Origin of the sequence: Sphingobium ummariense RL-3 (genome assembly GCF_000447205.1) — a bacterium.
Classification (GTDB): domain Bacteria; phylum Pseudomonadota; class Alphaproteobacteria; order Sphingomonadales; family Sphingomonadaceae; genus Sphingobium; species Sphingobium ummariense.
Window position 1 is genome coordinate 1 of the sequence record NZ_AUWY01000023.1, and the last position, 56,473, is coordinate 56,473.

The 56,473-nt window shown below is 65.7% G+C and carries 53 protein-coding genes (1 of these 53 cut by a window edge); 23 read left to right on the top strand and 30 right to left on the bottom strand.

The annotated features are described in order from the left end of the window. Window positions 1-982 (bottom strand): glycosyltransferase (locus M529_RS26885; RefSeq protein WP_236617632.1); only part of this gene is annotated, 982 nt, incomplete at its 3' end. A gap of 44 nt (window positions 983-1,026) precedes the next feature. Beyond that, window positions 1,027-1,443 carry a hypothetical protein gene (locus tag M529_RS26890; protein ID WP_021316388.1) on the bottom strand — a complete coding sequence of 139 codons (417 nt, stop codon included), beginning with the start codon at window positions 1,441-1,443 and terminating at the stop codon, window positions 1,027-1,029. 100 nt (window positions 1,444-1,543) lie between these two features. On the opposite strand from M529_RS26890, the gene M529_RS26895 reads away from it, so the two are divergent. From M529_RS26895 to M529_RS0124030, 8 genes are all read left to right on the top strand, one after another. Further along, the gene (locus M529_RS26895) at window positions 1,544-2,827 is read left to right on the top strand and encodes an ATP-binding protein (RefSeq protein ID WP_021316389.1); all 1,284 of its coding nucleotides are present in this window, start codon (window positions 1,544-1,546) and stop codon (window positions 2,825-2,827) included. Window positions 2,828-2,954: 127 nt separating this feature from the next. Then, window positions 2,955-4,010 (top strand): substrate-binding domain-containing protein, encoded by a 1,056-nt coding sequence (locus M529_RS26900; protein ID WP_031294133.1) that lies wholly within the window; start codon window positions 2,955-2,957, stop codon window positions 4,008-4,010. A 7-nt stretch (window positions 4,011-4,017) separates the two neighbouring features. Beyond that, the gene (gene pstC / locus M529_RS26905) at window positions 4,018-5,412 is read left to right on the top strand and encodes a phosphate ABC transporter permease subunit PstC (protein WP_021316391.1); all 1,395 of its coding nucleotides are present in this window, start codon (window positions 4,018-4,020) and stop codon (window positions 5,410-5,412) included. Next, window positions 5,409-6,653 (top strand): phosphate ABC transporter permease PstA, encoded by a 1,245-nt coding sequence (gene pstA, locus M529_RS26910; protein ID WP_021316392.1) that lies wholly within the window; start codon window positions 5,409-5,411, stop codon window positions 6,651-6,653. The genes pstC and pstA overlap by 4 nt, the downstream gene beginning before the upstream one ends. Window positions 6,654-6,657: 4 nt before the next feature. After that, entirely contained in the window at window positions 6,658-7,437 is a 780-nt protein-coding gene (gene pstB / locus M529_RS26915) for a phosphate ABC transporter ATP-binding protein PstB (RefSeq protein WP_152522508.1), read from the top strand. A 17-nt stretch (window positions 7,438-7,454) separates the two neighbouring features. Beyond that, on the top strand, window positions 7,455-8,147 hold the full coding sequence (gene phoU, locus M529_RS26920; protein ID WP_021316394.1) for a phosphate signaling complex protein PhoU: 693 nt from the start codon (window positions 7,455-7,457) through the stop codon (window positions 8,145-8,147). Between the two features lie 2 nt (window positions 8,148-8,149). Further along, the gene (gene phoB, locus M529_RS26925; RefSeq protein ID WP_021316395.1) at window positions 8,150-8,848 is read left to right on the top strand and encodes a phosphate regulon transcriptional regulator PhoB; all 699 of its coding nucleotides are present in this window, start codon (window positions 8,150-8,152) and stop codon (window positions 8,846-8,848) included. Between the two features lie 171 nt (window positions 8,849-9,019). Further along, entirely contained in the window at window positions 9,020-9,556 is a 537-nt protein-coding gene (locus M529_RS0124030) for a sugar phosphate nucleotidyltransferase (RefSeq protein ID WP_084490754.1), read from the top strand. A gap of 18 nt (window positions 9,557-9,574) precedes the next feature. Here M529_RS0124030 and M529_RS26930 read toward each other — a convergent pair whose 3' ends face one another. Next, window positions 9,575-10,339, bottom strand: a complete 765-nt coding sequence (locus M529_RS26930; RefSeq protein WP_021316397.1) for an IS6-like element IS6100 family transposase — start codon at window positions 10,337-10,339, stop codon at window positions 9,575-9,577. A gap of 95 nt (window positions 10,340-10,434) precedes the next feature. Here M529_RS26930 and M529_RS26935 point away from each other — a divergent pair, with 95 nt between their 5' ends. Next, window positions 10,435-10,794 carry a hypothetical protein gene (locus tag M529_RS26935; protein WP_013041740.1) on the top strand — a complete coding sequence of 120 codons (360 nt, stop codon included), beginning with the start codon at window positions 10,435-10,437 and terminating at the stop codon, window positions 10,792-10,794. Window positions 10,795-10,800: 6 nt separating this feature from the next. On the opposite strand, the gene M529_RS26940 is transcribed toward M529_RS26935, so the two are convergent. The 6 genes from M529_RS26940 to M529_RS26965 all read right to left on the bottom strand — a co-directional run bounded on the left by M529_RS26940 (window position 10,801) and on the right by M529_RS26965 (window position 15,088). Beyond that, a complete protein-coding gene (locus M529_RS26940) occupies window positions 10,801-11,445 on the bottom strand; it encodes a hypothetical protein (RefSeq protein WP_013041741.1) in 645 nt (214 codons plus the stop codon). Beyond that, window positions 11,438-11,854, bottom strand: a complete 417-nt coding sequence (locus tag M529_RS26945) for a hypothetical protein (protein WP_013041742.1) — start codon at window positions 11,852-11,854, stop codon at window positions 11,438-11,440. Before M529_RS26945 ends, M529_RS26940 begins: the two co-directional genes overlap by 8 nt. Before the next feature lie 71 nt (window positions 11,855-11,925). Further along, on the bottom strand, window positions 11,926-12,198 hold the full coding sequence (locus tag M529_RS26950) for a hypothetical protein (protein ID WP_013041743.1): 273 nt from the start codon (window positions 12,196-12,198) through the stop codon (window positions 11,926-11,928). Then, entirely contained in the window at window positions 12,195-12,608 is a 414-nt protein-coding gene (locus M529_RS26955; RefSeq protein WP_013041744.1) for a hypothetical protein, read from the bottom strand. The genes M529_RS26950 and M529_RS26955 overlap by 4 nt, the downstream gene beginning before the upstream one ends. 69 nt (window positions 12,609-12,677) lie before the next feature. Beyond that, a complete protein-coding gene (locus M529_RS26960) occupies window positions 12,678-12,899 on the bottom strand; it encodes a hypothetical protein (RefSeq protein WP_013041745.1) in 222 nt (73 codons plus the stop codon). Between the two features lie 56 nt (window positions 12,900-12,955). Continuing rightward, window positions 12,956-15,088, bottom strand: coding sequence for a ParB/RepB/Spo0J family partition protein (locus tag M529_RS26965; protein ID WP_013041746.1), 2,133 nt, complete (start codon window positions 15,086-15,088; stop codon window positions 12,956-12,958). Window positions 15,089-15,382: 294 nt separating this feature from the next. Here M529_RS26965 and M529_RS26970 point away from each other — a divergent pair, with 294 nt between their 5' ends. Further along, window positions 15,383-15,673 (top strand): hypothetical protein, encoded by a 291-nt coding sequence (locus M529_RS26970; RefSeq protein WP_013041748.1) that lies wholly within the window; start codon window positions 15,383-15,385, stop codon window positions 15,671-15,673. Window positions 15,674-15,744: 71 nt separating this feature from the next. Here M529_RS26970 and M529_RS26975 read toward each other — a convergent pair whose 3' ends face one another. The 7 genes from M529_RS26975 to M529_RS0124035 form a co-directional block, all read right to left on the bottom strand. After that, window positions 15,745-16,509, bottom strand: a complete 765-nt coding sequence (locus tag M529_RS26975) for a hypothetical protein (protein WP_013041749.1) — start codon at window positions 16,507-16,509, stop codon at window positions 15,745-15,747. Beyond that, complete coding sequence (locus tag M529_RS26980) at window positions 16,506-16,877, bottom strand: DUF2958 domain-containing protein (protein WP_013041750.1); 372 nt, start codon at window positions 16,875-16,877, stop codon at window positions 16,506-16,508. Before M529_RS26980 ends, M529_RS26975 begins: the two co-directional genes overlap by 4 nt. Continuing rightward, window positions 16,874-17,083, bottom strand: a complete 210-nt coding sequence (locus M529_RS26985; protein WP_021223110.1) for a zincin-like metallopeptidase domain-containing protein — start codon at window positions 17,081-17,083, stop codon at window positions 16,874-16,876. The genes M529_RS26980 and M529_RS26985 overlap by 4 nt, the downstream gene beginning before the upstream one ends. A gap of 65 nt (window positions 17,084-17,148) precedes the next feature. Next, window positions 17,149-18,051, bottom strand: coding sequence for an ArdC family protein (locus tag M529_RS26990; RefSeq protein WP_013039035.1), 903 nt, complete (start codon window positions 18,049-18,051; stop codon window positions 17,149-17,151). Window positions 18,052-18,095: 44 nt separating this feature from the next. Then, the gene (locus tag M529_RS26995; protein WP_013039034.1) at window positions 18,096-20,321 is read right to left on the bottom strand and encodes a site-specific integrase; all 2,226 of its coding nucleotides are present in this window, start codon (window positions 20,319-20,321) and stop codon (window positions 18,096-18,098) included. Then, window positions 20,318-22,105 (bottom strand): hypothetical protein, encoded by a 1,788-nt coding sequence (locus M529_RS27000; protein ID WP_013039033.1) that lies wholly within the window; start codon window positions 22,103-22,105, stop codon window positions 20,318-20,320. The genes M529_RS26995 and M529_RS27000 overlap by 4 nt, the downstream gene beginning before the upstream one ends. Then, on the bottom strand, window positions 22,102-22,956 hold the full coding sequence (locus M529_RS0124035) for a tyrosine-type recombinase/integrase (protein ID WP_021316400.1): 855 nt from the start codon (window positions 22,954-22,956) through the stop codon (window positions 22,102-22,104). The genes M529_RS27000 and M529_RS0124035 overlap by 4 nt, the downstream gene beginning before the upstream one ends. A gap of 346 nt (window positions 22,957-23,302) precedes the next feature. Between M529_RS0124035 and M529_RS27005 the strand changes: the two genes are divergently transcribed. After that, window positions 23,303-24,667, top strand: a complete 1,365-nt coding sequence (locus M529_RS27005; RefSeq protein WP_013039168.1) for a transposase — start codon at window positions 23,303-23,305, stop codon at window positions 24,665-24,667. Here the strand turns inward: M529_RS27005 and M529_RS48015 are convergent. Together M529_RS48015 and M529_RS27010 are read right to left on the bottom strand one after the other, a co-directional pair. After that, a complete protein-coding gene (locus M529_RS48015; protein ID WP_084490755.1) occupies window positions 24,562-24,954 on the bottom strand; it encodes a site-specific integrase in 393 nt (130 codons plus the stop codon). The two genes, M529_RS27005 and M529_RS48015, sit on opposite strands and share 106 nt — an antisense overlap. A 153-nt stretch (window positions 24,955-25,107) precedes the next feature. Beyond that, window positions 25,108-25,881: an ArdC family protein gene (locus M529_RS27010; protein WP_013039031.1), complete on the bottom strand. Its 774-nt coding sequence runs from the start codon at window positions 25,879-25,881 to the stop codon at window positions 25,108-25,110. A 311-nt stretch (window positions 25,882-26,192) separates the two neighbouring features. Between M529_RS27010 and M529_RS27015 the strand changes: the two genes are divergently transcribed. Continuing rightward, window positions 26,193-28,052: a bifunctional diguanylate cyclase/phosphodiesterase gene (locus M529_RS27015; RefSeq protein ID WP_021223369.1), complete on the top strand. Its 1,860-nt coding sequence runs from the start codon at window positions 26,193-26,195 to the stop codon at window positions 28,050-28,052. A 64-nt stretch (window positions 28,053-28,116) separates the two neighbouring features. Here the strand turns inward: M529_RS27015 and M529_RS27020 are convergent, their stop codons facing one another. Further along, window positions 28,117-28,617 (bottom strand): SOS response-associated peptidase family protein, encoded by a 501-nt coding sequence (locus tag M529_RS27020; RefSeq protein ID WP_013039029.1) that lies wholly within the window; start codon window positions 28,615-28,617, stop codon window positions 28,117-28,119. 59 nt (window positions 28,618-28,676) lie between these two features. Here M529_RS27020 and M529_RS27025 point away from each other — a divergent pair, with 59 nt between their 5' ends. Then, a complete protein-coding gene (locus M529_RS27025; RefSeq protein ID WP_013039028.1) occupies window positions 28,677-29,267 on the top strand; it encodes an SOS response-associated peptidase in 591 nt (196 codons plus the stop codon). Between the two features lie 40 nt (window positions 29,268-29,307). On the opposite strand, the gene M529_RS27030 is transcribed toward M529_RS27025, so the two are convergent. Genes M529_RS27030 through M529_RS27040 form a run of 3 tightly spaced genes read right to left on the bottom strand, consistent with a single transcriptional unit; the run spans window position 29,308 to window position 34,662 of the window. Next, window positions 29,308-32,580 (bottom strand): error-prone DNA polymerase, encoded by a 3,273-nt coding sequence (locus M529_RS27030; RefSeq protein ID WP_013039027.1) that lies wholly within the window; start codon window positions 32,578-32,580, stop codon window positions 29,308-29,310. After that, a complete protein-coding gene (locus M529_RS27035) occupies window positions 32,577-34,097 on the bottom strand; it encodes a DUF6504 family protein (RefSeq protein ID WP_013039026.1) in 1,521 nt (506 codons plus the stop codon). The genes M529_RS27030 and M529_RS27035 overlap by 4 nt, the downstream gene beginning before the upstream one ends. Further along, the gene (locus M529_RS27040) at window positions 34,012-34,662 is read right to left on the bottom strand and encodes an ImuA family protein (RefSeq protein WP_236617633.1); all 651 of its coding nucleotides are present in this window, start codon (window positions 34,660-34,662) and stop codon (window positions 34,012-34,014) included. Before M529_RS27040 ends, M529_RS27035 begins: the two co-directional genes overlap by 86 nt. Before the next feature lie 432 nt (window positions 34,663-35,094). On the opposite strand from M529_RS27040, the gene M529_RS27045 reads away from it, so the two are divergent. The 5 genes from M529_RS27045 to M529_RS27065 are packed head-to-tail and all read left to right on the top strand — an operon-like array spanning window position 35,095 to window position 43,249. Beyond that, window positions 35,095-36,105, top strand: a complete 1,011-nt coding sequence (locus M529_RS27045; protein WP_013039023.1) for an AAA family ATPase — start codon at window positions 35,095-35,097, stop codon at window positions 36,103-36,105. A gap of 52 nt (window positions 36,106-36,157) precedes the next feature. Then, window positions 36,158-38,710, top strand: coding sequence for a S8 family peptidase (locus M529_RS27050; RefSeq protein ID WP_013039022.1), 2,553 nt, complete (start codon window positions 36,158-36,160; stop codon window positions 38,708-38,710). Window positions 38,711-38,739: 29 nt separating this feature from the next. Continuing rightward, complete coding sequence (locus M529_RS27055) at window positions 38,740-40,530, top strand: ATP-dependent nuclease (protein WP_013039021.1); 1,791 nt, start codon at window positions 38,740-38,742, stop codon at window positions 40,528-40,530. Continuing rightward, on the top strand, window positions 40,517-42,334 hold the full coding sequence (locus tag M529_RS27060; protein ID WP_013039020.1) for an ATP-dependent helicase: 1,818 nt from the start codon (window positions 40,517-40,519) through the stop codon (window positions 42,332-42,334). Before M529_RS27055 ends, M529_RS27060 begins: the two co-directional genes overlap by 14 nt. A gap of 3 nt (window positions 42,335-42,337) precedes the next feature. Then, on the top strand, window positions 42,338-43,249 hold the full coding sequence (locus tag M529_RS27065) for a restriction endonuclease (protein ID WP_021223368.1): 912 nt from the start codon (window positions 42,338-42,340) through the stop codon (window positions 43,247-43,249). A gap of 577 nt (window positions 43,250-43,826) precedes the next feature. On the opposite strand, the gene M529_RS27070 is transcribed toward M529_RS27065, so the two are convergent. Genes M529_RS27070 through M529_RS27085 form a run of 4 tightly spaced genes read right to left on the bottom strand, consistent with a single transcriptional unit; the run spans window position 43,827 to window position 46,629 of the window. Continuing rightward, window positions 43,827-44,579 (bottom strand): SDR family NAD(P)-dependent oxidoreductase, encoded by a 753-nt coding sequence (locus tag M529_RS27070; protein WP_201766319.1) that lies wholly within the window; start codon window positions 44,577-44,579, stop codon window positions 43,827-43,829. Further along, the gene (locus M529_RS27075; RefSeq protein ID WP_021316403.1) at window positions 44,539-45,255 is read right to left on the bottom strand and encodes an SDR family oxidoreductase; all 717 of its coding nucleotides are present in this window, start codon (window positions 45,253-45,255) and stop codon (window positions 44,539-44,541) included. The genes M529_RS27070 and M529_RS27075 overlap by 41 nt, the downstream gene beginning before the upstream one ends. Before the next feature lie 51 nt (window positions 45,256-45,306). Then, complete coding sequence (locus M529_RS27080; RefSeq protein WP_021316404.1) at window positions 45,307-45,981, bottom strand: peroxiredoxin-like family protein; 675 nt, start codon at window positions 45,979-45,981, stop codon at window positions 45,307-45,309. 27 nt (window positions 45,982-46,008) lie between these two features. Further along, window positions 46,009-46,629 carry a glutathione S-transferase family protein gene (locus tag M529_RS27085; protein WP_021316405.1) on the bottom strand — a complete coding sequence of 207 codons (621 nt, stop codon included), beginning with the start codon at window positions 46,627-46,629 and terminating at the stop codon, window positions 46,009-46,011. 150 nt (window positions 46,630-46,779) lie between these two features. On the opposite strand from M529_RS27085, the gene M529_RS27090 reads away from it, so the two are divergent. Both M529_RS27090 and M529_RS27095 read left to right on the top strand, forming a co-directional pair. Continuing rightward, complete coding sequence (locus M529_RS27090; RefSeq protein ID WP_031294144.1) at window positions 46,780-47,676, top strand: LysR family transcriptional regulator; 897 nt, start codon at window positions 46,780-46,782, stop codon at window positions 47,674-47,676. A gap of 99 nt (window positions 47,677-47,775) precedes the next feature. Continuing rightward, entirely contained in the window at window positions 47,776-48,546 is a 771-nt protein-coding gene (locus M529_RS27095; protein ID WP_021316407.1) for an enoyl-CoA hydratase/isomerase family protein, read from the top strand. A gap of 317 nt (window positions 48,547-48,863) precedes the next feature. On the opposite strand, the gene M529_RS27100 is transcribed toward M529_RS27095, so the two are convergent. Continuing rightward, entirely contained in the window at window positions 48,864-49,652 is a 789-nt protein-coding gene (locus M529_RS27100) for an SDR family oxidoreductase (protein ID WP_021316408.1), read from the bottom strand. Continuing rightward, entirely contained in the window at window positions 49,649-49,978 is a 330-nt protein-coding gene (locus tag M529_RS27105; RefSeq protein ID WP_031294146.1) for a nuclear transport factor 2 family protein, read from the bottom strand. Before M529_RS27105 ends, M529_RS27100 begins: the two co-directional genes overlap by 4 nt. Before the next feature lie 96 nt (window positions 49,979-50,074). Here M529_RS27105 and M529_RS27110 point away from each other — a divergent pair, with 96 nt between their 5' ends. Further along, window positions 50,075-50,986 carry a LysR family transcriptional regulator gene (locus M529_RS27110; RefSeq protein ID WP_021316410.1) on the top strand — a complete coding sequence of 304 codons (912 nt, stop codon included), beginning with the start codon at window positions 50,075-50,077 and terminating at the stop codon, window positions 50,984-50,986. A gap of 426 nt (window positions 50,987-51,412) precedes the next feature. Here M529_RS27110 and M529_RS27115 read toward each other — a convergent pair whose 3' ends face one another. After that, window positions 51,413-51,616 (bottom strand): hypothetical protein, encoded by a 204-nt coding sequence (locus M529_RS27115; RefSeq protein ID WP_021316411.1) that lies wholly within the window; start codon window positions 51,614-51,616, stop codon window positions 51,413-51,415. A gap of 63 nt (window positions 51,617-51,679) precedes the next feature. Here M529_RS27115 and M529_RS27120 point away from each other — a divergent pair, with 63 nt between their 5' ends. Continuing rightward, window positions 51,680-54,346, top strand: a complete 2,667-nt coding sequence (locus M529_RS27120) for a glycoside hydrolase family 3 C-terminal domain-containing protein (protein ID WP_021316412.1) — start codon at window positions 51,680-51,682, stop codon at window positions 54,344-54,346. 35 nt (window positions 54,347-54,381) lie between these two features. Here M529_RS27120 and M529_RS27125 read toward each other — a convergent pair whose 3' ends face one another. Continuing rightward, window positions 54,382-56,316 (bottom strand): sialate O-acetylesterase, encoded by a 1,935-nt coding sequence (locus M529_RS27125; RefSeq protein ID WP_021316413.1) that lies wholly within the window; start codon window positions 56,314-56,316, stop codon window positions 54,382-54,384. A 78-nt stretch (window positions 56,317-56,394) separates the two neighbouring features. Here M529_RS27125 and M529_RS27130 point away from each other — a divergent pair, with 78 nt between their 5' ends. Beyond that, on the top strand, window positions 56,395-56,473 hold the beginning of the coding sequence (locus tag M529_RS27130; RefSeq protein WP_021316414.1) for an aminotransferase. 1,103 nt of this gene lie beyond the right edge of the window; 79 of the gene's 1,182 nt are visible here — the first part of the coding sequence; its start codon is at window positions 56,395-56,397; its stop codon lies off the right edge, out of view.

A 56,473-nucleotide genomic window follows, 5' to 3' on the forward strand; every position in this document is an offset into this window, starting at 1 on the left:
CGGCGAGCAGCGGGCGGATATTGGGGGTGCTGTCGGTGGAAACCACCCCGGCGCCGCAGGCCAGCGCCTCGATCATCGTGCCGGCAAGCCCCTCCCAGCGGGAGGATTGGAGCAGCAGGTCCGCCTCGCCCATCAGCTGCGCCAGCCGGGCCGGGTCGGCGACATAGCCGAGGAATTCGACGCGGCGCTCGATCCCGAGAGCCCGGCAGAGCGCGCGCAGATCGTCGCGCAGCGGCCCCTGCCCGGCGATCTTCAGCCGCCAGTCGACGTCGGTCAGCCGGGCCAGCGCCGCGAGCGCGGTGGCGTGATCCTTCTGCGGGGTCAGGCGGCCGACCATCAGGAGGCGGCGCGGCCCCGCGGCGTCGCCGTCCCTTCGCGCCGACGCCGTCCGTTCCATCGCGGGCGTGACGGTGGGGCGCGGGAGTAGCCGGACGTTCGGGGCGGCGAGCGGCCCCGCTTCTGAAAGGGTGCTCCGGTCGGCCTGCCCCATGACGATGGTCGCGGTGCTGATGCGCGCGATCGCCCGGATGCGCAGCAGGCGCGCCAGCGCTGCGACGCCGGTCTTTCCCGGATGCCGGATGGGATTGGAGATGCGGCCCACCGCCCGTGTCCCAGTGCCAAGCGCGGCGAGCGCAACCAGCATGTTGCTCTGGTTGCCGGCGGAATAGAGGATGTCGGGACGGTGGCGGCGCACCATCGCGGCGAGCAGCGGGAACTGCGCTATCATGGTCGCCCGCCGCCCGAGCGGCGGCGCGGGCACCTGGCGAACCGGCACGGCAGGATCGATGAGATGCGCGGCCGGGCCCTCCGTGCGCGTCAGCCACAGCTCGACCGCCACGCCACGCCGGCGCAGATGGTTGGCAAGCATAATGGCGACGCGATCGAGGCCGCCGTCGCCCGGCTCGTAGAGATAGACCGCCACGGAAAGCGTGTCCGCCGCGCCCTTGTCCTGTCCCATTCCGTCGCCGTTCCGTTCCACCATGACAAGACGTCACGGCGGCCGAACACCCGGATGGAGAAAAAGGTTCAGCGGGGCATTTGGAGAGAGGCGTAGCAGGTGAAGCCGCTCGTCCCCGACTGGAGGCGGCGGATATAGTTGAGATAGGCCTGGTTCTGTTCGTAGCTGGTGCCTGGCAGCGGGCGTCCGCGCAGGGCCTGCTTCACCTGTTCGCCGGTGAAGCTGCGGCCCGTTCCCGGAAATGCGCCCGGCGTGCCCGCCGGCACCACCTGCCCATTGGGGGCGATCGCGCTCCCCGCACGTCCCTGGTCGGGCACGGGAATGGTGCAGTTCAGCACCGACGCCGCCGTGTTGGCCAAAGCGGGACGGATCGAGACGATGGCAGAGGCCGCGACGGCGCCGCCCATCAGCAGCTGGCGACGCGAGGACACCGCGGCATCATCGCTACCGCCCGTCTCTTCCGCCTGTCCCTTCGGGTCGCTCATAATCGTCCTGATCCGCTATCGCGCTTGCCAAAGCGTAAAGAAAGCACGCTATTAAGAGCGACCCTCGCAGCAATCGCGCGAAGAATCCAGCACGGTAACCATGAATCGACTGAGCATTTCGCAGATCACCGCCTCCTTCGCGATGCTGGCACTGGGCACCGGCGGCGCGCTGATGCTGGGCGCTTCCCCCCTCGCCATCGCCCTGCCGATCCTGGCGGGCCTGTTCATCCTGCTGATCGCCGCCTATGGCGTGGCGCCGGCGGCGGACAAGGATTCGTCGATCGCGCTCGACACCCCGGACATCACCCGGCATCCCGACTTCCCCAGCCTGCTGGAAGGCATCGCCGACCCGCTGATGCTGATCGAGCGGGGCCGGATCGTGCGGGCGAACCGCGCCGCGCAGAACCTGCTGGGCGCGCATATCGAGGGCGAGGACGCGCGCATCGCCATCCGCCACCCCGCCGCCGCCGAGCGGCTGGCCAGCGTGGCGCCGATGGCGGATCCGGTGATGATCGAGCTGGTGGGCCTGGGCACGCGCGAGCAGCGCTGGCAGATGCGCATCGCGCCGATCGGCGAGGTCGGCGACCTGCGGCGGCTGGTGCACCTGAACGACCGCAGCGGCGCCTATGCCGCCGAGCGCATGCGGGTCGACTTCGTCGCCAATGCCAGCCACGAGCTGCGCACGCCGCTGGCGGGCATATTGGGCTTCATCGAGACGCTGGCCGACCCCGAGCTGGGCAAGGATGTCGAGACGCGGCAGCGGTTCCTGGGCATCATGGACGGTGAAGCGCGGCGGATGCAGCGCCTGATCGACGACCTCATCTCCCTCTCCCGCATCGAGGCGGAGAAATATCGCGTGCCAGACGCCGACGTGAACCTGTCCGAGCTGGTTGCCGAGGTGGTGGGCGTGTTCCGGTCCAGCCATGGCGATCGCGGCCGCGACGTGGAAATGGAAATCACGCCCGGCCTTCCTTCCGTCCAGGGCGACCGCGCGCAGCTGTCGCAGCTGCTCCACAACCTGATCGGCAACTCGGTCAAATATGGGCGGCCGGGCACCCCGATCCGGGTGACGCTGAACGAAGGGCCGAGCGGTATGACGCGGCTGGCGGTGGCGGACGAGGGCGAAGGCATCGGCCCCGACCACCTGCCGCGCCTGACCGAGCGCTTCTACCGCGTCGATTCGGGGCGCAGCCGGGCCATGGGCGGCACGGGGCTGGGCCTGGCGATCGTCAAACATATCGTCGAACGGCATCGCGGCCGGCTGGATATCGCCAGCGTCCTGGGCAAGGGGACCACCGTTTCCATCCTGCTGCCGCGCCCGGCGGCCCCGGATTCGCGTGCCGCGCGGAAGGAAAGCGGCGCGTTCCGCGAGACGCCGGCCTGAACCGGCCGAGGGCGATGTCATAAAAACGAAACCTAACCGTCACAAAGCCGCGACGGAATGCCGCTACCGCGCCATCCCAGGGGGCTGGGCGATAGGCGAATCGCGGCCTTGGACGAAGGAGATTTCCGTGAAGCCTACCGCTTTGCTTGCCGCGACGGCGCTCGCCGCGCTTACCCTTGCAGGTTGCAGTGACCCGGCCGGGTCCGGCGCCGGCGGCACGCGCGACCAGATCCGCGCCGTGGGTTCATCGACCGTCTATCCCTTCGCGACTGCGGCGGCCGAGCTGTTCGTCCAGGGCAATCCCGGCATGAAGTCGCCGATCATCGAATCGACCGGCACCGGCGGCGGCATGAAGCTGTTCTGCGCGGGCGTGGGCGCCCAGCATCCCGACATCGCCAATGCGTCGCGCCGCATGAAGAAGGCCGAGTTCGACCAGTGCCAGCAGAACGGCGTCAAGGACATCATCGAGATCCAGGTCGGCGTGGACGGTCTGGCCTTCGCCGAGTCCAAGGAAGGCCCTGGCCTCTCGCTGACGCCCAAGATGGTCTATGAGGCGCTGGCCGCCAATCCCTATGGCAAGGGTCCGAACAAGACGCAGACCTGGAAGGACGTCGACCCGTCCCTGCCCGCGACGCCGATCTCTGTCTTCGGCCCGCCCTCGACCAGCGGCACGCGCGATTCGCTCGCGGAGTTGATCCTGACCAAGGGCTGCGAGAGCGATCCGGCGATGGAGGCCCTCAAGGAAAAGAACGAGGACGAGTTCAAGGCCACCTGCACCCGCGTGCGCGAGGACGGCAAATATGTGGATTCGGGCGAGAACGACAATCTGATCGTCCAGAAGCTGGGCGCCAACCCCAATGCGGTCGGCATCTTCGGCTTCAGCTTCCTGGAAGAGAACAAGGACACGCTGAAGGACGTGCCGATCAACGGCATCCAGGCGACCTATGAGACGGTGTCGACGGGCCAATATCCCGGCGCCCGGCCGCTGTTCATCTATGTGAAGAAGGCGCATATAGCGGCGGTGCCGGGCCTCCAGGCCTATCTCAACACCTTCGCCGCCAACTGGAACCCCGATGGGGTGCTGACCAAGCGCGGCATGGTCGCGGCCCCCGAGGACGTGCGCAAGAAGAGCGCCGAAGCGGTGAAGGCGCTGACCGTCCTTGACGGCGCGCAGCTGAAATAAGCCGCCGATGATCGGACCTGCCATCTTCCTGCTGCTCGCAGGGCTGGGCGCCATCGCCTGGGTCAGCGCCCGCGCCCGCGCCATGCGGCTGCAGACCGCCGCCCGCGCGGGCGGACGCCGCGACGCCGTGCACAGCCTGCCTGGCTATCATGGCTGGTATGTCGCGCTGTGGACGCTGATCCCGGCCGCCCTGTTCCTGGCCGTGTGGGCCAATGTCGCGCCCGCGCTGGTCACCGACGCGGTGCTGCGCGACCCGGCGGCGCAGACGCTGCCCGCCGACGGCTTTTCCCGCTCCGCGATCCTGGGCGAGGCCCGCGCGATCGCAACGGGCGCGCAGGCGGCCGCCTTCAATCCCGCCTCGCAGCCCTTCGTCGAACCCTATCGCGAAGCGCTGACCGAATATGGCGTGGGCGGCGCGGTGCTGGCGCTGCTGCTGGCCTTTGCCGGGGGCGCCTATGCCTTCACCCGCATCCGCGCCGACTTCCGCGCCCGCACACGGGTCGAGCGGCTGGTGATGGCGGTGCTGCTCGTCGCATCGCTGCTCGCCATCGTCACCACGCTGGGCATCGTCATCTCGCTGCTGTGGCAATCGCTGCGCTTCTTTTCCATGGTGAACCCGATCGACTTCCTGTTCGGGACGAAGTGGAGCCCGCAGTCGGCCGCGCTCGGCTATGGCAATGACGACGCCTTCGGCGCGGTCCCTCTGTTCTGGGGCACGATCTTCATCGGCGCGATCATCGCGATGATCGTCGCCATTCCGCTGGGCCTGATGAGCGCCATCTACCTCACCCAATATGCGAGCCCCACGGTGCGCCGGTGGATGAAGCCGATCCTGGAGGTGCTGGCCGGCGTGCCGACCGTGGTCTATGGCTATTTCGCCGCGCTGACCATCGCGCCGGCGCTGCGCGACTTCGCGGTTGCCATCGGCATCCATGGCGCCAGTTCCGAAAGCGCGCTGGCGGCGGGGCTGGTGATGGGCGTGATGATCATTCCCTTCGTCTCCTCCATGGCCGACGACAGCATCGCGGCGGTGCCGCAGTCGATGCGCGACGGCAGCCTGGCGATGGGCGCCACCACCAGCGAGACGATTTCCCGCGTGCTGATCCCCGCGGCGCTGCCCGGCGTGGTCGGCGGCGTGCTGCTCGCCGTCAGCCGCGCGATCGGCGAAACGATGATCGTGGTGATGGCCGCCGGCCTTGCCGCGAACCTGACCCTCAACCCCTTTTCCAGCGTGACCACGGTGACGACGCAGATCGTCCAGCTGCTGACCGGCGACCAGGAATTCGACAGCGCCAAGACGCTGGCCGCCTTCGCGCTGGGCCTGGTGCTGTTCATCGTCACCCTGCTGCTCAACATCGTGGCCCTGCGGGTCGTGAAGAAATATCGCGAGGCTTACGAATGACCGAGCAACGCCTTCCCACCGACTGGAAGTCGGCGGCGATGCAGAAGCGGATCGCGCGGCGGTACGCGGCCGAGCGGCGGTTCAAGCTGGCGGGCCTGCTGGCCGTCGGGCTGAGCGCCGCCTTCCTCGCCTTCCTGCTCTTCACCATGATGGGCAACGGGCTGCGCGGCTTCACCCGCACCGAAATCGCGGTGAAGGTGGACTTCCCCGCCTCCCCGCTGCTGCTCGACCCCGCCAATATCACCGACCAGGGGCTGGCCGACGCCAGCCTGCCGATGGTGACGAGCACGGTCGCGAAGCAGGCGCTGGGCCCTGATGCCGACACGCTGCTCTCCCCCACCGCCTGGACGGCGATCCGCGACGCAATCAAGGCCGATCCCAAGATCCTGGGCCGGACCGAGACGATCAGCCTGCCCGCCTCCACCGCCATCGACCTGGCCGCGAAGAGCCAGGGTTCGCCCGAGGCGGAGGCCGCCGTCGCGCGGCTGCGCAAGGCGGGGCTGCTCTCGACCGGCTTCAACAGCAATTTCCTGACCGCCAGCGACGGCACCGACCCGACCCAGGTCGGCATCTGGGGCGCGTTCAAGGGGTCGCTGCTGACGATGCTCGTCACCCTGGTGCTGAGCTTCCCGCTGGGCGTCGCGACGGCGCTCTATCTGGAGGAATATGCCCGCAAGAACTGGGTGACCGACATCATCGAGGTGTCGATCAACAATCTGGCCGCCGTGCCCTCGATCATCTTCGGCCTGCTGGGGCTGTCGATCTTCCTCAACTTCCTGCACCTGCCGCGCTCCGCCGCGCTGGTGGGCGGCATGACGCTGGCGCTGATGACCATGCCGGTCATCGTCATTGCCGGGCGCAACGCGATCAAGTCGGTGCCGCCCAGCATCCGCGACGCGGCGCTCGGCATCGGCGCGTCGCCGGTGCAGGTGGTGTTCCAGCACGTCCTGCCGCTGGCGCTGCCCGGCATCCTCACCGGCACGATCATCGGCATGGCGCGCGCGCTGGGCGAGACCGCGCCGCTGCTGATGATCGGCATGCGCGCCTTCATCGCGACGCCGCCGGGCGGCGTTTCCGACCCCGCCACGGTGCTGCCGGTCCAGATCTTCCTGTGGTCCGACGAGGTGTCGAAGGGCTTTGTCGAAAAGACCTCCGCCGCGATCATCGTGCTGCTGGTCTTCCTGCTCGCGATGAACGGGCTCGCCATCTACCTGCGCAACAAATTCGAACGACGGTGGTAACCGCATGATGACTGAACAACAGACCCCCCGCACCAAGATGACGGCGCGCGACGTCCGTGTCTTCTACGGGTCCAAGGAAGCGATCAAGGGCGTGTCGATCGATGTCGACATGGACAATGTGACCGCGTTCATCGGCCCGTCGGGCTGCGGCAAGTCGACCTTCCTGCGGACCCTCAACCGCATGAACGACACGGTCGCGAGCGCCCGCGTCGAAGGAACGATCACGCTGGATGGCGAGGACATCTATTCCCCGGCGATGGACGTGGTGCAGCTGCGCGCCCGGGTCGGCATGGTGTTCCAGAAGCCCAATCCCTTCCCCAAGTCGATCTACGAGAACATCGCCTACGGCCCGCGCATCCACGGCCTGGCCGGTTCCAAGGCGGACCTGGACGTGATCGTCGAGAAGTCGCTGCGCCGCGCGGGCCTGTGGGACGAGGTGAAGGATCGTCTGCAGGACAGCGGCACCGCGCTGTCGGGCGGGCAGCAGCAGCGCCTGTGCATCGGCCGCGCGATCGCGGTCGAGCCCGAGGTGATCCTGATGGACGAGCCCTGTTCCGCGCTGGACCCGATCGCGACCGCCAAGATCGAGGAGCTGATCCACGAGCTGCGCGGCCGCTATGCCATCGTCATCGTGACGCACAACATGCAGCAGGCGGCGCGCGTGTCGCAGCGGACGGCCTTTTTCCATCTGGGCGACCTGGTGGAATATGGCGTGACGTCCGACATCTTCACCAATCCGAGGCAGGAACGGACCAAGGACTATATCACCGGACGCTACGGCTGACCCGGCGGAGACGGATTATGGCAGAACATACGATCAAGGCGTTCGACGACGAAATCGACAGGCTGCGCGGCCTGATCGCCGAAATGGGCGGCCGCGCCGAGGCGGCGATCGAGAACGCGATGCTGGCGCTGCAGCGGCAGGACACGGGCCTGGCCGCCGAGGTGGTGGCGGAGGACAAGCGCATCGACGCGATCGAGGCGGAAGTCGAGAAGCTGGTGGTGGAGATCATTGCCCTGCGCGCGCCCATGGCCAACGACCTGCGCGACGTGATCGCCGCGCTGAAGATCGTCGGCGTGGTCGAGCGGATCGGCGACTATGCCAAGAACATCGCCAAGCGGGTGCCGCTGATCGCGACCAACCAGCGAACGCTGGAGCCGATCTCGCTGCTTCCGTCCATGGGACAGGTTGCGGGCGAGATGGTGCATGACGCGCTCAACGCCTTCGCGGCGCGCGACGCAGACCTGGCCGTCGCCGTCATCGAACGCGACACGGTGGTCGACGATTTCTACAACAGCGTGTTCCGCACGCTGGTAACCTTCATGGTCGAAAATCCCAAGACGATCAGCGAGTGCGCGCACCTGCTGTTCGTCGCGAAGAATATCGAGCGGATCGGCGACCATGCGACCAATGTCGCCGAAATGGTCTATTATGCCGCCACGGGCCACACGCTGCCCGATCGCGACCGCGGCACGACGCAGCTGGAGGACTGAAAATGGGCCGGGCAAAGATGCTGCTGGTGGAGGACGACGCGGCGCTGGCCGAGCTGCTCATCTGGCATTTCAAGCGCGAGGACTTCGAGGTTGCGCACACCGTCGACGGGGAAGAGGCGCTGCTGCTGGCGCAGGAGAATGTCCCCGACATCGTGCTGCTCGACTGGATGGTCGAGAGCCTGTCGGGCATCGAGGTCTGCCGCCGCCTGCGCAGGATGAACGGCACCGCCAACGTGCCGATCATCATGCTGACCGCGCGCGGCGAGGAAGAGGATCGCGTGCGCGGCCTGGAGACCGGCGCGGACGATTATGTGACCAAGCCCTTCTCCCCCCGCGAGCTGGTCGCGCGCGTGGGCGCGGTGCTGCGCCGCGTGCGCCCGGCGCTGGCGGGCGAGACGCTGACCTTCGCCGATGTCGAGATGGACACGGTGGGGCACAAGGTGCGCCGCGGCGGCCAGGTCATCCCCCTCGGCCCCACCGAGTTCCGCCTGCTGAAGCATTTCCTGGAGCATCCCGGCTGGGTCTTCTCGCGCGAGCGGCTGCTCGACAGCGTCTGGGGGCAGGACAGCGACATCGAATTGCGCACGGTCGACGTCCATATCCGGCGCCTGCGCAAGGCGATCAACGTCGGCGACCGCCATGATATCATCCGCACCGTCCGGTCTGCGGGCTATGCGCTGGATACCGACGGGATGGCATGAACGCCGCGCAATTCACGCATTTGGCGCGCTAGCGCGCCAGCAGGGCCGCATAAACGACTGACGCGCGCAGTTGTTCCCGATTGCGATGAAATGCAGCGATGAACATATTGACAGAGTAAATCACCTCACGCAGAAGCACCGGACCTTTTCCGATGCCGAATTGAGTGAATCGTGCCCGTTAAAACTGTAATCCTCGCGGGCGGCCTTGGTACGCGCCTCGGCGAGGAGACATCCGTCCGCCCCAAGCCCATGGTTGAAGTCGGCGGAATGCCGATTCTGTGGCACATCATGAAGATATACGCCAGCCATGGCATAAACGATTTCGTGATCTGCCTGGGTTACAAGGGCTATATGATCAAGGAGTATTTCGCGAATTACTTCTTGCATACTGCCGACGTCACGATCGACCTTTCGCAGAACAGCATGGAGATCCATGAGAACTGGAGCGAGCCGTGGCGCATCACGCTGGTGGAAACCGGCAAGGATGCGATGACGGGCGGCAGGCTGAAGGCCGTGCGTCGCTATCTCGATCCGGATCAGCCCTTCTGCTTCACCTATGGCGACGGCGTTTCCGACGTGAACATTTCAGCGCAGCTGGACTTTCACAGGAGCCATGGGCGCAAGGCGACGATCACCGCCGTGGCCCCTCCCGGCCGGTTCGGCGCGCTGCAGGGCTCTGTTGCAAAGATTGGCGGCAGTCAGAGGTAGGCTGTCGCTCTGCGCCGATCAGGCGGCTGCTGCGAAATGGTGGTTGAGCATGCCCATGGCCTCCGTCAGCGCCGAGGGCCCAATGCCAAAAGCTCTCTCCACAAGGCGCACCTCGCCCCTGATGCCGGGCTGCAGGCACCAGGGGCGAGCCTGTCCTTTGCGCAGGGCTCGCATGACTTCGAATCCCTTGATCGTGGCATAGGCCGTGGGGATCGATTTGAAACCGCGCACCGGCTTGATCAGTATCTTGAGCTTTCCGTGATCGGCCTCGATCACGTTATTGAGATMCTTCMCCTGCCGGTGGGCCGTCTCCCGGTCCAGCTTTCCTTCGCGCTTCAATTCGGTGATCGCTGCACCATAGCTCGGCGCTTTGTCGGTATTGAGCGTGGCAGGCTTTTCCCAGTGCTTCAGGCCTCGCAGGGCCTTGCCCAGGAACCGCTTCGCTGCCTTGGCGCTGCGGGTCGGCGACAGGTAGAAATCGATCGTGTCGCCCCGCTTGTCGACTGCCCGGTACAGGTAGGTCCACTTGCCCCGCACCTTGACGTAGGTTTCATCCAGGCGCCAGCTCGGATCAAAGCCACGCCGCCAGAACCAGCGCAGCCGCTTCTCCATCTCCGGGGCGTAGCACTGGACCCAGCGATAGATCGTCGTATGGTCGACCGAAATGCCGCGTTCCGCCAGCATTTCCTCAAGGTCGCGATAGCTGATCGGATAGCGACAATACCAGCGCACCGCCCACAGGATCACATCACCCTGGAAATGGCGCCACTTGAAATCCGTCATCGTTCCGTCCGTCCAATCTCCGCCAAGCATGCTCAAGCTTCACGATTTTTGCAACAGAGCCAGCTGGTCCCGCAGGCTGGAGATCGGGAGGCGATATGAAAGGCAGCGCAATCGGCATCACGGGGGCGGTGTGCCTGGTGATCGGATTCGGCGCGGGCTTCGCGCTCCGGCCGGTGCTGTCACCCGTCGCGGCATCGCCGGCAGCGGCGGCCGGCGTGGCGCAGCCGACCGAGGAAGAGGCGACCGCCGCCGTGCGGCGTCATCGCCTCTTCACGGGTACCTCGCTGGCGAACGCGACGCTGAAGCTGGGGGACTGTTCTCCGGGCGGTGTCGGCCCCGGGGTGACCTGCATGACGCAGCTCGTGATGGACCCGACCCGTCCCAACGCGACGCCGCAGAATCGGCCGATCGGCTTCGCCCGCGTGAACGGTCAGTGGGAGGTGGCGGTCTGGTAGGGCCGGCTATCCGAACCGGCGCCCGCTGCCGGTGAAGGTGTAGCCATTGGCGAGGATCGCTTCATCGATCACCTCATCCGAGGTCAGATAGTTATATTCGCGTTCGAGCTGGCGATAGAGCCAGCGCGCGAGATCGCGCAGCGGCTCGATCACGAGGTCCTCGGCGTCCGCCGTCATGTCCTGCCAGGTCGGGCTGTCGCGCTCGACCGCGATCGCCATGCAATATTCGTGATAGTAGCGGTCTCGGTGCGTGATGCTCACGCGGAGCTGATAGAAGTTGCGGCGCTGAACCGCCTGAAGCGCATCGGCGATGCGGTGAAGGTCCGCGTCGTCGGGCGCGTGGTCGCGGATGCGGCGCGCGGCGCCTCTGGCGTGATGGTAGCGGCCCTCGAAGCAGGCGCCGTCGCCCTGGTTCCAGAAGCCGGAGAAGTAGATGCACGGCTGCTGCCGCGTGCCGCCGCCGTAGAGGCGCACCGGCACCGTGCGCAGCTCGACGCCGAGGATGGCGCAGATGCGCTCGAAATCGTCGAACACGAACTCGAACCAGTCGTGGTCGATGCCGGCCTCGCGATACCAGGCGCGGGCCCTTTCCTTCGCCGCGTCCGAAAGCTCGTCGAGGCGATAGACGGTGGTTTCGACGATTTCAGGCATCGGGATCGCCTCCGTCGAGCACTTCGGCGAGCCAGCCATTGGTATAGGTCCATGCGAACGTGGCGCCGGTCGCGAGATCGAGGACGTGCGCGCCACCGCCGAAGGCGTTGACGCGCGGGCGCGAGCAGGTGTTGGCGTATTGAAAGCCCCATAGCCCCGTGAGGCCGAAGGCGGCGGCGCAGCGCCTGACGAACTGGATCAGCCGCTCGGGGTCCCCCGTCATGTCGTCGCGCATCCAGAGCTGGGTGCCCCCATGCTCCGGTTCGATGGAAAGGAGGAAGCCGTCGGAGGGCGGCTCCTCCGATGCTCCCTCCTCGGAGAGCGCGTTGTAGAGGTCAAGCGCACGGGCGGCGTTGTCGGGCGTGCCGACGTCGAGCAGGCACGAGAAATGAGTGAAGTAATCGGCCATGTCAGGCTCCTTGAAACGCAAGTGCCCGGCGCGATGGCCGGGCTTCGGAGTTGCGGGTCGATGGGTGAGGATCAGGCGGCGGGCGGCCTGTGGATCCGGTCGTCGTCGAACTCGATGTCCTCGATCACGGTTTCTCGGCCGTCGCCCGTGCAGCGGTCGATGAAGGCGATGACGCCTTCCCGGCGCTCGTCGGTATCGATGTGGTCTGGAGAGGCCGTCGACTCCACGACGACGGCGGCCGCCGTCTTGGCCTTCTCGATCGCTTCCGCGTCGCTCGCGGCCTGGACGGTCAGCGTGTCATAGGCGCGAAGCCAGAAGCCGATCTTGACGATGTAGTCGCTCATGACGGGCCTCCCGCGTCGGGATCGCGCGCACCAGCGACGATCGCATTGGCCTTGCGGACGGCGGACTGCGCCGCCGGCAGCCAGCGCCCGAAGTCATGGGCGGAGAGGCCCGTAGGCTGAGCGACCGAGGAAAGCTGCGCGAGCAGCTCGGCGAAGTGGTCGGCCTTGCGCTGGACGGTTTCATCGAACTGGCTCGGAATAGGCAGCAACGGCACGCTGTAGGGATCGACCGCGCCGGGCCAGGCGCCGGTGACATGGGTCTCGCCGGCGCATTCAAAGTCTTCCCTGGAACCCTCCCAGTCGTCGTCCTCGATGGCAAGGCGGCAGGCTTCGGCGAGGCTGTTCGCGGCGTAGCGACGCTGCCGATAGACGGGAATCCGGTAGCTGGTTTCGATGGTGAAGCTGGGCATGCTGATCTCCTGAAACGAAAGGAGCCCGGCACGGGGCCGGGCTCGTGGGTCGCATGGCGGTGGCGACGGCTAGTAGCCGAACCGCCAGGACGGCCAAGCTTGACCGTCATCGGCGGCGCGAACGGCCTCGGCGAGATAGACGGCGTCGCCGTCGACCGCGATCGGATCGCGGACAGGCGTTTCGTCGATGACAGTCACCCGGCAGACGAGGCCGTCTTCGACTTCGACGTGGACGGGTACGAGATACTGGAAGACGACGCGGCGGGGCGTCGTGGAATCGGGCTGATCCATGGTTCGGTCCTTCGGCCAGGGAGATGCGGAGCGGCCGAAGCCGCCCCGCTGGTCCGTCACTCGGCGGCGGCGAGGTGGCGTTCCTCGTCGTCCGCGTCGGTCGAGACCTCGTCCTCGTCGTCGCCGTTGAGGAATGCCGGCAACGCGGCGCCCTCGTCGTGCCCAGCCTCGCTATCGGCGGCGAGTTCGGCGTCGAGCAGGCGGAGCGGCTCGGGCAGCCAGCCGGCATCCGCCAGCAACCGCTCGGCCTCCTTGGCCATGTCGCCCTTCTTGAGGTGATCGATGAGCTGCGCGGCCTGCTCGCCGGCGCCCTCGCGCACCGCCTGCAGGATGCGGGGCTTGGTGACGCGCCCGAGATAGTTGTCGACCGTAGGGCGCCAGCCGACGTCCACCATGTCGAGCCCGGTCGCGCGCGCCAGACGGTCGGCCTGCGCGAGCCGCATGTCGAGCGTGTGCTGCGAGACGCCGCTGGAGCTGTGCGGGTTCGGCCGCTCGTAGAGCGCATTCACGCCAAAGCTGACGCAATGCGCCAGGAGCGCCATGCGGCTGGCGTCGTCGAGGCTGGCGAGCCAGTCCCAGAGGGCTTCGTCGTCCTTCGGAACGTCGGCGGCCCAGGCATCGTGACGGTCTTGCACCGCGCGCGCGGAGGGGCTGTCCTTCAGGTCGGTATCCTGAACGGGGAAGTAGATATCCCTCACCGACGCCTCCAGGGCGCCGTTATACATGCGCGTCATGAACCTGTCGGAGACGAGCTTGTGGAGCAGCGCCGTCATGGCGATGTGCGGATTGTCCGCCACCGCGTTGCGCAACGCGAGCGTCCGAGACGCCGTCAGCTCGACGATCAGGCGCTCGTGGAGCGGCTTGATCGCGTCCTCCTCGTCGTCGTCGGGCTCGGCCGACTGTCCGCCGATGGTGATGACGGCGCGCTGCACGGCCGGCGACGCCGGGTCGTTGGCCGCGCCGGACGCGGCCGGGGCATCGTCGCCTTCGGGCTCCGCCGGAGCCTCGTCCTCGGGACGGACATAGCCGCAGTCCACCGCGAGCGATCCGTCGGCGTCGATGCTGATGAAGACGCCCGCGCGGGCGATCTCGGCGGGATCGTAGATCACCGGACGCTGCTCGAAGGCGTCGAGCGCCTGTTCGATCTCGCCGAGCCGCTGATCGATCTCGTCCGGCAGTTCGTCGGCTTCCGCATATTCGGATTCGAGCCGATCATATTCGTCGCGCAGAGCCTCGCGCGACGCGCGCTCCTCGTCGGTCAGATCGATCGTCTCGCCGGCCAGCTCGCGCAGCCCGTGGTCGTGGCCATAGGGGAAGCTGACGGCCACCTCGATCCACTTCCAGCCCTCGGCCGCGATCGTCTCGGCCTCGGCCTTGAGCTTTTCGGCCACCAGGCGATCGAGAAGCGCCGCGTCCTGCAGCCAGCCGCCGTCATCGGCCTGGAACAGGTCGCGGACGATGCATCCGCCTGCGGCCTCATAGGCGGCGACGCCGACGAACAGGGCGCGCTTGTCCGAGGCCCGCACGGTGGTCTCGTTCAGCATGCGCCGGATCTGATAGGGCTCCTTCGACCAGCTCTTGCTGATCGCCTCCCAGACCTGTTCCTGGCGGGCGTGATTGTCGGTGACGGTGAACGCCATGAGCTGCTCCAGCGTCATGCCGTCGTCGGCATAGACGTCGAGCAGAGTCGGCGAGACCGCGGCCAGGCGCAGGCGCTGCTTGACGACCTGCACGGTCACGCGATGGGCGGCCGCGATGTCCTCCTCGGGCGTGCCCTTGAGGCGCATGTCCTGAAAGGCGCGGAATTCGTCTAGCGGATGCAGCGGCTCGCGATCGGTGTTCTCGATGAGGGACACTTCCTCATCGAGGATGGGATCGCCGGCGGGGCGGACGACGCACGGCACGAGGGCCGTCTTGGCGAGCCGCTTCTGCTTCACCAGCAGCTCGAGAGCCCGAAACCGGCGACCGCCGGCCGGCACCTCGAACAAGCCGGTCTCCTTGCCCTCCTGATCCACCACGGGGCGGACGCTGAGGCTCTGGATGAGGCCGCGACGGGCGATCGAGACCGCCAGGTCGTCGATCGAAACGCCGGCCTTCACGCGCCGGACGTTCCTCTGGCTCAGCACCAGCTTGTTGAAGGGAATGTCGCGCGCCGGCGACAGGATGATCTTCTGAACAGTAGTAGCCATCGGGATTTACTCCGCGACGGGCGGTCGAGAGACTCTCTCTCAACCTCCAACCCGTCACGAAATCCCGGCCCTCCTCTGCCTCTCTTCTGCCGGCGCGGCGACCGTGATCCGGCAGAAGATATCGCCGCCGGACGTCCTGTGGCATAGGGCAAGGGCGACTATAATAGTCGCCGTGGGCGCCGGCATTGGGCGGGCGCCTTTCAGCACGAGGGTGGTGGGACGTATCGAGCAGGATGGTCGTCGCGTCACCACAGGCCGGCCGGGCCGTAGCGCAGGCGGGTCGCGGGAGATGTCATGAAGACGGCCATTGCCGAGGAGCGGCGCTCAGCGCCCTGGGGTTGGATCAGGAACTTCGCGGGATGGCGGCCACGACGGCATCGCGTATCGAGCGCCGATCGCGCGCTCATTTGCGCCCAGGGCAAGGCGTTGACGCTGCTGCTCACCGCGCTCCAGGCGCGCGGCCATCTTCAGGTCGGCGAGTTCGCCGATATGCTCGGCGTGTTCAGCGTCGTCGTCGGAAAGGACGACGATCTCGAAGGCGATATCCTGGCGGTCTGGGCGGCAATCAGGAAGGAGAGCCTGTAGGGACTGGCGCGCAGGCGCTAAGCCGGAAAGACGTCATTGCGTCTCTCCGGCCTCCCGGGTCCTGCCGCTATTCAAACCCGTCCGCAGAGCGGATTGACGCGTCGGACGATGACGGGACGCGTGTCGGCCGCCTGCGCGAGCCGCCGGATCAAAGAAAGATCCGCTTCGGAGCAATCCCCGCGCACCTCGATGTCGACCCAGTGGCCGGCCCGACCGACATGGGAGTCGCGCAGGCGATGATTGGACGAGGTGTAGAAGCTCTCGTTCGGATCGATCAGGCGTACCCGCGACGTCAGGAAGAGGATGCCGGAGCCGAGATTGCCGCAGAAGAGCAGCTCGTCGGCCGGGGTCGTCTTCGGCCCGCCGCCGACCGACTTTCGTCCGATCTGGCGAAAAGCCTCCTCGAAAGTGGCGGGATTGGCGGTGATCCGCGCCTGGGTCTGTTGATGAAAGAGCCATGGCGGGCGATCGGGATCGAGACGGCCGATGGCGATCTGATGGAGAAAGTCCGCGAAACTCGCGGGGTCGGCGGGGTACGGGCAGGTACGCCACAGGGCGCGAACCTTGCGCCGGAGCGGAGCGGGCAGCGCGAAGAGCCTGGCCCGGGCCTCGCGCCAGCGAGCCGCGCGTTGACGGCGCTGTTCATGCTCGCGGTCGATCCACCAGACATGACGGCGGGCCATCTCCTCGTCGACATCGCGCTGGCCGGCGGCGATCGCGTCGGCGAAGAGCGGCAGGGCGTCGCGCTCGCGGCGCTGCTTGCGGAGGAGCGCCGCGCGTTTGCGCGGCGTCTCCCGATAGGCGGTTGGGCGCGGCCAGCGACGGAAGCGCATCATACGTCCTCCCGGCTGGCGTGATGAACCGCATGAAGCACGCGCTCGGCGGCTCGAATGCTCCCGGTCCTGCGCGCCGCCTCGGCCCAGGCCGAGATCGGGAACAGGCCCTCGAACAGGATGTCGCGCTCGATGCCGAGGCCGAACGGCAGGCGCACCGCCGCGAGTTCCGACAGGCTGAACGACCCGAGCTCAGGCTCGCCAAGATCGGCGAGACCGAACAGGGTGTCGCCGTCGGCGTCGAGTTCGGTGGCGAGCCAGACGCCTTCGCCCAGCGGGTTGAAGAACTTGACCACGGGCATAGGGTCGGCGTCCGCCTGCCGGCCGTTCGCCAGCAGGCGCTGGCGCAGCTCGGAAGTGAGGAGGATCATGCCGCCCTCCTGTCGGTCGAAGGTGCGGCCTGGTCGTCCGCGGGCAGGAAGGCGAGCAGCCAGTCGGCCGCCTTGCTCGCCTGGCTGGCGGCGCGGACAATGGCGCGATTGTCCTCGCGCAGCACCTCCAGCCAGGAGCCGATATAGTCGGCATGCCTGACGGTCGGCACGATGCCGATCGAGGCGCAGCAGAAGGCGGCGTTCATTTCAGCCACATATCCTGACAGTCCAGCCCTAATGTGACTTCTACCGCAAATTTTCGGGGCGCTTATCATGCGGCGATCTCCTCAGGCTGGGGCTGCTGGGCGTGCATCCAATCGGCGGCCGCCTGCGCCTTGCTGGCGGCGGTGAAGATGGCGCGAGGGTCGTCTTTGAGTGCGCGCAACCACGATGCTACGTAGGCGGCATGATCGGCCCGCGGATGGTGAGCGATCCTGAGGTCGGCGAGTACGAACGATGCGGTCAGTTCAGCGCAAATTTCCTCGATCGCCAAGCTGTCGCGCTTGAAACGTTCGGCAAAGTTGCGGTCGAGCCGGTGCTTTGCCCCTGTGGCGTGGGCCGCCTCATGCAAAAGCGTGCCCATCTGTGCTGATGCATCCCGAAACGAGGCAAAGGTCGGCATGAAGATGTGATCGAGGTCGATCCGGTAGTGCGCATCGTAGGCGCCCTCGGTGATCGGGATCTTGAGGGCCGCGACGAAAGCTTCGGCGTGCCCGAACCGCTCGCCCTCGGGTAGAACTGCGACAGGTGGGGGTTCATAGCCCTCGACCTGGGCGAGGTTGAACACGGTGAAGGCCCGCGCGAACATGCGGCCGGGTCCGGCTTCGCCATCGTCATGATCATCATCGGCGCGCGATGCGGCCTGTTTCCAGAACACAACCGTCGTTCCGCGTTCACCTTTGCGGACCTGTGCGCCAAGCGATGCCCACTGGCGATAGGTCCCCCAAAGACCGCTGGAATAGGCAGCCGCTTCGGCTGCGATCCAGAGCGCGAGCACGTTGACGCCGCGATAGCGGCGGCGAGAGGTGACGTTCTGCGGCCTGGTGGTGGCAGCGCCATCATGGTGCCAGGGCATGCGCCAATCGCCGGCCCCGGCTTCGATGGCAGATACAATCTCGGTGGTGATGCGCGAATAAACGTCGGCTCGCGGCGTCGCAGGGTAGGATCGGGACATGGCAGGTCTCCACGACGGGCGGAGGGAAACTGTCTTCCGCTCCTTCAATCCGTCACCCGCAAACCCGCCTCCTCTTCCTCTCCCGCCATACCGTTATGCGGTGTGGCGGTACCCGGTGCGATCTGTTCAAGAACACGCTGGATTCTGGCCACCTCGGCCTGAAGCGTCACCCGCTGCGGCTCTGGAAGCCGCTTCTCGCGCAACAACAACCGTGCCTCATCAGCACCGCGCTGCCATGCCGGGCGATGCCGTTCGGCGATGCAGGCATTGGGGCAGCGGACCGGTTCGCACATGGAGATCATTGGCCCGCTTGCGCCTGGCTCCGAACTCCGGTTCAGGCACAGGGCGGTTGCCGGATCAAAGAAGCAATCGGCCAGCGGGCCGACATGCAATGTCCGCGCGAGACTGCCCAGCATGGTGCGCAGACGTGGACGGTCGGCAATCATGGCAGGTAGCGGCGCCAACTCGTGGGCGGCAGTATCAAGCACAACTCCGACCCTGTTCGCGGCAGGTCCGCCAAGGCGTGCGCCACTTTGCCGCTCGTCGAAGTAGACAAGGATATCGTCAATCTGGCCAAGCGCACGCTGGGCTTCGATCTCTCCCCGAAATCCGGACCGGCTGCTGCCAGCATAGCCTTCGAAAGCCGCAACGCTCGCATGCTTGTACTGGATCATGCCGGCAATTGTTCCGAAGGGCCGGTTGGCGATGTGCCAGGCGATTGTGCGGCGAAACTGACGCGTTGTCAGACGCCATGGTCGGCCGTCGGGTCCGGCAGGAATGACGGGTGCCTGCGCGGATCCGAAGTGGTCATTGAGGTGATCGCGGAACCGGTTGAGTTGCCGGACTATCTCTGCAGAGACGTGCGTCTTGGTATTGGCCCGAAGCGTGAGGACTGGCCACAGGGTCGTTGTTCCGCGCGCTTGTCCCGCCCGCGCGGAAAGGCGTTCGAGGACATCGATGGCTTCAGCGACCGGCGCGATGGTAACCCACTCGGTCTCCTCGCCGCCGCCGCGCTTGCCCTTGTAAGCAGTGGACTTGATACGATGCCGCAAGATCGTACCGTCTTCGGCTTTGGTAATAGACAGGCATCCCCGCCTCATGGCTTGGATCTCGCTGTCCCGCATGCCTGAGAGAAAGGCACATACGATATAGGCTGCGGACTGCAGCATGACTTCCTCGAGGGGCAAAACCTTGGCATCGAAGCGGGTGCGCCAAGGCATGCCCGTATCGGGATCGGCAGAATTGGGCGTATCCATGCCGCCAATCTCGGTGCCGAGTTCTGCGATGGCAGCGGCGATGAGGTCTGGTGCACCCGTGGCCAGGCCAAGGTGCATGGCAGGTTCGGCCTGCGCGTTGATACCGGCATGGAGGTGGATCAGGTGGTAGTTGATCGGCGGCGTGACGGCGCCGGTTTGCGGATCTGTTCGCGTTGCGCCGTTATGTGCCGTGGTCCAGATCGGAATGCCGCGCCCATGCTGCCGCAAGGATGCAACATAGTCGAGGAGGCGTTGGCGTTGCCGTAACCGACGAACAGCGGGATCCAGACCTTCCTCAGCGGCAATCAGACGGTTGCGCGTTGCTTCAAGGCAATCGAGTTCTGCCCGTGCGGCAAGGATATCGCCTGCGTAGCAGGTCACGTAGCGCAACGACCAGGAGAGCAGCGGCGTCATGATCGCTTCAGGAATGCGCGGCGTCCGGTTCTCCCCTGCAATATGCTTTGCGCCCGCCACGGAAAACGGACTTCGTCCCGGCCACGGTTCGAAGGACAGGCGCGCAGTCGGCAGATGATGCTGCAACTCGTGCAGGTCAAAGACGATCCGCAGCAGCGCTGCCGCTGCAACTGGGCGCAGCCCGGCTAGGCGCAAGGCTCCGGCGTAGCGATCGACCAGAGCCTGATCGACCCGGGCGAGATCGAAACGCCCCAGCTGAGCCTTGACGAAGTCGAAAAAGCGCAAGGTCCGGTTGGCCTCGCCGCGCACCCCGGCCGGCTCAAGCCGCGAACGGTGACCGGGGAGATCGACATTGAGCCGCGCATGGAGAATCTGGCGCAGGGCATCAGCAATGGATGGGTCTTTGATACCGCCGAAATGTACCGTGACATGGCAGCGCCGCGCGTTGTCGCGAAATACGCCGGGAGCCAGATCCCACACTGGATCGCCGTATCGTGAAATATGCGCGCGATCGCAGCCGGGGCGCAAAGGCGCGGACATAAGCACAGGGAGGGCATCGCGCTCATCGTCGCTCTCCGCCAGAAGCTGGACAACGGTCATGCCCGTGCCTCTGGCGGCAGATAGACCGTGGGAGGGTCGTTCGCGACTTGCGCACGGGCCCTTGTCACGACGTCTTCGGCGAAGGCAGGCAGAATCTGCTGAACGATGCGATCATGGGCATGACCAAACTTGGCGGTCCAATCAGCAGCACTCAGGCCGATCCGCTGAGCGTCGACGAAGGAGAGAAAGGTGAGAATGGCAGGCAGCTTGCGCGCGGTAATGACCGCGTTGCGGCAATCGAGGCAGGCCCAGAACGGTGTAGGGCATGGCGTGCCGGCGGATGCGAAGGGACTGGAATAGAAGTTGCCACAGCTTGCAAGCCAGACGTCTTGTTCGCCATTGAGCAGTGCGGTTGAAATGCCCCCATCATCGGGATCAGGGCTTGCCAACTCGCCGCGCAGCCGGTCCTCGTCTTGAGGAGGCAGGATCATTGGACCAGCGAGCACCTCTTCGAGGGCATCTGCCACGGTTTGCTCGTGCAGCGGTCTGAGGGAGGGAATATCGGCGTAGTGCCGTGCCGCGATATCGACGGTATGACCTACGGCGAAGCGGGCCATGTGGCCTTCGGTCTTGAGATACCACAAGGCCTTGTGCGTCTTGCGCAGATACGAAAGACACAGGTGGAGCGGTTTACCCTGATCATCGGTAATACAATGGCGCTGCGTCCAGGCACTGACCTTCAAGCGCAGTTGACGAATACCTGCGGTGATCTCGCCCGGCTGAAAATAGACCCAAAGGTTATCGCTGGAGTTATGGACCCTGGCCTTGGACGATAGGGCGATGATGCGTCGGATCAGACCGCCAGCGGTGGATGAGCCGCGATCACGCACCCGGATTGTCTTGTGCTCGGCACCGTGTGCCCGCAGCTTGGTGTAGGCGATATCGACGGTACCCCCTGCGGCATTGCGCAGACAATCGAGGGTGAGCGACTTGCAGCACTCCAGCTCAAGCCCTGTCTCGATTAAGAGCAGAACAAGAAGCGGGACGATATCGTCGGCAGTAAGATAGTGGGCTGCGTGGAGGCTCAGGTTAAGCCTGTCACTGGTGAGATCGCGCTTTTTGCGCAGCTTGTACAGGCTCTGAAACGTGGGATCACGGTAGCCCAGAACACCGTATGTCTCGATGGCAGCATGGGCTTTGCAATATGCGCCATCGATCTGCGGCACCTCATCGAACTGCGGCCCCGACCGCAAGCGCGCCTCGATCGCAGCGATATCCGCGCGTGCCGCATCGCGCAGCTGGCGGGCTACATACGGACTGTAGGCATCGCGTGGACGGGAACGAACGTGTGCGTGTGAGCTGACGTAGCGCAGTCGTTCCCGCAAGCCGCAATCGACAAGCTCGGGGCTGTCGTCCGCGATGCGACGAAGGACGGAAACGACCTTGGCGACATAGGTTGGTCCATGCACGCAAGACTTGCCCTGCGCGCTGAGCCATGTCTCAAATCCATCAATGTGATGGGCACGAAGGTCAGCAGGGCCGTTGATCCCGTCGCCTGTCCCGGCCAGGTAGGAAAAGAAGCTTGGCAGCTGGTTGGCGTATGTCTTGAGCGACGAACGTACCATGATGGGGCCGCGCGGAGCAGCCAGCATGAACAGGCTCCGGGCAAATGCGAGCGCCAGGCCGCGTGGCCGCAAGCCCGTGAAATCGACGAGCAGCTCGCCGCCATATAAGGGATGAATCATGAAGCGCAGCGTGCTGATCTGCGACCATGGATCGGCTTGGGGCGCAGCCGTATCTGCCGCGAAGCTGACCTTGCGTCCTTTGCGTGGAGCAGCGGTCATGATCGAAGATAGCCTGGTACGAGTGCCAGCAGTTCTTCGACTGCCGCATCAACGGTATCGGCACGCGTGGCGAGGTGATCGAGATAAATAGAGGTCGTCGCGAGGCTCGAATGGCCAAGCAATCGCTGGACCTGTTGAAGCGGATCGCCGACCAGCTGGCGATAACCTTCCATGGCGCCCACTGGTGCCGCTGCGTCGGCGAGGCGGCGCTGGATCAGCATGGCAAGCATGTGGACTGCAAAGGAATGCCGGAGTTGATGGGGGCTAAGCCGGACCGGGATGCCGGCGTCCGTGCAGCGGCGGCTCGCCCGTGCGAAGATCGCTTCCCACGAGTTGGGCAACACAGGATGGCCCACCTCGGTCAGCCAGAGGACCGCGGCTTCGCGCGGCGTTCCATCGTCAGCGCAAATAACAAGCCTTGCGCGTTCATCCGGTGTGACGACCTCTATGTCCATCGTGCCACCGCCAACGAGATGCAATGCACGCTGCCCGAATGAGGGGCTGTGGATGAAGATCGGGCGGTCGATGGCTTCCCAGCCACGGCGCTGTGCGAACTTGGCGACGGCTGCGGCTCGCTCAACGGCGATGTAGGCGTCAAACACCGGCAACAAGCGGCGCGGCAGCAGCATGCTTCGCCCCCTGTCACCCTTGGTGAGTGCCGCCGGAAGCTCGACCCGCCGCTGACGTTCCGAGCGGGCGTCGCAAACCGGAATCTCAGCTGCGAGCAAGTGGGATGCCTCTTCCAGGCGCAGGCCGGTGGTGACCAGCAGATCGGCGAACAGCGCGTTGCGCGCGCCATTGCGGTCACGCGCTCCAGGACGCTCGGTCCCTTCAACGGTCAGGCCGCGCAAACCAACTTCCCGGAAGGCGCGGTAATCGGTGAGATCGATGAAACGGACGTCGGAACGACGGGCTGCGCGCTCATAGGCGTTATTGCGGCCCGTGACCGCCGCACGGCGCCCATCGTGCGATCGTCGCCAGACCTGACGATGCGTAAAAGGTGTACGCTCGATCAGCCCCTCCCGTTCGGCCCATCGATAAAGCTTGTCGAGCGAGGCAATCGCCCGGTTCCACGTCGATGCAGAAATCCGGAACTCAGCATCGCTGCGCCGCCGGGCACGATGATAGCAGGCCGTTGACGAAGTCGGCGGTGGCTGATTCAGTGCGGCAGTGGGATTGTCTGGCGGGTTAGCGGCGATGGCGATGGGGCGTGATAGCGAGGTCCAGTCCGATTTGATCGTGACGTGGGCGGAGATACCGCGTTCACCGGGGCATGTTTTCTACGACAAGCTCCAGAAGCTGCTGGCCGAGGCGGGCTTCGATGGCTTTGTCGAGAAGACGTGCAAGCCCTATTATGCGCCGCGGATGGGAGCCCCGTCGCTGCCGCCGGGCCGCTATTTCCGCATGCTGCTGATCGGCTATTTCGAGGGCATCGACAGCGAACGCGGGATTGTCTGGCGCTGTTCGGATTCGCTGTCGCTGCGGGAGTTCCTGCGACTGTCGAGCCGCGACAAGGTCCCTGATCATAGCTGGTTGTCGAAGACGCGGAGCCGCCTGCCGCACGAGGTACATGACCAGATCTTCGGCTGGGTACTGGCCCTCGTCGCCGGGCACGATCTGGTGAAAGGCGAGCGGATCGGCGTCGATGGCTCGACCATGGAGGCGAACGCCGCGCTGCGTACCATCGTGCGGCGTGACAATGGCGAGACCTACCGCGAGATGCTGGTGCGCATGGCGCAAGAGAGCGGCATCGACACGCCGACGATCGACGACCTTGTCCGGCTCGATCGCAAACGCAAGGGCAAGAAGCTGTCGAATGCGGACTGGGCGAGCAAGACCGATCCCGACGCGAAGGTCGCGCGGATGAAGAACGGCTCGACGCGTCTGGCCTACAAGCCCGAACACGCGGTCGATCTCGACACGGGTGTTATCGTGGCAGCGCCGATCCACCCGGCCGACAAGGGCGACACGACAACGCTCGACGCCACGCTGGAGACGGCAGCACGCAACCTCGCCGACATTGGCCTGGCGCCGACGTCCGGGGATCCCTGCGATCTTGTGACCGATAAAGGCTATCATTCGCGCGAGCTCCTCAAGGGTCTCGACGGCGACATCTGGAAGACGCGCATCGCCGAGCCGGCACCGCCGAATGGATATCTGCGCTGGCACGGCGACGAGGCTGCCCAGAAGGCCGTCTACGCCAATCGGTCTCGCCTGAAATCCGCCGTCGGACGCAAGGCGATGCGCAAGCGTGGTGAGATGGTCGAGCGTAGCTTTGCCCACGTCCTGGATCGCGGCGGCATGCGCCGCGCGTGGCTGCGCGGGCGCGAGAATGTTCACAAGCGTTATTTGATCCACGTCGCCGGGTTCAATCTTGGCATTCTCATGCGCGCCCTGTTCGGTTGCGGCACTCCGAGGGGCGCCAGGGGCGCATCCAAGGCATTCTTGTTCGTAGTTCAGACCGATGTTGCGCTCGTCATCGCCCTCGTCGCCGAGTTCGACGGAGAAAGGGCCATGCTCCTCATCGTTTTTACCCCTGAAGGCGCTGACAGACCCGGCTGAAAACCGACTTCGTCACCGCGCTGATAGGCACCGACATCATCGGCATCGGCTTGCCAGACAGACTTGCCGCGGGCCGAAGCGAGAAAGCGAACCCAGACCAGAACATCATAACCATGGGCGCGCAACGAGTGTCGCGAACGCGAACCGTTCAGCGGCAAATCGAGGAAGTAGCGCTCAAGGTGGAGATCATAGATCGCACCATCACGCAGAATTACCGGGATGTAGGAGTCCAGGCCATCCGCCGTCCGGCGCTCCTGAATGACGATCGACGCACCTGAATTATCCACAGCTTGTCAGTCCCTCCCCCGGACCCCCTCCCGACTCCAGATCGCACACGTTGCGCGCCTGCGGGACGGTGGTCATCAGGCCGGATTACGCCAGCTTATGGATAGCGCTTCATCCGGCCTGATGCCCCCCTGCGTCGCGCCAAAGCATACCGTTCAATGGTGCGTCAGGCACGGTGCAGACTGTCCAGATAAGGCGACCAGTTCCTCGAACGCGTATTTCTTGGTGCCGAAGGAGCCGGAGAAGTCGCGGTTGAGCCGCGAGGGGTGGCCGCTGGCGTGGCCCAGCTCGTGGAGCGCCGTGCGGTGCCAGTTGATGGGCTCGAAATAGGCCTGCGGCGGCGGAACCTGCACATAGTCGAGCGCCGGCACATAGAAGGCGCGGTTGCCGCCGATGCGGAAGTCGATGCCGGTCGCGCGGATCAGCGCTTCGACCCGCGGCTCGATGAGGCCGGGCGGCGGCGGCGCGACGAACGCGACATCCTCCGGCAGGTTCTCACATTGTGCGGCGTTGAAGACGGTGAAGCGCTTGAGGAACGGAATGGCCTGGGCTTCCTCACCCGTCTCGCGGGCCCGGCGCTTTTCGTCGTCCGGCACGAAGCGGTCCGCATAGACGACGGTCGTGCCGCGCTCGCCCTTGCGAACATTGCCGCCGAGCGCGAGGGCTTGGCGGAACGTCAGCCAACTCTGACCAGGGAAGCCGTGCTCGATGACGGCGCCCCACAGGATCAGCACATTGATCCCTGAATAGTGCCGGTCCGTCGCGGCGTTCCGCGGCATGGCGAGCGGCGCCTTCGCCGCCGCCGTTCCCCATGGCTGGACCCAGGGGACGCGCCCCGCCTCCAGCTCGGCGATGATCTTGCCGGTGATTTCGTCGTAAAGGCTCGTCCGGTCCTGGCCGGCGCGAGCGGGTGCGGTCTTTCTGGACATCGCGGATCTCCGCGACGGGCGACCGAGAGCCTCTCTCTCGACCTCCAACCCGTCACGGCAAAGCCGGTCCGCACTCTCCCTCTCGGGGGCGTTGCGGGGTCTCCCCGCAGAAGGGGTCGGCCGAGACCCGGGGCTCGGACGCAGGGGAACGCGTTCCCCTCTCAAGCATGCTTAATTCCAAATTTAGCAATTATGAAAAGATGGCCTTCAGTTTGAAGGACTAGAATGGCCGGCAGAGACGTGTTTCCCCAATCGGACACCGTCACCGATGGGCGGTCGAGTTGCCATTGCTGCAGGTTGAAAACCGAATATTGCGTCTGATCGCCAATGGCGTCTCGCTCGAGGAGACGGCCCGTCAGCTATGCCTGGAGATCGAGGCGCTTCTGCCGGACGTGGTCTGTACGCTGATGACGGTGGACCCCGCCGGGCTGCTTCATCCGCTGGCGACACCGAGTTTGCCCGACGCCTATGCGCTTGCGATCGATGGCGTGATGATCGGGCCGGAGGTTGGGTCCTGCGGCACGGCCGCCTATATGCGCAAGACGGTCGGCATCGCCGATATCGCCGCGGATCCCCGATGGGCCAGATACAAGGATCACGCGCTCGTCGCCGGCCTGAAGGCCTGTTGGTCCTACCCGATCATCTCCGAGAGCGGCGATCCGATCGGCGTGCTCGCCCTTTATTTCCGCGAGCACCGCGGTCCGCGCGAGGCGGAGATGGGGGTCATCAGCACGGCCCTGGATCTCTGCGGCATGGCGCTACGGCGCCATGAACGTGTGGTCGACCGGGAGCGACGGGCGAATGTCGATGTTCTGACCGGTCTTCCCAACCGGGCGGCGTTCAACGCTGCGCTGGAGTGCATGCCCTGCGACGAGCCCGGCATCTGGGCCCTGTTCATGATCGATCTGGACAATCTGAAGATCGTGAACGACACCTTCGGGCACCTTGCAGGCGACAGGCTGATTCAGGTCGCTGCGGCTCGCATTGCCCGCGCCGTCGCGCCGGACGTGACGTTCCGGATCGGCGGCGACGAGTTCGCCGTTCTGGTCCAGGCGCCCGCCTTGCTGTCGGACCTCGACGCGGCGGCGCGTCGGATCTTCCGCGGGCTCGAGCTCGCCGCGCCTTGCGAGGGCCATATGGTGGTGCCCCAGGCGACGATTGGCGGCGCAGTGTTCGGTCCCTCGGAGTCGACGGCCGCGGCGGTGAGCGAGGCGGCGGACTTCGCGCTCTATCATGCCAAGGAGACTGGCAGGGGCGGATTTGTGCGGTACTGGCCCGGCATCGGGACGCGGATCACGCACCGCCGCGATGCGATCCGCGATGTGGCCGCGGCGCTTGGTGACGGTCGTATCGAGGCCCACTACCAGCCGATCGTCGGGCTGGACACGGGGGAGATTGTCGGCCTCGAAGCCCTGTGCCGCATGCGAGGGCGGGACGGGACGCTGATTGCGGCGCACGAATTTCATGAGGCAACGGCGGACGCTCACATCGCGGCCGAGCTGACCGAGCATATGGCCGCGATGATCGCCGGCGACATGGTCCGGTGGCGGGACCAGGGCCTGCGGGTCGGGCACGTCGGCTTGAACGTCTCCTCGGCGGACTTCTACACCGGAAGCATTTCGAAGAAGCTCGAACGTGCGTTCGGCCCTGTTGGCGTCCCGCTCGACCAGCTCGTGGTGGAGGTGAGCGAGGACGTCTATATCGGCCGGCGTGACGGCGTCGTGGCGCGCGAGATCGAGCGTCTGCGCGCCACGGGCGTCCGGGTCGCCCTCGATGACTTCGGGACGGGACACGCGTCGCTGACGCATGTGCTGAATGTTCCGGTCGATATCATCAAGATCGACCGCAGCTTCGTCGAGCGGCTCTGGCCGGACGATCCGAGCATCGTCATCGTCGAGGGGCTGATCAAAATCGCCCGCCGGTTGGAGATCATGGTGATCGCCGAGGGGATCGAGACCGAGGTGCAGGCGAGCCAGCTTTGGTCGATGGGCTGCATGCTCGGCCAGGGATTTGCGTTCGCCCGGGCGACAGACCGCGACGCGACCGCCGCATTGCTGCGCCGGCACGCCGCCGGGATTGCGGGCGTCACTCCGCTTTACGCCGGCCGGAAGGGCATGCTTCGCGAGCCGGACGCGGCGGCGCCCGCCCGGCGTCGGACAGCCGCGGGCTGACCAGGCCGGGCGGGCGGCCGGCGCTGCGCAAAACCGGACATTCGGTCAAACGGCTTTCAGGGTTTCAGAACGCAAGCGCGGCCCGGGCCTCGCGCAGGCGGGAAACGCGGAAGCTCCCCGCCGGCAAGGGACGGAGCAGCTCCGCTTCCGGGCAGGTCAGATCGAGCCATGCCATGCGCTGATCTCGTCGGAGCACTGCCATCTGCCGATCGTGATAGGGCTCGACGTCCGCATTCGCGCCGATCGTCAGGATCGCATAAGCGTCCGGCCAGTCGCGCGTTGCCGGACGCCATATGCCGGCGAAATAGAACCATTCGCCGTTCGCGAGTGCGAAGCTGTAGTGCTTGCCGCCGCTGCGATGGCAGAATTCCGACGCCGGCACCAGGCAACGATGGCTCGGGAAGGTCCGGTCCTCGGCGCGCAGGACGGTGAATGGACGGCCGCCGATCTCGCGGGGCTGAAGACCCCACGGCAGCTTCACCATCTCAACATCGCCGCCGCCGCGCCTTATGATCACGCGGCGTTCGTCGAGCGATGCGTCGGAGTCGAAGGCCGTCGCGCTCATAGTCTTCGAACATAACAAGAACGGGGTCGCGAGACAATGGCGATCGGGACGGAGGAGCGATGTGCAATGATTACCGTCTGACGGTGGACGTCGCCTCGATCGTAGAGGACTTCGCCGATCTGAAGATCAAGATCCGCTTCGGCGAAGGCGCGCCGAACATCGCGGCGCGCGACGACATCAAGATCACCGATGTCGGGGCGATCGTCCGCACCATCGAGGGCGTGCGCGGCGAAGGCGACCTCGTGCAACGGCGATGGAGCTGGCCCGGGCAGAACAAGCGCCCGGTGTATAATTTTCGGTCGGAGGGGCGCGCTTTCGGGTCGAACCGCTGCCTCATCGTGGCCGATGGTTTCTACGAGTTCACCGACGCGGCCGAGAAGGGTAAGAAGCGGAAGGACAAGTGGCTCTTCACCAAGCGCGACGAGCCGATCTTCTGCATTGGGGGCATCTGGCGCGAGACGAAGGAGGTTGGTGAGGCCTTCACCATGCTGACGATGGAGCCCGGGCCCGACATCGCGCCCTATCACGACCGGCAGATCGTCATCCTCGAGCGCGATGCCTGGACCGGCTGGCTGAACCCTTCCGTGCCGGCGCAGTCGCTCATCCGCCCGCTGCCGGCGGGGTCGTTGTTGGTCGAACAGGTCGGCTGATGCGGCGCGTGGCGGTCGCAGTGGGCGCCGTGAAGGGCGGTCATCGAAAATCCCGCGTCTTCACCTTGATCGTATCGATGTGGAGATCGGGAATGTAGATATCCCGGGTGCGCAGGCCTTTCGGGGGCAGCTCGCGGGGATCGGGACCGGAGCCGCCGTGCCGAACCTGATCCCCTCGGCCGTGGGACAGCGGAAACGCCATGTCGCGATCGCCCACGCTGGCCAGCTCGCCCGACAGGTCGGTGATGCGCTGGGCGACGAGGTGAACGACCTCGCCCTCCCGCTGCACGCGGCCGCGCACGGCGATCATGCTGGCCGACAGAATGGCGCGCCTGTTCGCCTCGAACACCTTCGTCCACACCACGAGATTGGCGATGCCGGTCTCGTCCTCGAGCGTGATGAACATGACGCCTTTGGCGCTGCCCGGGCGTTGCCGGACGAGGACGATGCCGGCCGCCTCCACCCATCGACCATCGCGCGCGGCCATCGCCTCGGCGCAGGTGACGATGCGGCGGCGCTGGAGATCTTCCCGCAAGAAGCTGAGCGGATGCGTGCGCAGCGTCAGTCCGACATGGCCGTAGTCTTCGACGACTTCGCCGCCCGCCGTCATCGGCCGCAGCGCCACCGCGGGCTCGTCGATCTCGGGGATGGCGCCGGCCTCGCGGGCGGAGGCGGCTGCGAACAGCGGCAAGGGTTCGTCGCGGAGGGCCTTGATCGCCCAAAGGGCCTCCCGACGCGCCAGTCCCAGCGCCGGACGGAACGCATCCGCCTCGGCGAGCTGGACGAGCGCGGCGGACGGCGCGCCGGCGCGGCGCCAGAGATCGTCGATCGATGTGTAGGGCTGATCGGCGCGCGCCGAGACGATTGCGGCGCCGTGGGTGTTCGCGAGACCCTTGACCATCCGCAGGCCGAGACGGACGGCGTAGCGGCTTTCGTCCGAGGTGGGCTCGAGGGTGCAGTCCCAGCGCGAAGCGTTGGCGCAGACCGGCCGAACATCGACGCCGTGCTCGATCGCGTCCCTGACGATCTGGGCGGGTGCGTAGAAGCCCATGGGCTGCGAATTGAGCAAGGCCGCGCAGAAGACATCGGGATGCCAGCATTTGAGCCAGGCGCTGGCATAGGCGATCAGTGCAAAAGAGGCTGCGTGGCTTTCCGGAAATCCGTAACTGCCAAAGCCCTCAAGCTGTTTGAAGGTCTGCTCGGCGAACGCCTGCTCGTAGCCGTTGGCCACCATGCCGGCGATCAGCTTGTCCCGGAAATGCGAGACGCCGCCGGTGAACTTAAAGGTGGCCATCGATTTGCGCAGCATGTCGGCTTCGCCCGGTGTGAAGCCGGCGCATTCAATCGCGACCCGCATCGCCTGCTCCTGAAAGAGCGGCACGCCGAGCGTCTTGCCGAGCACTTTCTCCAGCTCGGGCTTCGGGTAGTGGACGGGCTCAAGGCCCTCCCGGCGGCGAAGATAGGGATGGACCATATCGCCCTGGATCGGACCGGGCCTGACGATCGCGACCTGGACCACGAGATCGTAATAGGTGCGCGGCTTTAGACGTGGCAGCATCGACATTTGCGCCCGGCTCTCGATCTGGAATGTGCCGAGCGTGTCCGCCTTGCGGATCATCGCGTAGGTGCGCGGGTCCTCGGCCGGGATGGAGGCGAGATCGAGATTGACGCCCTTGTGCTCGGCCAGGAGATCCAGCCCCTTCTTCATGCAGGTCAGCATCCCGAGCGCCAGGACGTCGACTTTCATGAACTTCAGGGCGTCGATGTCGTCCTTGTCCCATTCGATGACCTGCCGGTCCTTCATTGCGGCCGGCTCGATCGGCACGAGGTCGTCGAGCCGATCATGGGTCAGGACGAAGCCGCCGGGGTGCTGACTGAGATGCCGCGGCGCGCCCATGAGCTGGCGCGCGAGATCGAGCGTCAGGCGGAGCCTGCGGTCGGCGAGGTTGAGGTTCAGCGCCTCGACGTGGCGCTGTTCGACGCCTTCCTCCGACCAGGCCCAGACCTGCGAGGACAGCGTGCCGATAAGATCTTCGGGGAGGCCGAGCGCCTTGCCGACGTCGCGCAGCGCGCCCTTGGTGCGATAGCGGATGACCGTCGAGCAGAGCGCGGCATGGTCGCGGCCGTAGGTGTCGAACACCCACTGCATGACGATCTCGCGCCGCTCATGCTCGAAATCGACGTCAATGTCGGGCGGCTCGCGCCGCTCCTCGGAGACGAACCGTTCGAACAGCAGGTCGTTACGTCCCGGGTCGATCGAGGTGATGCCCAGGACGTAGCAGACCGCCGAGTTGGCGGCCGAGCCGCGCCCCTGGCAAAGGATATCCTTCGATCGGGCAAAGCGAACGATCGCATTGACCGTCAGGAAGTATGGCGCATAGCCGAGCTTCTCGATCAGCCGCAGCTCGTGCCGCAGCGCGGCGATCACGCTGTCCGGCACGCCTTCAGGATAGCGTTGAGCGGCTCCTTCCCAAGTCAGTTTTGCCAGCGTTTCCTGCGGCGTGAGCGCCGGATCGTCGCGCTCCTCCGGATATTGGTAGGCCAGTTCATCGAGGTTGAAACGGCAACGATCCGCGATCTGCAAGGTCCTGGCGAGCGCTTCGGGATAGCGGGCGAACAGCCGATGCATCTCCTCGGGCGGTTTGATGTACCGATCGGCATGGCGCTCGCGGCGGTCGCCCAGGGCGTCGATGGTGACGTTGTGGCGAATGCAGGTCACGACGTCCTGCAGGACGCGGCGCGCGGGCTCGTGGAAGAGCACATCGTTCGTCACCACGGTCGGCACGCGCATCTGCGTGGCGAGGTTTGACAGCTCGTGGATCCTGAGCTGGTCGTTCGGCCGGCGGCGCAGCGTCAACGCCAGATAGGCGCGGTCGCCGAAGGCGTCGCGCAGGCGGCGCAGGCGCAACGCACATTCTGCATCGGCCTGGTCGGGGACGAGGACGACGATGAGACCCTCGCCATAGGCCATGAGATCCGGCCATTCGAGATGGCACTTGGCCTTGCCAGCGCGCTGTTTGCCGAGCGACAGCAACCGGCACAGGCGCGAATAGGCCGACCGGTCGGTGGGGTAGACGAGCATTGAGGCGCCATCGACAAGGTCGAGGCGGCAGCCGACGATGAGGCGAACGCCCGTCGTCTTCGCGGCCTGATGGGCGCGGACGATCCCGGCCAGCGAGTTCCGATCCACGACCGCGAGCGCTTCGATGCCGGCCAGCGCGGCCTGGGAGAACAGCTCCTCGCAGGACGACGCGCCCCGCAGGAAGCTGAAATGGGAGGTGACCTGAAGCTCGGCGTAGCGGGGCGCGGTCATCCGAACACCCCGTGGAGGAACCAGTGATGGGAGCCGGTGGTGGCGTCCTCGCCGTCGCCCGCCCGATACAGCCAGTAACGCTCGCCGGCTTCGTCCTCGACGCGAAAGTAGTCGCGAACCGCCGCCAGTTCGGCATCGCGCTTCCACCATTCGCCGAACACGCGCTCGGGTCCGTCGGCGCGCTTCACGCGCCGGTGCACACCCCGCCAGGTGAAGGATACCGGCGGGTGATCGGGCAAGAGCGCGACCGTCTCGACCGGCTCCGGCTGGGTCAGGAGGCGCGACGGCCGCGGCCAATGGCCGGGCCAGCTCGTCCCCGTATCGGCCGCCATCGCCGGGATGCGGCAGACCGATCGCTCGGGCACATCGCTCGCAACCGGCGCAAGGCGGTATATCGCGCGCTCGCCGACACGGTTCATGAGCGTGTCGATCAGGTCCGAGACGTCCGGCGCCGCTTCCTCGACGAGTGAACTGACGGCCTGCTTGCGCTCGAGCGGTTCGGCGTCGCTGGCGCGGAGCGTCATCACCTCGATGCCGAAGCCGGGGGAAATGGTCTCGATCTTGTCGCAGAGAAGGCGGGTCAGCCGCCTGACGTCGCGGACCGGCGTGGCCATTCCGACGCGAACCGCCTGAGCCCGATTGTCGACACGGTGGCAGAGGAGATCGAGACGGCGCGCGCCGAGGCCGCGCTCTTCCAGCAGCGCGCAGAGCTGGACGACGAGCTTGCCGATGTAGCGCGCGATAGTCTCGGCCGTGCCGATCGGCTCAGCGAAGGCGCGGCGCACCTGCACGAGTTCGGACGGTCGGACCGGTTCGATCGGCTCCGCCAGATCTCCGAGCGCATGGTCGATGCGGCGGTCGATCTCTGGCCCGAAGCGCAGCGTGAGAGGCGCGCGCGGCTGCGCCAGCAGATCGCCGATGCACTGGAAGCCGAGTGTTCGCAGGCCCTCGACGGTCGATGGGGCGATCCGCAAAGCGGTCAGCGGCAAGGGGTCGAGAATCGACCGGCCGTGGCCCGGTGGCGCAATCCTCGTCGGCCGCGCCGCGTATCGAGCCAGCGCGTGCGCGGCGCCCCAGGTGTCGGCGATCGCCGCGCGGGCGGTGAGCCCGGACATGGCAAGGCGACCGATGAGGCCCTTCAGCATCGCGCCTTCGCCGCCGTGGAGATGATCGGCGCCAGTCGAGTCGATGATGATGCCGTCCGGTGGATCGGGTGCCACGATGGGCGCATAACGCAGGAGCCAGGCGGCGAGCCGGTCGAGCGCCTCGGCGTCCCCGTCCGGATCGGCGTCCTGTACGATGAGGCCCGGCACCAAAACCTGCGCCTTGGTGACGGGCATGCCGGCGCGCAGGCCCGCGCCCTGCGCGGCGGCGTCTGCCGCCAGCACCACCCGCCTGTTCCCATCGCGGCCAATCAGGACGAGCGGCGCCTCAGCCGGATGCGCCGCGTCGCCAGCCTTCCGCCGCAGCCGGTCGGTGGACCAGCTCGGCAGGAAGAGCGAGACGACCCGTGTCATCGCACGCCTCCAATTCGAAATCTGCACTTTCGCCCGCGCGAGCGCGGATCAGCTCGACAAGCGATCGAGGGCGCCCGACGCCCGGGACGGGCAGCGGCGTCGACGGCAGAACGGAGATCCGCCAGCGAGTCATGGCTGCGGTCGGTTGCCCGAAATCGGCCGCCTCCGTCTGACGTCGCCATCGTCGCAATGCAATGGCGATGGCGCCGCCACCTTCAGCGGCGAGTTGCAGGCGGCGGGAGGCGGTCATGGAGAGACGAGCGACCTCTCCGACGACAGCGCCGAGGCCGCCATGTCGCAACCCTTCCTCCATGCAGGCGAGCACGGTCTTGTCGTCGCCCGCTTCGACATAGATCACGCGGTCGGCCGCCAGCCCGGCCTGCGCGATCGCTGGAGCGAACAGATCGGGCCTGGTGATACACCACAGAACCTTACCCTTGGTGCGGGCGGCGACCCCCGCACTGAAAAGCGCAGCGGCGGCTCCGTCGATTGCGCCATTGCCGCCGCCGGCTACTTCATGCAGCGCGCCGAGGGCGAGCCCTTCGCCTGGCAGACGCGAGTCCATCGCGGCAATCCCGAAGGGGAGAACCGATTTGGCGCGCCGGCCGCGGCCTTCGATCTTTTCGATCTGCGCGCGCAAAGACTCTATAGCGGGCTCGGACCGCAAGCTTCCTGTTGACCTCCGGGAATGGGTTCAGCATCATGTTCTCCATTTGTTCTAATCTTTGGTCGAGAGAGTCAAGGCCCGTCGCCATGTCGAGCACCGAATCTCCCCCGCGCTGGAAATGCCCGTCGATGGTCCGGCCGGTTGGGCAGCCGCTGATCAGGGTGGGCTTTACGCCCCATGGGGCGAAAGAATGGTTAGGAAGCTCTGTGGTAGAGAGGAAAAGGTGGCGCTTTTGGACGGATTCCGATAGCGTGCGCGGAGCGAGCGACAGCCACAAGCATCTGAGCAAGCAACAGTATAGCGAGGCCAGACCAAAGAAAGGAGGCGAGTATGTCGACTAAACAAATTCTCGCGCTCCTGAACTCGCATATCGACGGGGACGAAGACCAGCTCCTGTCGATCGCCTTGCAGATCGCCGCTCAGGAAGCTCGCCAGGGTCGTTCGGACGATGCTGAGAAGCTGAAACGGCTTGTCCAGAAGGCGCGTGATCAGCGCCGGACTGGCAAGCCGGCCGGTGGCCAGACCCCGATCCCGCTCGCTCGACCGCGCGGCGAATTGCAGGGTCTCGTCGAGAGCGCCTATCCCAAGGTTGCACTCTCAAGCATGGTGCTCTCCGACGAGATCGCCAAGCGGCTCGGCCGCGTTGTACGCCAGCAGCAGGAGCGCGTGACCCTGCGCGAGCACGGTCAGATACCGGCCACGCACATGCTTCTGGTTGGGCCGCCCGGAACGGGCAAGACGATGACGGCTTCGGCCTTGGCCGGCGAGTTGCGGCTTCCGCTGTTCACGGTACGGCTTGAAGCGCTGTTCAGCCGGTTCTTCGGCGAGACCGCGGGCAAGCTGCGCCTGCTCTTCGATCAGATCGCGCAGACGCGCGGCGTCTATCTGCTCGATGAATTCGATGCGATCGGCGCGCGCCGGGGCGACCCGAACGATGTCGGCGAAATCCGTCGGGTTCTCAATTCCGTGCTGGCCTTCATGGAGGAACCGAATTCGACCGACAGTCTCGTGCTGGCGGCGACCAATCATGTCGAGATTCTGGACGAAGCCCTCGCGCGCCGTTTCGACGAAGTGGTCGAATATACGCTGCCGGATGCGGCGTCTGCGCGGGGCATTCTTGAACGCCGTCTCGGCAAGTTCAAGTTCGCTTCGAAGGTATGGCCCGGCATTGAAAGCGCGCTTGAAGGGCTCAGCCAGGGCGAGCTGGTCCGCGCGGCCGATACCGTCGTGAAGGACGCCATTCTGGAAGGCGCATCGAAGGTGTCGCCCGACGCCTTGCGCGACGCGCTCGAAAATCGACAGACGTTGAAGGGCAAGTTCCGTCGCCAACCCGGCCGTTAGGCAGGCTCCGCCGAACGGATTGAATGGAACGCGAATGAAGAAGTAGGAGCCTATGGCGGAGCCCGATAATTTCGACGCGAGAGACCGTCCGCATATCGCGATCGACGTCTTTCGTGAAACAGCAGCCTACACTTTTCCCTCGCGCAATCAGGAACGCAAACCCCTTCGGGGAGACTATGCGGCGCACGCCACGCAGCTCCTCGACCAGCTCGCTGCGGCGCTGGGGACCGTTCCAGTTGCGGCTGCCGATCCGCGCCTGCCCGTGCAGGGGCTGAAATCCGGCACTGTCGTGGAGGTCACGACGTTGCCGCCGGCGGAAGGCTCGCGGACCAAGGCCGTCAAGGTGCCGGCGACCCTGGAGTTTCCAACGCAGGACGTTGTGATCCTGCGATCGGAGCGTAACGAGGACCGCACCGAAAGCGCCTTGCTGTTCGTGCCCGACGACGCACGCGCCTTCCTGCGGAATCGCATCACTGACTATGGTCGCGATCCCGGTAATCAGCGACGTCCCGATGTCGAGCGGTTCGAGGTCATCGAAGAAGTCAGGGCGGTGGAAGTCGGATCACTGTTCACCGGCGTGGTGGATCTGGCTGCGCCGGACATCCTCTGGTGGGAGTTGTGGGTTCGCCAGCCGGTCGCGCTGGCGGACCGCCTGGCCGCTGCGGCTCGCAACGCGAACATCGATGTGCATGACGATCGCCTGATCTTCCCGGATACGACGGTCGTCTTCCTTCACGCAGCCGCCGCGGCAGTGGCCGCGTTCGCGGCGCGCGTGCCAGGCGCCATCACCGAGATACGCCGGGCAACAGGAACGATCGAGCCATTTCTCGATCGTGGCGACACCGGCTTTGGACAGCATGATTGGGTGGACGAGCTGGCGCAGCGCGTCAGCCCGCCGTCTCCGGACGCTCCAGTGGTCTGCACGCTCGACACGGGTGTCACGGCGGCCCATCCGTTGATTGCGCCCGGCTTGCGTGGGGCTTGGGCTTACGATGCTGATTGGGGCGCGGACGATCACGAGCCGTACGGCGGTCACGGCACACCACTTGCGGGACTCGTCCTTTACGGCGACCTCGAACCATTGATGAACGACGCGCGCCCCGTCGATCTGACGCATGGCGCCGAATCCATGAAGCTGCTGCCGCCTGGTGGATTTCCACCGACCAAACCGCCCAGCTATGGAGTGGTGACGCAAGGCGCTGTCAGCTTAGTGGAGATCGAGCGCCCGGAAGCGGTGCGGAGCTTCTGCATTGCAACGTCTGCCACCGATTTCCCACCCAGCCGGCCTTCGACTTGGAGCGGAGCGATCGACCAGATCTCGGCCGGTGCCATGCCCGGTGAGGCTGACGACGCCGTGCCGGCCGCGGAGCGATCCAAGAGGCTGATCGTCGTTGCGACTGGAAACGTCTCCGGCGGCATGGCGGTAGACGTCCTGCCCTCGCAGCCTCTGGAAGACCCATCACAGAGCTGGAACGCCCTTACCATCGGCGGCTTCACGCGGAAGGAGCAGCCGCCAGCGCCGCCGCCCGTGTTGCAGGCCGCCGTCCCGGCCAATCACCGCAGTCCGTTTAGTCGTGGCTCGCAGTCGCTGCCTGACGACCTGACGCCGATCAAGCCGGAGGTGTTGTTTGAGGCCGGCAACATGATGTCGGACGCGACCGGCTTTTGCGGCTGGGACCCGGCCGTTTCTCTTCTCTCGGCCGGCTCCGATGTCGCGACCGAACCGCTCGTGCCGTTCTGGGCAACGAGCGCGGCCGCTGGAATGGCCGGAAACTTCATCGGCCGCCTGCAAGCGGCTCGGCCGGACCTATGGGCAGAAACGCATCGCGCGCTAACCGTGGATTCGGCCCGTTGGCCCGAACCGATCCGGAAAAGGTTTATCGGCACCGGAGCCCACTGGAAGACCGGGAAAGCGGCCACCAAGGGCAAGAAGCAGGAGATGCTCCGCGAGTTCGGATATGGCGTGCCGGACATTGATCGAGCCATCCTCTCGGCGCGCAACGATGCCACGCTGGTCGCGCAGGCGGAGATCCAGCCCTTCGCGATCGGTGCGGACGGCCGGACCGGCGTGTTCAATGAGATGCATTTCTACGATCTGCCTTGGCCGAAAGCAGCGTTGGAGAAACTCGAAAACGAGATTGTCACGATGAAGGTGACCCTGTCGTACTTCATCGAGCCTAACCTGGCCGGCAAGGCGGCTACCCGACCCGACACATATCGCTCCTTCGGGCTGCGGTTTGACATGAAGAAGCGCACGGAGACGGCGGCCCGGTTTCGCAGCCGTATTTCCGCGAGCCAGGCCAAGGACGGCACCGAAGCCGATGGCGAGGCCAGTTGCTGGCTCTTGGGGCCGAAAGCCATCCAGGCGGGGTCGCTGCATTGCGACCTGTGGCGCGGCAGGGCGATCGAACTGGCGGGTCACGACGCCATCGCGGTCTATCCGGTCGGCGGATGGTGGAAGTCGCACGTCGGCCAAAAGCGTGTGGCTGACAAAGCGCGGTACGCTCTAGTCATTTCAATCTCTGCGCCCGGTCAGGATGTCGATCTCTACAGTGAGATCAATACGCTTGTTGAGAACAAGGAGATCGAGGTGCTACTCGGCTAGCGCGTCAATTCAGAATAAAAACGGGGGGAATGACCGTGCGGATTTCGCGCGTAAAGATAAGCAACTTCGCGAACTTCTCGGAGATCAACCTCGAGACGGGCGAGAACATCGTCATCGTCGGTGAGAACAAAGTCGGCAAAAGCAATTTCATCCGCGCGCTGCAACTGATTCTCGACCCGGGCCTGTCCGAGCGTGATCGCCAGCTCGGCCTGGAGCACTTCTGGGATGGGTTAGGCGAGGACAAGCTCGGGGAAACGGTTGAGATCGCCGTCGAGCTGACCGACTTCACCGACGATCCGCGATTGATGGCGCATCTGAATGACTGCGTGGTCGATCCAGGGCCGCCGATGGTCGCGCGGCTTACCTACCGCTTTCAGCCGAAGGCCAATCTCGATCGGGATCCGGAGAGCCTAGCCGACTATGAGTACATCATCTTTGGCGGTGACGACCCCGAGATGTCCATCGGGCCGTCGCTACGGCGAATGCTGCCGCTCGACGTGCAGGTTGCGCTGCGCGATGCCGAGAAGGATCTGGCGAGCTGGCGCAACTCGCCGCTAAGGCCATTGATTGAGGAGCTTGCAACCTCCCTGGACGCGGATGCTCGCGCGGAAATTCAGGAGCAGGTGAACGAGGCGCAGGCGGAGTTGGAGGGCCATGCCGAAGTGGTCGCCACGGCAGAGCGGATCAGCGAGCGGCTGATCGCCATCGCGGGCGAGCAGCATGCGGTCCCGCTGACGCTCGGTCTTTCGCCGACACGGGTCGACGCCTTGCTGCGCAGCCTGCGCCTGCTGATCGACAATGGAGCCCGCGGCATTGCCGACGCCAGTCTTGGCACGGCCAATCTGATTTTCATGGCGCTGAAGAGTCTCGAGCTCGATCGGCTCGTAACGGACGGTGAACGCGACCACACCTTCTTCGTCGTCGAAGAGCCGGAGGCGCACCTGCATCCGCACGTTCAGCGCCTTGTCTATCGCTACTTCCTCGGCACGGGCGCAGACGGAGAGGAGGATACGCCGCCGCTGACGACGATCCTCACGACGCATTCACCTCACATCGCCAGCGTCACGCCGATCCGCTCGATCGTCTTGCTCCGCCATGACGCGGAGACGAATGCGACGATCGCCGTCTCGACGGCCACTGCGCCGTTTACCGAGCGCGATGAGGCGGACCTTCAGCGCTACATTGATGTGAGCCGCGGCGAGATCTTCTTCGCCCGCGGTGTCATCCTGGTCGAGGGCGACGCGGAGCGGTTCCTGGTGCCGGCCTTTGCCGACGCGCTAGATATCCCGCTCGACATGCTCGGCATCACGGTCTGTTCGGTCAGCGGCACGAATTTCACGCCCTACGTGAAGCTGCTAGGCCCGCACGGCCTGAACATTCCGCACGTGATCCTGACGGACCGCGACCCCAATGGCGCCAGCCATCCGCGGGTTCGGCGTCGCCTGATCAGTGTGCTGCAATTGCGGGAAGAAGGCGTCAGCTACAGGCGTCTCGACGCGGACGCTGTAATCGCCCGCGCCGAGCCGTTCGGTTACTTCGTCAACAGCAACACGCTGGAACCGGAGCTGTTTACCGGCGGCCTTGCCGAGGGCATGCAGGAGGTGATCGAAGAAGAATTGAGCATCGGCGACGGCACCCGCGAGGAGCTGCAAGGGTGGGTGGATGACCCCGATACGCTCGACGAGGATGCGCTGATTGCGCTCATCGAACGGGTCGGCAAGGGTCGTTTTGCCCAGGCGCTCGCCCGCCACGTCGACGTGGATACATGTCCGGACTACATCCGGCAGGCGCTGGAGCACATCCGCGATGCCGTTGCGTAGCGTCAGTGCTGCCTATCTCGCCCAAGCGGCCGATCTTGCTGGCAACCCGGGCCAGCAGGCGGCCTATGACTCGACCGGCAACTGTGTCGTGCTGGCCGGTCCTGGCAGCGGCAAGACCAAGACGCTGGTGCTCAAGCTGGCAAGGATCATGGCCGAGGACGTGCGCGCGCCGCGTGGTGCGGCGTGCATTACCTATAGTCAGGAATGCGCTCGCGAGCTGACCCGCCGGCTCGAGCGATTAGGCCTGCGTGAGGCCTCCAATCTCTTCATCGGCACCGTTCACGGTTTCTGCTTGCGGCATCTCCTCATGCCGTATGGCCGGCTTGCCGATTTGCCGGTGCCTTTCCCGCTTACCGTCGCCACGACTCGGCAGAGCGACCAGGCAATGAAGCGCGTGGGCGACAGGCTGTTCGGTGTCGGTCATCCGAACAAGACAATGGACCTTGGAAGGCACAGGCGATCGGTTCTCGACCGAACCTCGATTTTTTGGACCAGCGAGGCAGAGCTCGCCGCGTGGGCGGAAGGATACGAGGCCGAGCTGCGGAGGACGGGTCTTATCGACTTCGATGACCTTGTCGTTTTCGGGCAGCGGCTCGTCTCGGAGCACGATTGGGTGCTCCCGCTGCTGCAGGCGAAGTTCCCCGTCCTCGCCGTTGACGAATATCAGGACCTCGGTGTGGCCTTGCATCGCATCGTGAAGCGCGTGGCCTTTGACGGCGGCGTTCGGCTGTTTGCAGTGGGCGATCCCGACCAGTCGATCTACGGCTTCACCGGCGCCGATGGAGCGCTCCTGCAGGACCTTGCGGAGCGGGACGACGTCGAGCGGGTGCAGCTCCGGCTCAACTATCGTTCGGCGGCCCGGATCGTCAGCGCCTCCGAGATGGCGCTAGGCGAAGCGCGCGGCTATCGGTCCAACGACCCGGACCGGCAGGCCGTCATCGAGTTCACGCAGTGCGCTGACGGTCTCGAAGGGCAGGCCGCCCATGCAATCGAAGAGATCATCCCCGCGGCGCTTGCGGGAAAGCCAGGGCGAGCGCTCGGCGATATCGCCATCCTCTATCGCGACTACCGGGCTGGCGACGTGGTGGCGGAAGCGGTGGCCGCCGCGGGCCTCGACTTCGTTCGTGTCGACACCGCCGCTCCTTACCGGAAGGTCGCGCTCACGAGTTGGATCGAAGATTGCGCCGCATGGTGCGCGGGCGGCTGGCGCGAGGCCCGGCCGCAGTTGCGCGGGCTGCTAGATCGTTGGTTGGGATTTCATCGCGCGCGCATCCCCGAAGCCGAGGCGCGCGATGAAGCGCAACGTCTAACCCAGCTTCTCTGGTCGCTTCGCGTCGAGGAGGGGATCGCTCGGGATTTTGTGGCGGCGCTACGAGCCGGGATGCTTGACGCACTTATGGCTGGCGAGCCCAGCCTCGCCGACCAGGGCGAGCAGGTGAATCGGATGACGGCAGCTCTGGCTGTTGGAGGCGCGCTTGCCGACCTCGATTTGGCAAGTCTCGGTGGGCGGGACGGCTCTCCATTGCACCTGAATCTCCTGACGCTTCACTCCGCGAAGGGGTGCGAATATGACGTCGTGATTATGGTCGGTCTCGACCTTGGCAGTCTGCCGTGGCGCAATGAATTGCCCGCTGCTCGCCGCGAGAGCCGCCGGCTCTTCTACGTCGGTCTCACGCGCGCTCGCGACGAGATCCATATGCTTTATTCAGGCTACGTCGATACGGCCCGCGGGAGGATGCGTTGGGGGCGCTCTCCATTCCTCGACGAGCTCGAAGCGCGCATGGAGGAGGCGGAGGACGAGTAACCTATGATGTCATTTCGTGAAGCTCAGGCGATCGAGGACCTCGCAGACCTCCTCTACGATTTCCTTCCCGGGAGCGGAAACAACAGGACCGCATTTCCGCTTGCCGCCGCACAGGCTGGCGTCGGCGATCTATGGGTCCCGGGCAGCAAGCGACCTGCCATGGTTCAACTCCTGACCGCGACGCTGGAACAGCGCAGGTCGTGCTTTACGAAATTGATCGTGGCGATCGTTCGCCAAGCGATGACCTACCGGCGGGGGAAGGGAAATCCGCTCAGTCGTGAAGAGATTGATCGACTCAACAGCCTTCTTCCCGGGGTGCAATTCAAGATCCCTGAGCTGCTCGATCCGAGCTTCCTAAGCAGCTTCGGCTCGCCAAAGGCCGCAGAGCGAGCGCCGCAGGCGTCGTCGACGCTGGGCGCGGAGAAGGAGCAGGAGCTCGCTGCGCTCCTCATCGAGATCACCAAGCTCGATCCCCAGGCGCGTGGTCTGCGTTTCGAGGGCTTTCTGAACGAGCTGTTCGCCGGGTTCGGGCTGGCGCCGCGCGGCTCTTTTCGGCTCGTCGGCGAGCAGATCGACGGGAGCTTCAAGCTGCACGGTCAGACCTACCTGGTTGAAGCAAAATGGCATGGGCCTCAGATCGGCTTTGCCGACCTGATGACCTTTTCGGGCAAGGTCGGTGGAAAGGCATCTTGGTCGCGCGGGCTGTTCGTCAGCAATTCCGGCTTCACGGCCGAGGGGCTGGAGGCGTTCTCGCGCGGACGCCAGACCAACCTCATATGCGCTGACGGGCTCGACCTCTATGAGGTGCTCTCGCGCAAGGTTTCACTCATCACCGTTTTGGAAGCCAAGGAGCGGCGTGCGGCCGAGACGAACCGGGCGTTCGTCGCTGTGCGGGACCTGAATCTTGGGGGATGATCGAGCCGCCATGACGGTATAACCACAGACGAGCCGTCGCTCGCACTTCGTAGCGTAGCGTACAGACGGTGGAGCTGGTCTGAGGGTCGTTCGGTGAGGCTTCTAAACCGTGTCCGGCGATAGATGGTGGAAGGTGGGTTTCGCAAGGACGGCCGAAAAAGCCAGTGATTTCAGCAGCGCGAGTTTTTGACGGGTTGGCTGACGGTATGGCGAGTCATGAAAAATATTTTGTGCTGCAATTTCAGGGCGTTATGCGGGTAGGAAATAATCGAGTGGGAGTGAGGGGTAGTAGAAGCGGCGGAGATCGGCGGCTCCTGCGGGTCAAGGCGTAGATCCAGACTTCGACCGTAGGCAATAGATACTGAAAGTTCTTTGCCCGGTCTCAGTCGGCCTTCGAACGTTTTTGTGTGTGAATGGGTCTCTCTTGTGTGGAACTGGTGGGCGGCTTGCTTTGAGGTGTCCGCCCGCCCAGCCCTTGGCTCCGTCCGTCTCTAGCAGCGCCACTTCGGCAAGCGCCACGATGCATGGCAATGGGGGCATCTGCCCCGTACCTGTCAGGCGAGCTGGACGGGCACACCTACCAAGGCAATTCTCTGTTAAAGCGATCGAGATAGCGAAGCCCTGGCTTGCCGCGATTGGCTTCCACCATGTCGACCACGTGCGGGATGCTCTCTTCGATCGACAACGTCGCTTCGTCCCCTCCCATTTCGGTCCGAACCCAGCCCGGCGCGACGAGCAGCAGCGCGCGCGGGTCACCCGGATGGTGAGCCGCATAGCCTTTCATCAGCATGTTGAGGGCCGCCTTGCTGGACGAGTAGAGCGGCCAAAAGCCGGTGCTGTCGGCGATGCTGCCGAGTTCCGACGTCATGATCGCGATGACTCCGTTCTCGCGTACCAGACTTGCGAGCATTTCGACCGTCCGCACCGGCGACAAGGCGTTGGTCAGCATCATATCGACGAAATCCTGCTCGGCCGCATCGACCGGAGTCTTGTCGTTGGAGCGTGCGATGCCGGCGTTGACGAACAGAACATCCAGCCGTCGCCCCTGCAGGCGCGCGCCAAGGTCGCGGACGGAAGAGGCATCCCGGATATCGACGTGTTCGATTTCAAGCCGATCGGAGAAGCGCGCGTGCAGGTCATCGAGGCCGGGGGCATCGCCCCGCATGGTGGCGACAACGTGCCAGCCGCGGCCGAGCCATTCCTCCGCAAGCGCCAGTCCAAGGCCGCGCGAGGCGCCGACGATCAGGGCGGTCTGTTGGGTCATAAAAATCTCCTCGATCAATGTGCTGTCAGAACCCAGCCTTGCCGACCGACGCGCCGCCATCGACATGCAGTGTCTGGCCGGTGATGAAGCCTGCGTCTTCGGACAGAAGGAAGGCGATGGCGGCGGCGATTTCTTCCGGGCGACCGAAGCGGCGCATCGGCACCGCTGACAGGTAGCGTCCCTCGCCCTCGCTGCCGGGCTGATTGTTGGCGCGGAACAGTTCGGTCTCCGTCGGGCCAGGCGAGACGGCATTTACGGTGATCCCGGTCGTCGCCAGTTCCAGCGCCCAGCTGCGGCTGAAACTGACCAGTGCCGCCTTGGCCGCGGCATAGGCCGTGCGCTCCACCGCGCCGAGCACCGTCAGGCTGGAGATATTGACGATCCGCCCCCAGCCGCGTTCGGTCATGCCCGGCAGCAGGGCCTGCACCGCCTGAAGCGCCGGATGCAGATTGACGCGCATCACGTCCTCCAATGCGGTCAGGTCGACCGAACCGAGCCGCTGCGGGCGCACGAGGCCGACATTGTTGACGACGCCATCGAACGAAAAACGGCCGGTCAGGTCGGCCAATACCGCGTCGGTGGCGCGCGTGTCCGCAAGATCGACCGGCACCAGCGTGCCCGGAAACTCGGCGTTGGCGCCCCGCGCCAGGCCGACGACCTTATGTCCGTCACGCGTCAACCGATGTGCGAGTGCGAGACCGATGCCCTTGCTGGCGCCGGTGACAAGAAATGTTCTGGCCATGGGACCACCTCATGATTGCGCCCCGGCCACACACGCGGCCGGGGCAGATGCTCAGGCGGCGACTGGTGAAGCGCGGCGAAGCGCCGGCAGCATGTCGTCGGGCTCGGGGCGGCGTGTGTAGTCGGGATTGACTTCGGCATAGAGGATCGTGCCGTCTTGTCCGATCACGTAACGGGCCGGCATGGGCAGCGTCCAGCTGGGGTCCCCGTTGAACGCCGGGAGATCATTCTTCAGCGATTTGTAGAGCTCGATCAGATAGTCGGGCATCGCGAACCGCAGGCCGAAGGCGGCGGCGACGTCGTTATGCGTGTCCGACAGGATCGGAAAGCCGAGCGCGTTCTGGCGCACCGACTTGCGGTTGTTGACCGCGGTCTGCGGCGAGATCGCGACAAGCCTTGCGCCGAGTTGCTCGAACCGGGGGAGTGCTTCCTGCAACGCCTGGAGTTCCATGTTGCAATAGGGGCACCAGACCCCGCGATAGAAGCTGACCACCAACGGCCCGGCCGCGAGCAGGTCGGCGGAAGAAACCGTGTTGCCGTCAGGGTCCTTCAAGGCGAAGGCGGGTGCCTTGTCCCCGGCCTTCAGCGCACGCGTCGCCGCGCCGCTCGCGATCAGTTCGCTGGTCGCGCGGTGCATCGTCTCGATCATCGACGGCGGAACATTGTAGGGCGGCTTGCCCGCTTCGAAATCGGCTTTGAAGGCATCGAGCTTGGATTGCAGGATCATCGGTGTTCTCCTTGAGTGGAATAGGGGTCAGGCAGCGGGAATGAGGGCATTGACGCGGTCGATGGCGCGCTGGACTGCGGGCCGCGTTTCGAGTTTGGCGTACCAGCGCGCGACATGTGGCGCGTCGTCGAGCGCGACGCCGGCGAACTCGCGTCGCCACAGCCAGCCGAAGTGCGCGATATCGGCGATGGTGAGCGCATCACCGGCGACGAAATGGCGCGTTGCCAGCAGCGCATCGAGCATTGTCACGGTACGCTTGGCCTCGCTCGAGAAGCGCTCGATCGCGATCGGCTGCGGCTCGGCGGCGAAGCGCTGGAAGAAGCCGGACTGACCGAAGGCCGGGCTCAGCGCCGAGGCGTGGAAGAACAGCTGTTCGAACACCCGCACACGGCCTTCGCCATCGGCAGGCAGCAGTTGCCCGGTCTTTTCCGCAAGATAGACTAGGATCGCGGCGGACTCGGTCAGCACCAGATCGCCGTCGACCAGCACCGGCACCTTTGCGTTTGGGTTCAGCTTGATGAACGCGGGCGCCTTCTGCTCACCCTTGCGGACGTTGATCGGATGGAGGCTGTATTCGAGGCCCAGTTCTTCAAGGGCGATAGGTACCTTGACGCTGTTGGGCGTGGCGAAAGCGTAGACATCGAGCATGGTGGTCTCCCTTGAACGGGCCGCATCGGGACCACCGGCGCGGCCTCGCCCCCTTCGGTCGGTCCGAAGGCGTGGACGACAAATGCCTCGAAGCATCTCGACACGGCAGACGCGCTTGAGCGATAACGTTCATTCCAGGGAGGAATGGGCGTGGACAGATTTCAGGCGATGACGACCTTCGTGCGGGTGGTGGACACCGGCTCCTTCTCGGCTGCGGCCCGCCAGCTCAATGTCGGGCAGCCTGCGGTGTCGAAGACGATCGCACAGCTGGAGAATCGGCTTCAGGTCAGCTTGTTGATCCGGTCGACGCACGGCCTGACCCCTACCGAGGCCGGGCAGCGCTTCTACGAACGCGCCCGGGTGGCCATTCAGGAGGCCGACGAAGCCGAATTGTCGGCGCGCGGTGCCGGCGCCGGTCTGTCTGGCTGCCTTCGGGTATCAGCGGCCACCACGTTCGCGCGCCTGCATGTCATCCCGCATCTGCCGCGCTTCCTGGACCAGCATCCGGGCCTCGAGATCGACGTGATCCTTGATGACCGCGTCATCGATCTGGTCGCCGAGGGCATCGACGTGACCCTGCGCATGGGGTCGCTGCCCGATTCGTCGGCGGTCGCGCGCAAGCTGATGGGCGGGCGGCGCTCGGTCTTCGCGACGCCGGCCTATCTCGCGCGTGCCGGCGAACCGCGCACCCCCGGCGAGCTCGCCGAGCATGAAACGATCATCTACAGCCAGCTCTCCAACGTCTGGGCGTTCACCCGCGACGGGACCGAGGCGTCGGTGGCGGTTCGCGGCCGGGTGCGGGTGAGCGCCGCCGAAGGATTGCGTGCGGCGGTTCTGGCCGACATGGGGCTGACGATCGGATCGGATTGGATGTTCGTGCCCGAACTGGCGAGCGGCGAGGTCAAACGTTTGCTTGCGGACTGGTCGCTGCCGCCGATCGACCTGTGGGCGGTGTTCCCGACCGGTCGCATGGTGAGCGCCAAGGCGCGGGCCTTCGCAGCCTTCGTTGAAGAGGTGATGGCGCCTGGGCATTCCGGCGCGGCATAAGCCTTATCGCTTCGGGCCATCGTCCGCTGCCGCGGCGAACGGACTAGCTGATCCCCACGCCGCCGCTCCCGGCTGGCGACAAGATCAAGGATCAACATCATGGCAAAGTTCGACACCTATCGCGACGCTTTCCCCAACGCCCGCCTGACCCGCAAGAACAATGGCGTACTCGAAGTCGCCTTGCACACCGATGGCGGCAAGCTCGTCTTCAACGGCCACACGCACGAGCAGTTCGTCGACCTGTTCCACCAGATCGGCGAGGATCGGGACAATCGCGTCGTGATCCTCACCGGCACCGGCGATGCGTTCATGGACGCGATCGACCCCGAAGGCTTCGACTTCTTCACCCCGCAGGGTTACGACAAGATCCTCCGCGAGGGCCGTAAGGTCCTCTCGAACATCCTCGACATCGAAGTGCCGATGATCAGCGCGCTCAACGGGCCGGTGCTGCTCCACAGCGAGTATGCGCTGTTGACCGACATCATCCTGGCGACACCCGAGACCGTCTTCCAGGACAAGCCGCATTTCGACTTCGGGATCGTGCCCGGTGACGGCGTGCACCTGTTGTGGCCGCACGTGATCGGCTCGATCCGTGGGCGCTATTTCCTGCTGACCCGCCAGTTGCTCGATGCCCAGACCGCCAAGGAATACGGTGTCGTCAACGAGATCGTGCCGGCCGATCACCTGCTGACCCGGGCTCATGAGATCGCCGACGGCATCGCCGCGCTGCCGCCGCTGACCGGTCGCTACACCCGCATGGCGATCACCCAGCCGCTGCGCCGCCTTATCGACGAGGGCACCGGCTATGGCCTTGCGCTCGAAGGAATCAGCGCGGCCGACGTCGCCCGCTCAATGGCCGTCCAGGGCTGATGCCCCGCGCCCGGCCGTGCGACCGGCCGGGCGGCCAAGCAGGCCCCATAGCCAAAACCCTGCCTGAAGAAGACAGCGGCAAACATGGTTGAAGGATTTCTGATGCGGGCCAGACTTTGCCTCTTCGCGTAGACGCCGGGCATGCCTCAGCAAGACTCGCCTGATTTGCCCCGCGCCGGCCGCGAGTGGATCGCGACCTCACCGCTTTCCGAGACGATCTCGAAGGCGGTGGGGATCGTCAACGACCATGAACAAGGCTGCTTTCGCCGAGACGCACTTATCCGCTGAATGCAGTTCGGACTGCCGGGGCGGGGCTCTCAGACGGTGCGGATGGTCCCGCCGTCGATAACGAACTCGGCGCCGTGGATCGCTGCGGCGCGGTCTGCGGCGAGATAGGCGATAAGGTCGGCCACCTCTTCCGGCTCGGCTCCCCGCCCGATCGAGATCCCGCCCAGGGCATCGAGCACGGACTGACGCGCGTCGTCGACCGTGCCGCCATTGGCTGCCCGAAGCATTTCTAGAAAGTCTCCGACGGCTTCCGTCATGATCCAGCCGGGCGAGACGGCGTTGACCCGCACGCCCTTGGGACCGAGCTCCTTCGAGATCGACTTGCTGTAGGTCCTGAGCGCTGCCTTGGCAGCGGCATAGCCGGTCGTGGACTCGGGCAGCGGCAGGACGGACTGAATCGAGGTGACGTGCACCACGACGCCCGCGCCCCGCTCGAGCATCTGCGGGATCAGCAGGCGGTCGAGCCGGACCGTCGCCAGCAGATTGAGATTCAGCTCGGCGAGCCAGTGCTCATCCGTCAGCGCGACGAAGCCACCGGCCGGCGAAGCCGAGCCACCGACGACATGGGCAAGGATATCGATGCCGTCCAGCCGCTCGAGCGCCGCCTTGGCCAGCGCTTCGCCGCCCTCGGGCGTGGTCAGGTCAGCCTGAACATATTCGACACCCTCGATGGCATCCTTGATCGTGCGGGCGGCGGTGATGACCCGCGCCCCGCCGGCAAGGAAGCGCTCGACCGTGGCGCGGCCCAAACCCTTGGTGCCACCGCTGACGAGCACGCGCTTGCCGGCGAACTCGGTGGGATCGGCCTTGATGCTCATACCGTGGTCTCCAGCGTCCTGATGGCGCCATCCGCCAGCGTGAAGCGATAGGTGAAGCGCAGCGGGCTACCCGGGAAGTCGCCATGCGCGGGACCTTCGACGACGATATCGTCGCCCTCTTCCCGGACCGTGTCAGGCATGAAGATCGCCTTCACCGGGATCACCTCTTCTTCGAACAGCTTACGGATCGCGGCATGCCCCTCGAAATGCTTGCCGTTGTCGATGAAGACGGCATCGCGCTGGAAGGGCTGCAACATGCCCTCGATATCGAGACGGGCATTCGCCTCGACATAGTCGGCGATCGGCTTGGGTAGGTCCATGGGCATGTTCATCTCCTCAAGGGTGAGGAGGCTTATTTAGCGATGGACTTTTCGCCTGATAATCGAGACAAATCGGCATAGCGTGTTACGGAAACCGAAATAATGAGTCGCCATTCGCTGATCGAGCTCGAGGCGGTTCTCGCCATCGTTCGCTGCGGCTCGTTTCGAGCGGCGGCGCTCGATCTCGGCATGTCGACCACGGCCATCAGCAATGCAGTGGGAAAGCTCGAGCGGGAGCTTGCCGTGCGATTGTTCAATCGCACCACACGCAGCGTCTCGCTCACTTATGCGGGGCGGATCTTCGTCGCACAGATCAAATCAGCGCTCGAGGATATCCAGAAGGCGATGAACACGGCGCGCTCCCAGCAGGAGACGCCATCGGGCACCTTGCGCATCAATGCCTTCGCGACGGCGGCGCGCGAGATCATGGCGCCGCTGATCCTGACCTATCTGCAACGCTATCCGCAGGTCCATATCGACCTCGTCACCGAGGGACGGCTTGTCGACGTCGTCGCGGCGGGCTTCGATCTGGGCGTGCGCAGCGCGGATCTGGTGCCCAGCGACGCGATAGCCATACCGCTGGGGCAGATGCGACGCATGGCGGTTGCCGCGTCCCCGGCCTTTTTCGAAAGCAGGGCTATCCCGCAGGTGCCGCAGGAGCTGCTTACTTACCCCTGCCTTCGCGTGCGGCTTCCCAATGGCGCCTTGTTCCGATGGCGGTTCGAGAAGGGCGGCGAGGAATTGCAGCTCGACGTCGAGGGCCCGATCACCCTCGACGAAGCTTCGCTGGCCCGGATCGCGGTAACGAACGGCGTGGGGATCGGCTATTTCATGGAGACCGATGTTCGCGACGACATCGCGGCAGGTCGGCTCGTCCGCATCCTCGAAGACTGGACGCCGCCGCTAGCGCCGCTGTGTCTTTATTATTCCAATCGGCGCAATTCCTCCGCGGCCTTCCAAGCCTTTATCGCGCTCGCACGCGACTTCGCCGCCGGTCGGCTCGCACAGCCTTGAGGATGGCTGCTGCCGTGCGCGCACCCCGCTATCCAAACCGGCGTCTGTCTCGCTCCTCGATCGCGACGATCTCATGGTGACTGGATTGGCACCATATACCAAGGCGTTCCGAGCTTCGTGCCATTGCCGCTGAGGTCGCAGAAACGGACTGATTCTGCTAACGCTGACGGCACCTTGGGTTGCGTTTGGGTTCGAACGCCAGAACTGGAAGGGATGTGGGAAAAAGCCGAGAGTAGTCGATAGATGGCCTGCGGAGATCGGCGAAAGTTCCCTAGTGATATCAACAGTATAACTTTCTGACGGATCCTGGGCGGCATGAGCTATGATCCCGAACAATATTCGACGGCGCAAGCCGCCGCCGATGGGAGTTTGACTTGGGCACACGTCCTCCTTCGAGGCGGGATGGGCCGCTTCCGCCCTGCATGCTTACCCCTTCATCATAATCTCCTCACGTGCATTCACCATCTGCTCGGACAGCAGCATCGCCTTTGACAACATCTGCGCGTGCATATACTCAGACAAATGAATGCGCCGCGAACCGCTGCGCATATCCGCATGGGCGGCGAGGTGGGCAATCTTCGACGATTCGGACGGTGGAGCGGCGAGGCTGAAATACTGGTCGCCAGGCATGTCCGATCAGAAGGGTCACCCAGCCCGCACGGCACGATGCGGACAGGATGGAGGAGCAGAAGGGTGAAGCGTTCGGTCATTTCCGCCATATATCTCGCCGCGAAATCTTCCGCGTTCGCTCTCGCGGTCGGATGCGCCGGAAGCTCCGCCTTCGCGCAGACGGACGCCCGTGCGGAGGCGGACGCGAAGGCGCGGGCGATCGTCAGCCAGCTTACGGTGGACGAGAAGGTCGCCCAGCTCCTCAACGTCGCCCCGGCGATCCCGCGGCTCAACATCCCTGCCTATAACTGGTGGACCGAATCGCTGCACGGCGCGATGGGATCGGTGCCCACCACCAATTTCCCGGAACCGATCGGCCTCGCCGCGACGTTCGACGCACCGCTGGTGAAGCAGGTCGCCTCCGTCATCAGCGTCGAGGTGCGCGGCCTCCACACCCTCGGCCGGCAGACTGGCCATCTCGGCCGCATCGGCACCGGGCTCGACACCTGGTCGCCCAACATCAACATCTTCCGCGATCCGCGCTGGGGGCGCGGCCAGGAAACCTATGGCGAGGACCCTTATCTGACCGCCCAGATCGGCGTCGCCTTCGTGAACGGCATCCAGGGCAGCAATCCGGATCTGCCCGACGTGGTCGCCACGCCCAAGCATTTCGCCGTGCACAGCGGCCCCGAGCCGAGCCGCCATGTCGACAATATCTATCCGACGCCGCACGACCTGGAGGACACCTATCTCCCGGCCTTCCGCGCAGCGATCGTCGATGCGAAGGCCGGGTCGATCATGTGCGCCTATAACCGCGTCTATGGGCAGTCGGCCTGCGGCAGCCAGGTGCTGCTGCGCGACTATCTCCGCGGCGCCTGGGGCTTCAACGGCTATGTCGTGTCCGACTGCGATTCGGTGGTCGACATCTACGAACATCACAAATATGCGCCCGACGCCGCCACGGGCGTGGCCGTCGCCCTGACCCACGGGGTCGACAATGAATGCAACAACGCCACGCTGGGCGGGCGCACGGACCTCGGCAACCGCTACAAGGACTCGCTCGCGCGCGGCTTCATCCGCGAAAGCGACATCGACACCGCGCTGGTCCGGCTGTTCTCGGCGCGCCTGCGCAACGGCGACCTGCCGGGCCTCTCCGCGCGCAAGCCTGACGCCACGCCGGTCGCCGCGATCGACACGCCCGAACATCGCGAACTGGCGCTGACCGCGGCGGAAAAGAGCATGGTGCTGCTGAAGAATGACGGCATCCTGCCGCTGAAGCCGGGCACGAAGATCGCGCTGGTCGGCCCGCTGGCCGATGCCACCCGCGTGCTGCGCGGCAATTATTCCTCGCCGCGCAGCGCCCCGCCCATCTCCGTCGCGGACGGCCTGCATGCCGCGATGCCGGACGCCAAGGTGACACTGGTGCCCTTCACCCCGTCGATCACCGACGGCGATCCCGTCCCGGGCACGGCGCTCCTGACGCCGGAGGGCCGCCCTGGGGTCCGTGCCCAATATTATAGCGCGCTGGACAAGGCCGGCGCCGCCCCGGATGCCGAGCGCCGCTATCCCGCGACGCCCGCCCTCACCCGCACCGAAACCAGCATCGTGTCGCGCGCGTCCGAATTCCGGCAGGTCGCGAACGATTACAAGGTCGTGTGGACCGGATCGCTGGTCGCGCCGGAAACGGGCCTCTACCGCATGGCGCTGACCGGGGTGAAGGGCAGCCTGACGCTGGGCGGCAAGACCATCGTCGAGGCGAAGGACTATTCGCGCTGGGCCGAACCGCTGAAGCTGGTCGACGTACCGCTGCGCAAGGGCGACCGGATCGCGATCAACCTCCAGAATGAAAGCGGCGTCGCGCCCGCCCCGCAGATCTTCTGGAAGCGCGTGTCGCAGGACCTGGACGCCGACCTGCGCCGGGGCACCGCCGACGCGGATGTCGTCGTCGCCGTCGTCGGCCTCACCTCCGACTTGGAGGGCGAGGAGATGCCGGTGAAGATCGAGGGTTTCGAGGGCGGCGACAAGACCTCGCTCGACCTGCCCGCCGACCAGCGTGCCCTGCTGGAAAAGGCGAAGGCGCTGGGCAAGCCGCTGATCGTGGTGGCGATGAACGGCAGCGCCATCGACCTGTCCTGGGCGAAGGACAATGCCGCCGCGATCCTGGAGGCCTGGTACCCTGGCCAGTCGGGCGGCCGCGCCGTGGGCAACATCCTGTCGGGCGCAACCAACCCGGCCGGACGCCTGCCCGTCACCTTCTACAAGAGCGTGGAGGACCTGCCGCCCTTCACCGACTACAGCATGGCGGGCCGGACCTATCGCTATTTCGAAAAGACGCCGGTCTATGCCTTCGGCCATGGGCTCAGCTACACCCGCTTCGACTATGGCGATTTCGCGGTAGAACCGGTGAACGGCGCGGCGGAAAACGGCCTGTCGGTCCGCGTCACGGTGAAGAATGCGGGCGCCCGCGCGGGCGACGAGGTGGCGCAGCTCTACATCACTCCGCCCGCCTTCAAGGGCGCGCCCCGCACCGCGCTGCGCGGCTTCCAGCGCGTATCGCTGAAGCCCGGCGAGCAGCGGACGCTGCGCTTCGACCTTTCGCCGCGCGACCTCAGCTTCGTGACGGAGGAAGGCGACCGGCAGCTGATCCCGGGCCAGTACCGGGTCACGGTCGGCTCCGGCCAGCCCGCCAGCGGCGCGACCGGCGTGGATGGCGGCTATGCCATCCAGAAGGTCGTGGCGCTTCCGAAATAAGGGCTTGTCCGGGCGCGCGCAGGCGCGCCCGGTCCCTAGCGGACCGGAATCTCGAACGGTCCCGTCGGCAGCTTCGATCCGTCCGACAGCGGGCAGACCGGGCTATCCCCCCAGCAATAGCGCAGCCGCGTCGGCCGCGCGCCGGTCAGGTCGATCGCGACCGTGTCGGCGCCCGCGATCCGGGCCGGCGCAATACGGCACGACCCGGCGGCGGGACCGCACAACTCGAACGCGGGGAGCGCCGCGTCCGGCGCGGCGAGCGCGCCGGTGACGCCGCCCAGGCGCAGCGTCACCGCCTTGCCCTCGATGCGCGCGTCGATCGGGCGCGGCCCCGTGGGCGTCGCTTCCCCGTAGAGCAGGCGCCGTCCTGCCAGCGCCAGCCGGCGGCCGACCTCCTGCTTGGCGGTCGGGTGGATGTCCGCCGGATTGCCGATGTCGATCGTGACGATATAGTCGGCCTTCGGATCGGCAATGGCCGCGCGGCGCTGCGCCTCGCGAATGTCGGCCATTTCCGATTCCACCGGGCCGTCGGGACGCGGCCCAAAATTGGGCAGCTGCACGATCAGGAAGGGCAGGTCCGCCCGGAACCGCCTGCGCCAGTCGGCCATCAGCGTCCCCAGCAGCGCCTGATAGTCGGGGGCGAAATGGATGTCGGATTCGCCCTGGTACCAGACCGCCGCCTTGAACCCGTAGGGCCCCATCGGCGCGATCATCCCGTTGGAGATGACGGACACGCCATGCGCCGGCCCCCAGGGCAGCTGCGGCGCGATCAGGCTGGCGGGCATTTCGGCATAGCGCCACGGCCCCGCGATCGGCACTGCGCTGCCGTCGGCCAGGCGGATCGCGCGGCTGTCGGCCGGGCCGCTCATGCCGCAATTGCGCCAGCTGCAGAAGATGTTGGTGACGATGACGTTCTTCCCCGCGCGCAGCACGCCCGCCGGGATCGGATGGCGCGCCTGCCGCGACCAGGACGTGCCGCCCACCCCCTGTCCGTTGACCCAGCTCTGGTCCTCTTCGTTGACGGCGCCCAGGTCCAGGATCGCGCCCTGCGCCGCCTGCGCGGCGGTCAGCGTCACCTCCGTGCGGAACCACATCTGGCCGGTGAAGCCGTCGGGCGACGTTCCCTTCCACAGCGCCCAGGGCCCGAGCCCGGCCGGCGCGGTTTCCCAGCCCGACGCGTCGAAGGACGGCTGCCACGGTTCGCCCCCCGCGATCCCCTGCTGCCGCCACCAGCGTTCCCAAACCGCGCTCCATCCCCTGTCGGCCGCCATCGGGTCGCGCCGCCGCAGGTCGAGCAGCTGCACATTCTCGGCCTCCTGCCCCGTGCGGTGCAGCGTCGGCTCGCTGATCCAGGCGCGCACCCGGCTGCCGCCCCAGGCGGCGGTGACCAGGCCGACCGGCACCTTCTCGGTCTTCTTCAGTTCCCGCGCGAAGAAATAGCAGCTCGCCGAAAAGTCCCCGACCGTCTCCGGCGACGCGGGCGTCCACGCCACTGGATCGGCGAAACTGTCCAGCGGGGTCACGCTGTCCTTGGTCCGCACGGTCAGCGACCGGATGGTGCCGTCGGTCGCCGCCGCCATCTCCGCCGCCGCATTGTCCGCGCCCTTGACGGCGAAGGCCATGTTGGATTGGCCGCTGCACAGGAAGACGTCGCCCACCAGCACGTCGGCGATCGCCTGTGTCTCGCCGGAAGAGGACCGCGCCTGCAGGGTGAAGGGCCCGCCGGCCGGCATGGCGGGCAGTGTCAGCGTCCAGTGCCCGTCCGCGCCCGCCCGCGCCCGCTGCGTCGCCGCGCCCATCGTCACCGTCACCTCGGCGCCGGGTGCGGCGTCGCCATAGACCGGCACCGGCGCGTCGCGCTGGAGCACGGCATGGTCCTGGAACATGGGGTGGAGCAGCGGACCCGCCTGCGCGGCCGGCGCCGTCGCCGCAGCCAGCATCGTCGCCGCCAGAAGGCCTGCCTTGGTCATCGTCCCCTCCCCCCTCCAACTTATGTCCGACAATTATGCCAGCTGTACGTGGGCCGCAAGACGCCCTACGCCTATGTCATGAGCGAGGCAGCACCGTCACCCCTGGGCCATCCCGTCTATCGGGACATGCCGACAACCATCTTCGAAAAGATGTCGG

What these genes read in the sequence shown, in the direction of transcription:
- M529_RS26890 (WP_021316388.1), bottom strand. Translation starts at nt 1,443, where the DNA reads ATGAGCGACCCGAAGGGACAGGCGGAAGAGACGGGCGGTAGCGATGAT.
- M529_RS26895 (WP_021316389.1), top strand. Translation starts at nt 1,544, where the DNA reads ATGAATCGACTGAGCATTTCGCAGATCACCGCCTCCTTCGCGATGCTG.
- pstC (WP_021316391.1), top strand. Translation starts at nt 4,018, where the DNA reads ATGATCGGACCTGCCATCTTCCTGCTGCTCGCAGGGCTGGGCGCCATC.
- pstA (WP_021316392.1), top strand. Translation starts at nt 5,409, where the DNA reads ATGACCGAGCAACGCCTTCCCACCGACTGGAAGTCGGCGGCGATGCAG.
- pstB (WP_152522508.1), top strand. Translation starts at nt 6,658, where the DNA reads ATGATGACTGAACAACAGACCCCCCGCACCAAGATGACGGCGCGCGAC.
- phoU (WP_021316394.1), top strand. Translation starts at nt 7,455, where the DNA reads ATGGCAGAACATACGATCAAGGCGTTCGACGACGAAATCGACAGGCTG.
- phoB (WP_021316395.1), top strand. Translation starts at nt 8,150, where the DNA reads ATGGGCCGGGCAAAGATGCTGCTGGTGGAGGACGACGCGGCGCTGGCC.
- M529_RS26935 (WP_013041740.1), top strand. Translation starts at nt 10,435, where the DNA reads ATGAAAGGCAGCGCAATCGGCATCACGGGGGCGGTGTGCCTGGTGATC.
- M529_RS26940 (WP_013041741.1), bottom strand. Translation starts at nt 11,445, where the DNA reads ATGCCTGAAATCGTCGAAACCACCGTCTATCGCCTCGACGAGCTTTCG.
- M529_RS26945 (WP_013041742.1), bottom strand. Translation starts at nt 11,854, where the DNA reads ATGGCCGATTACTTCACTCATTTCTCGTGCCTGCTCGACGTCGGCACG.
- M529_RS26950 (WP_013041743.1), bottom strand. Translation starts at nt 12,198, where the DNA reads ATGAGCGACTACATCGTCAAGATCGGCTTCTGGCTTCGCGCCTATGAC.
- M529_RS26955 (WP_013041744.1), bottom strand. Translation starts at nt 12,608, where the DNA reads ATGCCCAGCTTCACCATCGAAACCAGCTACCGGATTCCCGTCTATCGG.
- M529_RS26960 (WP_013041745.1), bottom strand. Translation starts at nt 12,899, where the DNA reads ATGGATCAGCCCGATTCCACGACGCCCCGCCGCGTCGTCTTCCAGTAT.
- M529_RS26965 (WP_013041746.1), bottom strand. Translation starts at nt 15,088, where the DNA reads ATGGCTACTACTGTTCAGAAGATCATCCTGTCGCCGGCGCGCGACATT.
- M529_RS26970 (WP_013041748.1), top strand. Translation starts at nt 15,383, where the DNA reads ATGAAGACGGCCATTGCCGAGGAGCGGCGCTCAGCGCCCTGGGGTTGG.
- M529_RS26975 (WP_013041749.1), bottom strand. Translation starts at nt 16,509, where the DNA reads ATGATGCGCTTCCGTCGCTGGCCGCGCCCAACCGCCTATCGGGAGACG.
- M529_RS26980 (WP_013041750.1), bottom strand. Translation starts at nt 16,877, where the DNA reads ATGATCCTCCTCACTTCCGAGCTGCGCCAGCGCCTGCTGGCGAACGGC.
- M529_RS26985 (WP_021223110.1), bottom strand. Translation starts at nt 17,083, where the DNA reads ATGAACGCCGCCTTCTGCTGCGCCTCGATCGGCATCGTGCCGACCGTC.
- M529_RS26990 (WP_013039035.1), bottom strand. Translation starts at nt 18,051, where the DNA reads ATGTCCCGATCCTACCCTGCGACGCCGCGAGCCGACGTTTATTCGCGC.
- M529_RS26995 (WP_013039034.1), bottom strand. Translation starts at nt 20,321, where the DNA reads ATGACCGTTGTCCAGCTTCTGGCGGAGAGCGACGATGAGCGCGATGCC.
- M529_RS27000 (WP_013039033.1), bottom strand. Translation starts at nt 22,105, where the DNA reads ATGACCGCTGCTCCACGCAAAGGACGCAAGGTCAGCTTCGCGGCAGAT.
- M529_RS27005 (WP_013039168.1), top strand. Translation starts at nt 23,303, where the DNA reads ATGGCGATGGGGCGTGATAGCGAGGTCCAGTCCGATTTGATCGTGACG.
- M529_RS27010 (WP_013039031.1), bottom strand. Translation starts at nt 25,881, where the DNA reads ATGTCCAGAAAGACCGCACCCGCTCGCGCCGGCCAGGACCGGACGAGC.
- M529_RS27020 (WP_013039029.1), bottom strand. Translation starts at nt 28,617, where the DNA reads ATGAGCGCGACGGCCTTCGACTCCGACGCATCGCTCGACGAACGCCGC.
- M529_RS27025 (WP_013039028.1), top strand. Translation starts at nt 28,677, where the DNA reads ATGTGCAATGATTACCGTCTGACGGTGGACGTCGCCTCGATCGTAGAG.
- M529_RS27030 (WP_013039027.1), bottom strand. Translation starts at nt 32,580, where the DNA reads ATGACCGCGCCCCGCTACGCCGAGCTTCAGGTCACCTCCCATTTCAGC.
- M529_RS27035 (WP_013039026.1), bottom strand. Translation starts at nt 34,097, where the DNA reads ATGACACGGGTCGTCTCGCTCTTCCTGCCGAGCTGGTCCACCGACCGG.
- M529_RS27040 (WP_236617633.1), bottom strand. Translation starts at nt 34,662, where the DNA reads ATGGACTCGCGTCTGCCAGGCGAAGGGCTCGCCCTCGGCGCGCTGCAT.
- M529_RS27045 (WP_013039023.1), top strand. Translation starts at nt 35,095, where the DNA reads ATGTCGACTAAACAAATTCTCGCGCTCCTGAACTCGCATATCGACGGG.
- M529_RS27050 (WP_013039022.1), top strand. Translation starts at nt 36,158, where the DNA reads ATGGCGGAGCCCGATAATTTCGACGCGAGAGACCGTCCGCATATCGCG.
- M529_RS27055 (WP_013039021.1), top strand. Translation starts at nt 38,740, where the DNA reads ATGACCGTGCGGATTTCGCGCGTAAAGATAAGCAACTTCGCGAACTTC.
- M529_RS27060 (WP_013039020.1), top strand. Translation starts at nt 40,517, where the DNA reads ATGCCGTTGCGTAGCGTCAGTGCTGCCTATCTCGCCCAAGCGGCCGAT.
- M529_RS27065 (WP_021223368.1), top strand. Translation starts at nt 42,338, where the DNA reads ATGATGTCATTTCGTGAAGCTCAGGCGATCGAGGACCTCGCAGACCTC.
- M529_RS27070 (WP_201766319.1), bottom strand. Translation starts at nt 44,579, where the DNA reads ATGTCGATGGCGGCGCGTCGGTCGGCAAGGCTGGGTTCTGACAGCACA.
- M529_RS27075 (WP_021316403.1), bottom strand. Translation starts at nt 45,255, where the DNA reads ATGGCCAGAACATTTCTTGTCACCGGCGCCAGCAAGGGCATCGGTCTC.
- M529_RS27080 (WP_021316404.1), bottom strand. Translation starts at nt 45,981, where the DNA reads ATGATCCTGCAATCCAAGCTCGATGCCTTCAAAGCCGATTTCGAAGCG.
- M529_RS27085 (WP_021316405.1), bottom strand. Translation starts at nt 46,629, where the DNA reads ATGCTCGATGTCTACGCTTTCGCCACGCCCAACAGCGTCAAGGTACCT.
- M529_RS27095 (WP_021316407.1), top strand. Translation starts at nt 47,776, where the DNA reads ATGGCAAAGTTCGACACCTATCGCGACGCTTTCCCCAACGCCCGCCTG.
- M529_RS27100 (WP_021316408.1), bottom strand. Translation starts at nt 49,652, where the DNA reads ATGAGCATCAAGGCCGATCCCACCGAGTTCGCCGGCAAGCGCGTGCTC.
- M529_RS27105 (WP_031294146.1), bottom strand. Translation starts at nt 49,978, where the DNA reads ATGCCCATGGACCTACCCAAGCCGATCGCCGACTATGTCGAGGCGAAT.
- M529_RS27110 (WP_021316410.1), top strand. Translation starts at nt 50,075, where the DNA reads ATGAGTCGCCATTCGCTGATCGAGCTCGAGGCGGTTCTCGCCATCGTT.
- M529_RS27115 (WP_021316411.1), bottom strand. Translation starts at nt 51,616, where the DNA reads ATGCCTGGCGACCAGTATTTCAGCCTCGCCGCTCCACCGTCCGAATCG.
- M529_RS27125 (WP_021316413.1), bottom strand. Translation starts at nt 56,316, where the DNA reads ATGACCAAGGCAGGCCTTCTGGCGGCGACGATGCTGGCTGCGGCGACG.